Source organism: Stenotrophomonas maltophilia group sp. Smal17, from assembly GCF_030237045.1.
Taxonomy (GTDB): Bacteria; Pseudomonadota; Gammaproteobacteria; order Xanthomonadales; family Xanthomonadaceae; genus Stenotrophomonas; species Stenotrophomonas forensis.
On record NZ_JASJSU010000018.1, the window covers coordinates 1 to 57,671 of the forward strand.

The window sequence follows — 57,671 nt, forward strand, 5'->3', positions numbered from 1 at the left end:
CCCCCCCCCCCCCCCCCCCCCCACCCCGCCATCCCCCAGGAAACCTGCTCTTGCTCTTGCTTTTGCTGTTGCCCTGGCTTGAAGCAGGTGCAGGGCGCAGCCCTGCCGATACCCCTCCCCCCGGCCGGGCTGGCAGAATAGGCGTCTCTGCCGTTATCCGAAGCCGACGATGCGCCTCTCCCAGTTCCACCTGCACACCACCAAGGAAACCCCCAGCGACGCCGAGCTGACCAGCCACCGGCTGATGCTGCGTGCGGGCATGATCCGCAAGCTGGCATCGGGCCTGTACACCTGGTCGCCGCTGGGCCTGCGCGTGCTGCGCAAGGTTGAACGCATCGTCCGCGAGGAAATGGACCGCGCCGGCGCCGTGGAATTCCAGATCCCGACCATCCAGCCGAAGGAACTGTGGGAGCAGACCGGGCGCTGGCAGAAGTTCGGCCCGCAGCTGCTGAAGATCAAGGATCGCAAGGACCAGGTGTTCTGCTACAGCCCGACCGCCGAAGAAGCCGCCTGCGACTTCGCGCGCAGCGAGCTGTCCAGCTACAAGCAGCTGCCGGTCAACTTCTACCAGGTGCAGACCAAGTTCCGCGACGAGATCCGTCCGCGCTTCGGCGTGATGCGTTCGCGCGAGTTCCTGATGAAGGATGCCTATTCGTTCCACCTGCATGACGAATGCCTGGTGCGCGAGTACGAGAACATGAAGTCGGCCTACAGCCGCATCTTCACCCGCCTCGGCCTGGATTTCCGCATGGTGCAGGCCGACTCCGGTGCCATCGGCGGTGATGCCTCGCAGGAATTCCACGTGATCGCCGATTCCGGCGAGGACGCGCTGGTGTTCTCCACCGGTTCGGACTACGCAGCGAACATGGAAGCGGCGATCGCTGCCGATCCGGCGCCGCGTGCGGCCGCCGGCGAAGCCCTGCGCAAGGTCGATACGCCCACCCAGAAGACCTGCGAGGACGTTGCAGCCCTGCTTGGCATCGACCTGCAGCGCACCGTGAAGTCGGTGGCACTGATCGCCGGCGAAGGCGAAGCGCAGCAGTTCGTGCTGGCGCTGGTGCGCGGCGATCATGAGGTCAACGAGATCAAGCTGGCCAAGGTTGCCGGCCTGGCTGAGCAGCGTTTCGCCAGCGAGGCGGAAATCGCCGAGCACCTCGGCAGCGTGCCGGGCTTCCTCGGCCCGGTCGCGCCGGCCAAGGCCATCCGCGTGGTCGCCGATCGCGAAGTGGCGGCGATGTCCGACTTCGTCGTCGGTGCCAACGAAGCCGGCTTCCACCTGGCCGGCGTCAACTGGGGCCGTGACCTGGCGGAGCCGGAAGTGGCCGACATCCGCAACGTGCGTGCCGGTGACCGCGCGCTGGACGGCGGTGAACTGAAGATCGCACGCGGCATCGAAGTCGGCCACGTGTTCCAGCTCGGCCGCACGTATGCCAAGGCGCTGGACGCCACCGTGCTGGACGAGAACGGCAAGGCGGCGGTGATGGCGATGGGCTGCTATGGCATCGGCATCTCGCGCGTGGTTGCTGCCGCGATCGAACAGAACCATGACGAGGCCGGCATCATCTGGCCGGACGCGATGGCGCCGTGGCAGGTGGTGGTGTGCGTGATCAACCCGAAGGGCGACGCCGCCGTCGCCGACGCCGCTGCCAGCCTGCTGCAGGAGCTGCGCGATGCAGGCCTGGATGCCGCGCTCGACGACCGCGGCCTGCGACCGGGCGCGATGTTCGCCGACATGGAGCTGATCGGTATCCCGCACCGCGTGGTGGTGAGCGAACGCGGCCTGGCCGCCGGTACCTACGAGTACCGCTCGCGTCGCGCCAGCGAAGCGGAAAGCCTCGACAAGGCCACCCTGCTGCAGCGCCTGCAGGGTTGATCAGGAAAAGACCGGGGCATGCCCCGGTCTTTTTTTGCCGCCCGAACCATCGCCCGATACTGCAACAGACATAATCCGGTCAAAATCGACGCACTGCAGTCGGCATGCCGCCAAGCCCTGACCCGCCTGCATTTGTGCTTGGATTAATTCATCTTTATTCTGTCCCGCGACGCCATGGACTGGCTCGTCCCGTCCACACATTAGTTTCCGGAGTAACCGTAAATGAGCATTGACCTGACCGGCCTGTCGGCACGAGAGCTGGGCGCCCTGATCCGCACCGCGAAGAAGCAGCAGACCATCGTCGCCAAGCGCCGGCCGATCACCAAGGTACGGGCCCAGCTGACCAAGCTGGCCAAGACCGAGGGTTACACCATCGAGGAACTGTTCGGCGGCGCCCCCGCTCCGCGCGCCCGCAAGGTCGCCACGGCGACCAAGGCGCCGTCCAAGACGGCTGGCCGCAAGCTGGGCAAGGTCGCCCCGAAGTACCGCAACCCGGCCAACCCGAAGGAAACCTGGACCGGCCGTGGCAAGCAGCCGCGCTGGATGGCCGAGCTGACCGCCAAGGGCAGCAAGAAGCCGGAAGATTTCCTGATCAAGAAGGCCTGAGGCCAGATCGGGAAGCAATGAAAAACGCCGGCGAACGCCGGCGTTTTTCATTTCCCGGGAGGTGTGTGGAGCAACGGTCCACACCCACAGCAAGCAGCACAGAAGGGCGATTACAGGGTTTTGCGCGCGGGCATCAGCAGGTTGCCGAACAGCAGGCCGGCGACCAGCGCCATCACCACGTTGAGCACGGTGAGGAACACGCCCTGGCCGGCACCCACGTCCTGCTGCTGGACCAGGGTCAGCACGCCACGCAGGCTGGTGCTGCCGGGCACCATCATGATGATGCCCGGCAGGCGGATGATCGCGCCGGGGCGACCGACCAGGCGGCCGAACAGATTGCCGCCCGCGGTCAACAGCATCGCCGACAGGAAGATGCCCGCCGGTGCCCCCCAGGCATGGCCACCGAACTTGGAAATCGCATAACCGGCCACCGACGCCGCGATCACCCACGGGTAATCGCGGCGGTTGGCCTTGAACAGCATCGCGAACGCGAACGCGGCGGTCAGCAGCGAGCCCCACTCCACCCACGGCCCCTGCGGCCGCGCCGCGCGGATCACCGGGTCCAGCCCAAGCACATCGGCCAGGGTCACCGCGATCATCGCGCCGACGCTGAGCTTCATGATGGTGGTCAGTGCACCGGCGAAACGCGCGGTGCCCGATACCCAGTGCTGGCTGGCCAGTTCATTGACTGCATTGGTGAGCGACATGCCCGGCAGCAGCACCACCAGCGAGGCGATGATCACCGTGTTGAGGTTGAGCGCGCCGATGAACGACGCGACCAGAGTGGCGACCAGGCCCGCCAGCAGTGCGGCCAGTGCTTCGGCCGCCTCGCGGGTGGCCGGGCGACGGTCGGTGACCATGCCGAGCAGGCCGATCATCAGGCCGATGACACCGGCGGTGGCAATGTCCAGCCACGGCAGCTTCCACATGCCGGCCACGCCAGCCGCGCCGAGGCTGAACGACAGGATGGTGCGCAGCTTGCCGCGACGGCCCGGATCCTTGTCCAGCTGGCGCAGTGCAGTGTGGCCCTGGGCGATGCTCATCCGCCCGTTGGACACTTCCTCGGCGATATGGTCGGCGACGCTGAGCTTGTGCAGGTCGTTCTCGCCGGGCGCCAGCCGGATCACGCGGGTGATGTCGCTGGAGCCGATCGCCTGCGCCGGGTCGCTGAAGCTGAGGATGATACCGGTGGGATTCGACCACGGTTCACAATCCAGATCGAGCTGGCGGGCCAGTGCCACGACTGCCGTTTCCAGGCGCTGGGCCGTGGTGCCGTAGCTGTGCAGGCGTCCGGCGATCTCGGAAACGAAGGCCACGCGCTGCGCGTAGGTGGCCTGGGGCGTGGGGATCGTGTGAGCGTCTGCGGACATGCGACGTAGTATTACCTAGGCCGGGCCTTACCGGAGAAATTCATCCGAGTTCGACGCGATGCCCAATACAGACCGGTTATGCTGCGACCCGAATGGCCCAAGTGACCCCGAACCTCGCCCCCCAGCTCGAACAGGATGCCCATGACCCGGGCCTGATCCGCCTGTCCGGCACCTGGACCCTGAAAACCGCGCTGGCCGCGGCCGAAGTCCTGCGCGGCGTTCCCGAAAAAGTGACCGGCATCGATGCCACCGGCATCGAACAGATGGATTCGGCCGGTGTGCTGCAGGTGCTGCGCGTGGCGCATCGCGCCGATCTTGGCGAGGACGCACTGCAGTTCCGTCAGGACCACCAGGCGCTGGTCTGCACCATCGAGGAAGTGGCCGACGACCGGCCCAAGCCCAAGCGCGATTTCGGCGTGCTGGCGGCGCTGGAGCGACTGGGTGTCAGCGTCCATGCCACCGGCCACAACATCAAGGCACTGTGCAGCTTCCTCGGCGAGAACCTGGTCAAGGCGGCGCGGCTGGTCAAGGAACCCCGCCGCTTCCGGCTGACCGCCACCGTGCACCAGATGGAGCAGGTCGGGCTGGATGCGGTACCGCTGGTGGCGCTGCTGTCCTATCTGGTCGGCGCGGTGATCGCCTTCCTCGGCTCGACCATCCTTCGCGATTTCGGCGCCGAGATCTACGTCGTCGAACTGGTCAACATCGCCTTCCTGCGCGAGTTCGCCGTGCTGCTGACCGCCATCGTGCTGGCCGGCCGCACCGCCAGCGCCTTCACCGCGCAGATTGGCGCGATGAAGGCGCGCGAGGAGATCGATGCGATGCGCACCCTCGGCCTGGATCCGGTCGACCTGCTGGTGCTGCCCCGCTTGCTGGCGCTGCTGGTGACCCTGCCGCTGCTGACCTTCATTGCCATGGTTGCCGGCCTCGCCGGCGGCATCACCGTCGGCGCATTCGACCTGGACATCCCGCCACAGATGTACATCGCGCGCATGCACGAGACGATGGAAGTGCGGCACATGCTGGTCGGCCTGTCGAAGGCGCCGGTGTTCGCGCTCGTGATCGGCCTGATCGGCTGCCTGGAAGGACTGAAGGTGGAAGGCACCGCGCAGTCGGTCGGCGAACGCACCACCTCCAGCGTGGTGCAGACGATCTCGCTGGTGATCATCATCGACGCCTTCGCGGCGTTGTGGTTCATGCACATGGACTGGTGACATGAGCACATCCGCCCGCCCCGAAATCCTCGACATGCGTGACGACCAGGGCCATGAACTGGCGATCCGCGTGCGCGGCCTGGTCAACCGCTTCGGCAGCCAGACCGTGCATGAGGACCTGGACCTGGACGTGCGCCGCGGCGAGATCCTGGGCGTGGTCGGCGGCTCCGGTACCGGCAAGTCGGTGCTGATGCGCTCGATCCTCGGCCTGCGCACGCCCGACGAAGGCCAGATCGAAGTGCTGGGCCGCGACGCACGTGCCGACGATCCCGAAAGCCGCCTGCACATCGAGCGCAACACCGGCGTGCTGTTCCAGGACGGCGCCCTGTTCTCCTCGCTGACCGTGGGCGAGAACGTGCAGGTACCGCTGAAGGAGCACCATCGTGAGCTGCCCGAGCGCTGGCACTACGAACTGGCACTGCTGAAGGTGAAGCTGGCCGGCCTGCCCGCCGACGCGATCAACAAGCTGCCGTCGCAGCTGTCCGGCGGCATGCGCAAGCGCGCCGGCCTGGCGCGCGCGCTGGCGCTGGATCCGCCGCTGCTGTTCCTGGACGAACCCACCGCCGGCCTCGACCCGATCGGCGCGGCCGCGTTCGACCGCCTGATCAAGACCCTGCAGGAAGCGCTGGGGCTGACCGTGTTCCTGATCACCCACGACCTGGACACGCTGTACGCCATCTGCGACCGCGTTGCCGTGCTGGCCGACCGCAAGGTGGTGGCCAATGCACCGTTGCCGGAAATCGAGAAACTGGATCATCCGTGGATCCAGGAATACTTCCACGGACCGCGTGCGCGTGCCGCGCGCGGCGAACAGATCGAGAGTGCCTGAGCCATGGAAACCAAAGCCAACTACGTGCTGATCGGCGCGTTCACCCTGATCACCGGCCTGGCCCTGCTGGCCTTCGGCCTGTGGGCCGCCAAGTACTCCTCCGACCGTACCTGGCAGGAATACCGCGTGGTGTTCCGCGAGGCGGTGACCGGCCTGTCGGTGGGCAGCCCGGTGCAATACAACGGCATCGCGGTCGGTTCGATCACCGAACTGAACCTGGTGCCGGACGATCCGCGCCAGGTGGTCGCACGCATCCGCCTGAACTCGACCACGCCGGTCAAGACCGATACCCGCGCCAAGCTGGCGATCACCAGCCTCACCGGCCCGTCGATCATCCAGCTCAGCGGCGGTACGCCGCAGTCGCCGGCGCTGACCACGGTCAACAAGGACCCGGCACCGATCATCCCGACCACGCCCTCGGCGCTGCAGAACATCACCGACGTGGCCAACCGCATCGTCGAGCGCATGGACCAGATCCTCAGCGACCGCAACGTCGCTTCGATCAATGCAACGCTGGCCAATCTTGAAACGATCAGTGGTGGCCTGGCCGACCGTGACCAGGGCACCCAGGCACTGCTGCTCAGCGCGCGCGATGCCGCACGCAGCCTGGACACTACGCTGAAGACCACCAACGGCACCATCGAGCGCCTGGACAAGAACCTGGTGCAGCAGCTGCCGGGCATCATCGACAAGCTCGATGCCACGCTGGGCAAGCTCGACTCGGCCGCCGGCAATGCCGATTCGATCCTGGGCGAGAACCGCGCAGCGATCAACAGCTTCGCCAATGACGGCCTCGGCCAGCTTGGCCCGACGCTGACCGAGCTGCGTGGCCTGATCCGCGACCTGCGCCGGGTCAGCGACCGCCTCGAGAACAACCCCGCGCGCTACCTGCTGGGCCGCGACGCACCGAAGGAGTTCGAACCCAAATGAGCACGACCACCCTTCCGCGCCTGCTGCTGGCCGCCTCGATGGTCACCCTGCTGGGCGGCTGCTCCATCCTTGGCAGCAGCGAGAAAACCGCAGTGACTCTGTACTCGCCTGCGGTGCAGGTGAAGGCGGATCCGACATGGCCACAGGCCAGCTGGCAGCTGGTACTGGCCAAGCCCAGCGCCGCGCGCATGGTCGACAGCCCGCGCATCAACGTGCGCCCGACGCCGTCGCAGATGGAGATCTACAAGGGCGCCAGCTGGGCACAGCCGGCCACCGACATGATCGAGGACACCCTGCTGCGCGGCTTCGAGGACTCCGGCCGCATCCGCGGCGTGGCGCGCAGCAGCGCGGGCATCCGTGCCGACTACAAGCTGTCCACCGACGTGCGCCGCTTCGAATCGGATTACCAGGGCCAGGCCACGCCCACCGTGGTCATCGAGGTCAATGCCAAGCTGATCCACGTCGCCGATCAGCGGGTGGTCGCCGACCGCACCTTCCGCCAGGCGCAGCCGGTCGGCAGCACCGACGTCCCGGCGGTCACTGCCGCGTTCGAACGCGGCCTGCAGCAGCTGGCGCAGGACGTGGTCGGCTGGACGCTGGTGAGCGGGCAGGCCGACCAGCCGAGCGTCACGCGCTGATCATCGGCAGGCTCGCTCGCTGCGGAGGGCGGGAGGGTCCGGACGGGGGCATGCGATACTCGACGCATCCTCGCTGCACCGCCTCCCGATGACCTCGTCCATTTCCATCGCCGTCTGCACGTACAACGGCGAGCGCTTCCTGCAGGAGCAGCTGGACAGCCTGCTGGCGCAGACGCGCCATCCGGATCAGCTCGTCATCCGCGACGATGCATCCTCCGACGGTACCCTGGCGTTGCTGCGTGCATTCGTGCCTCGTGCAGAGGCGCTGGGCATCGCGGTGGACCTGCAGGTGAATTCGCTCAACGTCGGCTATCGGCAGAACTTCGATGGCGCGCTCCGCGCCTGTAGCGGCGACCTCGTTTTCCTGTGCGACCAGGATGACGTCTGGTATCCGGACAAGCTGCAGCGTTTCTGCGCCGAGTTCGATGCCCGCCCTGAACTGCTGGCGCTGCACAGCGATGCAGAGTTGATTGACGGAAGCGGCCGGATGCTGTCCAAACGATTGTTTTCCGCGTTGGGCTACCGACCGTCAGAGCACGCGCGGATGCATGCAGGCCACGGCTTCGAGCTGTTGCTGAAGCGGCCGCTGATGACAGGAGCCGCGATGGCGCTGCGTCGCCGGGTGCTGGACGATGCGCTGCCTCTACCTGCTTCGGGCTGGGTCCACGACGCCTGGATCAGCATGCTGGCAGCCATGCGAGGGAACATCGACAGCCTGCCCGATCCGCTGATCGGCTACCGCCTGCACGGCAACAACCAGGTGGGGCTCGGCGACCAGGATGGTGTCTCGCGCGAGGTGAGGCGGGAACGCCAGCTGGAAATCGAACGACTGCAGTGCGAGCAGCTGCTGGTACGCGCACGCGCACTGGGCCTGCCCGGATCACGCCTCGAATGGATCGAGCGGAAGCAACGGCACCTGACGGTGCGCACCCGCCTGGGGCCAGCACGCCTGCGCCGCATTCCCGCAGTGATGGCAGAGCTGTTGTCCGGCAACTACGGGTACTTCGGGCGCGGCCTGCTGACAGCCGCCATCGACCTGGTCCGCCGCTAGGTCCTGCTACGATCGCCCGCTCCGGGGGAATGGATCCAGCGGAACGTCAGGTTGATCCGCTCCTCCCGGATCCGCGCTGACTTCGGAAGCGCGTGCTGGTAGAAGCGCTGGGTCTGCCCGCGCATCAGCAGCAGGTCTCCGTGGTCCAGCACGAATTCGGCCCTGCGCGCTGGCTCATCGCGACGGCGCAACAGGAAGCGACGAGCGGTGCCCAGGCTCAGCGAAGCAATCACCGGTGACGGCCCCAGCTCCGGCTCATCGTCACTGTGCCATCCCATGGAGTCACTGCCATCGCGATAACGGTTCAGCAGCACGCTGTTGAACCGACCGATGTTCCCGGCCTGCAGGTGCTCACGCAGGGCCTGCAGCACGGGCAGCCATGGATGTGGAACGAACTCGGCGCCGGAATAACGGTAGCGGGCCTGCGGGTCGCCTATCCAGCAGCTCAGCCGCGGTGAGTCCACCCAGCGGCCGAACATGCGGATGCGGTGCACGTCCCACGGCACGTCGGCCTGCAGCACGGACATGAGCCGATCCGCCTCGGCCGCAGCCATCCAGCCCGGCAGGTGCTGGACATCGGCATCGGGCAGGTCGTGGGGGAACAACATGGCGGCCCCTCAAGGAACAGGGCGGCGTTTGGCCGCCCTGGAAACATCAGGCGCGCTGGAACGCGACGCCGGTCTTTTCCTTCAGTTCGTCATCGCTGACACCCGGTGCCGCTTCCACCAGCAGCAGCCCCTTGTCGGTCACGTCGAACACGGCCAGGTCGGTGATGATGCGGTCGACCACACCGACGCCGGTCAACGGCAGCGTGCATTCGGACAGGATCTTGTGCTCGCCGTTCCTGGCGGTGTGTTCCATCAGCACCACCACGCGCTGCACGCCGGCCACCAGGTCCATCGCACCGCCCATGCCCTTGACCATCTTGCCGGGCACCATCCAGTTGGCCAGGTCGCCCTTGGCCGTCACCTGCATGGCGCCAAGGATGGCCAGGTTGACGTGGCCACCGCGGATCATCGCGAAGCTGTCGTGGCTGCCGAAATAGCTGGCACCAGCCCGCGCGGTCACGGTCTGCTTGCCGGCATTGATCAGGTCGGCGTCGACTTCAGCGTCGGTGGGGAACGGGCCAATGCCGAGCAGGCCGTTTTCCGACTGCAGCCACACGTCCACGCCTACGGGAATGTGGTTGGCCACCAGCGTCGGCAGGCCGATGCCCAGGTTCACGTAGGCGCCATCGGTCAATTCCTGGGCAGCGCGGGCCGCCATTTCGTCACGGGTCCACGCCATGTCAGTTGCCCTCCGCACGGATGGTGCGCTGTTCGATGCGTTTTTCAGGATGCGCGTTGTGCACGATGCGGTGCACGTAGATGCCCGGCAGGTGCACCTGGTCCGGATCGATGCTGCCGACTGGCACGACCTCTTCGACTTCCACGATGCAGACCTTGCCGGCCATCGCGCAGGCCGGGTTGAAATTGCGCGCGGTCTTGCGGAACACCAGGTTGCCGGCCTCATCGGCCTTCCAGGCCTTGACCAGCGCGACGTCGGCGCGCAGCGCGGTCTCCATCACGTAGTGCTTGCCGTCGAACTCGCGGGTCTCCTTGCCTTCGGCCACCACCGTGCCATAACCGGTGGCAGTGAAGAATGCCGGGATGCCCGCACCGCCGGCACGCAGGCGCTCGGCCAGGGTGCCCTGCGGGTTGAACTCCAGCTCCAGCTCGCCGGCCAGGAACTGCCGCTCGAATTCCTTGTTCTCGCCCACGTAGGACGAAATCATCTTCTTGATCTGCCGTGTTTCCAGCAGCTGGCCGAGGCCGAAACCATCGACGCCGGCATTGTTGGAAATCACGGTCAGGCCCTTGGCGCCGCTGTCACGCAGGGCGGCGATCAGCGCCTCGGGAATGCCACACAGGCCAAAGCCGCCCACGGCCAGGGTCTGGCCATCGGCGACCACCCCCTGCAGGGCCTGGGACGCACTGGCGAAGCGCTTGCCGCCGGAAGTCGATTGCTGCATTGCTGTAATACCCTGCGGATGGATATACGCATTCTAGCCGCAGCCCTGCAACCGACGGGTTTGCGCCGCAGCAAACGGTGCCGGTAGGTCGGCCCCGGGCCGCGACGAGGTTTTTCGGGCCCGCGCTCCAACGCGGATACAATGCACGATCCGCCGCATCCGCCCGCAGACGATGCCTCCAGCGACGCCAGCCACCTCCCCCGCAGCCCATGGCCGCGCCCTGTGCGTGGACCTGGATGGCACGCTGCTGGACTCGGACATCCTGTATGAATCACTGCTGGTGCTGCTTGCACGCAATCCGCTGTACCTGATCCTGCTGCCGTTCTGGCTGCTGCAGGGCAAGGCTGTACTGAAGCGCCGGATTGCTGCCCGCGCCGCTGTCGATCCCCGTCACCTGCCCTACAACCCGAGGGTGCTGGAACTGCTGCGCGACACTCCGCAACGACCAAGGGTACTGTGCACTGCGTCGGACCAGTTGCTGGTCGCGCCGATCGCAGCGCATCTGGGCCTGTTTGAACAGGTCATCGCCAGTGATGGCCAGCGCAACCTGTCCGGTGCGCGCAAGGCGCAGGCCCTGGTGGATGCGTTTGGCGAACGCGGCTTCGACTATGCCGGCAACGGCACGGTCGACCTGCCGGTCTGGGCACGCGCATCAGGCGCCTGGGTGGTCAACAACGGCCCGCCCCTCGCCAGCGCCGCCGCCCGGCACACCCAGGTGCTGGGGCATTGGCCGGGTCCCTCCCGGCTGCAGGCATGGGTGAAGGCACTGCGCCCGCATCAATGGTTGAAGAACCTGCTGGTGTTCGTACCGCTGCTGACCGCCCATCGCTTCCTTGAAGCAACGGCGGTCGCCGACGCCCTGCTGGCCTTTGCCGCCTTCAGCCTGTGTGCCTCCGGCGTCTATGTACTCAACGATCTGCTCGACCTCGACGCGGACCGCCGCCACCCGCGCAAGCGCCTTCGCCCCTTTGCCGCCGGCCGGCTGCCACTGCTGCACGGCTTGTTTGCCGGCCCCCTGCTGACACTGTGCGGCCTGGCCATCGGCCTGGCCTGCAGCCCGTCATTTGCCACCGTGCTGCTGGGATACTACGCACTCACCCTGGCCTATTCGCTGCGCCTGAAGCGCGTGGTCATGCTCGATGTGGTGCTGTTGGCAGGCCTCTATACCCTGCGCATCATCGGCGGCACGATTGCCATCGGCGCGGAGCTTTCGTTCTGGCTGCTGGCCTTCAGCATGTTCATCTTCCTCTCGCTGGCCCTGCTCAAGCGCTACACGGAACTGCACTCGGTGCTGGCCCGGGGCAACACCCGTGCCGACGGCCGCGGCTATGACGTGGAGGACCTGCCGCTGCTGCAGTCACTCGGTGCCGCGGCAGGCTACTGCGCGGTGCTGGTGATGGCGTTGTACATCAACAGCCCCGACAGCGTGGAGCTGTACCGCAACCCGAAGCTGCTGTGGTTCATCTGCCCGATCCTGCTGTACTGGGTCAGCCGTACCTGGGTGATCGCCCATCGCGGCAAGATGCATGATGACCCCATCGTATTCGCAGCCACCGATCGGGTCAGCCAGATCGTGGCCGCGCTGTGCGTCGGGTTTGCGCTGGTGGCGATCTGATGCGCGCGCGCGCGTATTCCTGGGGAAGGTATCCGCGTTCGCCGCAAGCGCTGGCGAGGGTGCATGACCGCCAAGCTGGACTACCGGACTTCGAAGGCAGCGCGCTGCCGTACGGCAATGGCCGCAGCTATGGCGACAGCTGCCAGAACCCGGGTGCGACCCTGCTCGACTGTCGTGGCCTGGACCGCTTCATCGCCTTCGATCCAGCCAGCGGCCGGCTGCACTGCGAAGCCGGCGTGACCCTGGACGAGATCATTGCCCTGGCACTGCCGCAGGGCTGGTTCCTGCCGGTGACACCGGGTACCCGCCACGTCACGGTGGGGGGCGCCATCGGCAATGACGTCCATGGCAAGAACCATCATGTGGCGGGAAGCTTTGGCCACCATGTGCGCTCTTTCGAGCTGCTGCGCAGCGATGGCGAACGCCGGCTGTGCCGTCCCGGCGATACGGATGGCTGGTTCGGGGCCACGGTGGGCGGGCTGGGCCTGACCGGCCTGGTCACCCGCGCCGAGCTGCAGCTGCGCCGGGTGCCAGGCAGCAGCCTGGAAGTGGAGAACATCCGCTTCTGCAACCTCGCCGACTTCTTCGCGTTGTCCAGGGAGAGCTGCGAAAGCCACGAGTACAGCGTGGCGTGGATCGACTGCCTGGCGCGTGGCCGTTCCCTCGGCCGCGGCCATTTCACCCGCGCCAACCATGCCGCACAACCGCTCGACGAACGTCCTGCTGCACCCCGCAGGCAGTGGGCGATGCCGCTGACGCCACCGGTTTCGCTGGTCAACCGGCTCACCCTGCGCCCGTTCAACGTGCTCTATTACTGGCGCCAGCTGCCACTGCGCCGGCGCCATGCGTCGCACCTGCTGCCCTTCTTCTACCCACTCGATGGCATCGACCAGTGGAACCGGATGTATGGTCCGGCTGGATTCCTGCAATACCAGTGCGTGCTGCCACCGCAGGCGGCCGCCGACGGCATCCCCGCCTTGCTGCAGGAAATCGCCCGCAGTGGCCAGGGTTCGTTCCTGGCGGTGCTCAAGCAGTTCGGCACGCGGCCATCGCCCGGCATGCTGTCCTTTCCACGCCCGGGCACCACGCTGGCCCTGGACTTCCCAAACACCGGCGAGTCCCTGCTGGCCCTGCTGCGGCGCCTGGACCAGATCGTCGATGCCGCAGGCGGTGCGCAGTACCCGGCGAAGGATGCGCGGATGACGGCCACGTCATTCCAACAGTCCTACCCCCGCTGGCAGGACTTCAGTCGTTTCATCGATCCACGTTTCTCATCCGGTTTCTGGCGCCGGGTGACGGAGTAAGCATGCAGAGTGTCCTCATCATCGGCGCCACGTCCGCCATCGCCGAAGCCGTTGCCCGGCGCTATGCCGCGCGTGGTGCGTCGCTGTTCCTTGTCGGTCGCCGCGCGGATCGACTGGCTGCCATTGGCGACGACCTGCGCATCCGCGGTGCGCGCGCCACGCACACCCACGCCATGGACATCAACGACCTGCCAGCTCATGCCGACCTGCTAGCGCAGGCATGGCAGGCACTGGGCAGGGTCGACGTGGTGCTGATCGCACACGGCACGCTGCCCGACCAGGCCGCCTGCGAGGCTTCGGTGCAGGCCTGCATGGCCGAATTCGCCACCAACGGCACCTCCACCCTGGCCCTGCTGGGACCACTGGCCAACCGGCTGGCCGATGCCGGCAGCGGCACACTGGCGGTGATCACCTCGGTCGCCGGGGACCGTGGCCGACAGAGCAACTACGTCTATGGCGCTGCCAAGGCGGCGGTCAGCACCTTCCTCAGCGGCCTGCGCCAACGCCTGGCCAAGCGGGGCGTGGCAGTGGTGGACATCCGCCCCGGCTTCGTCGATACGCCGATGACGGCCCACCTGCGCAAGGGCCCCTTGTGGGCTACACCGGACCAGATCGCGCGACGCATCATCGCCGGCATCGGCCGTGGCACCCCGGTGCTGTACGCGCCGGGCTTCTGGCGGTTGATCATGGGGGTGATCCGCACCCTGCCGCAGGCCGCCTTCAACAGGATCACGCTGTGAGCGCCGCATCGAGCTCCGTGCTGGAGCAGAAGATCATCATTCCCGGCGGCGCCGGCCTGGTCGGCCAGAACCTGGTGGCCATCCTCAAGCGCCTGGGCTATCGGCAGCTGGTGGTGATCGACAAGCATGCCGCCAATCTCGAGGTGCTGGCGGGCATGCATCCGGACGTGATCACTGAGCTGGCCGACCTGGCCGAACCCGGCCCGTGGGAACGCCATTTCGCTGCGGCCGACGCCGTGGTGATGCTGCAGGCACAGATCGGCGGCACCGATCCCCTGCCGTTCGTGCGCAACAACATCACCGCCACCGACCATGTCCTCGATGCGATCGAGCGCCACGCCGTGCCCTATACCGTGCACGTCAGTTCCTCGGTGGTCTGCTCGGTGGCCGACGATGACTACACCCGTACCAAGCGCGAACAGGAACAGCGTGTGGCCGCCCGCAACATTGCGTCCGTCATCCTGCGCCCTACCCTGATGTTCGGCTGGTTCGACCGCAAGCACCTGGGCTGGCTGTCGCGCTTCATGCGCAGAGTTCCCGTTTTTCCGATTCCGGGCCATGGCCGCTACATGCGCCAGCCGCTGTATGCCGGCGACTTCGCCACCATCATTGCCAGCTGCCTGCGCTCACGCATCAGCGGCCAGCGCTACAACATCACCGGCCTTGAAAAGGTCGACTACGTCGACATCATCCGCCAGATCAAGCGCAGTACGGGTGCACGCGCAATGGTGCTGCATATTCCCTACACCCTGTTCCACCTGCTGCTGAGGACCTGGGCACTGTTCGACCGCGATCCGCCGTTCACCGCCGCACAGTTGCAGGCGCTGGTGGCCCACGATGAGTTCGAGGTCATCGACTGGCCATCCATCTTCGGCGTGCAGCCAACGCCCTTTGCCCAGGCGATCGACGCCACCTTCAACGATCCCGAGTACGGCGACATCGCCCTGGAGTTCTGATCATGAGCGAACGCATCGCCGTTCTTGGTGCCGGTCCGATGGGCCTGGCCGTGGCATACCAGCTGGCCCGCGATGGCCACCAGCCCGTGGTGTTCGAGGCCGACGACCGCGTGGGCGGGATGACCGCCTGTTTCGATTTCGGCGGCATGCAGATCGAGCGCTACTACCACTTCCACTGCACCTCCGACCACGATTTCCTGGCGGTGCTCGAGGAGCTGGGCCTGGGTGATCGCATGCGCTGGACCGAAACCCGCATGGGCTACTGGTTCGGCAAGCGCCTGCAGCCATGGGGCAATCCGATCGCCCTGCTGCGCTTCAGTGGCCTTGGGCTGATGGCCAAGATCCGCTACGGGCTGCACGCCTTCCTGTGCACCCGTCGCAACGACTGGCGCCCGCTGGATCATGTCGAAGCCTCCTCCTGGATCCGCCGCTGGGTCGGGGCCGAAGCCTATGAGACGCTGTGGCGCAGGCTGTTCGACTACAAGTTCTACAACTACGCCGGCAACCTGTCGGCGGCCTGGATCTGGAGCCGGATCCGGCGCATCGGTCGCTCGCGTTACAGCCTGATGCGCGAGAAGCTGGGCTATCTGGAGGGCGGCTCGTCCACCCTGCTCGATGCCCTGCATGCGGACATCCAGCGCCATGGCGGCGAAGTGCGACTGTCCAGCCCGGTGCAGCGCATCGTGATCGAGGCGGGCCGCGTACATGGCGTCCAGGTCGGCGGCGAGCACCTGGCCTTCGACAAGGTCATCTCCACGGTGCCGCTGCCGTTCGTACCACGCCTGGCCCCGGACCTGCCCGAAGCGATCCTGGCGAAGTTCCGCACGTTGAACAACATCGCCGTGGTCTGTGTCATCGCCAAGCTGCGCAAGCCGGTCTCGGCCAATTTCTGGGTCAACACCAACGATCCGGACATGGACATCCCCGGCATCGTCGAATACACCAACCTGCGCCCGATGGATGCGCATATCGTCTACGTGCCGTTCTACATGCCCGGCGAGCACGAGCGCTATGGCGACAGCGACGAGGTGTTCGCCGACAAGGTGCGGCGCTACCTGGGCATGATCAATCCGCAGCTGCATGCAGACGATTTCATCGAAGTACGGGTCAGCCGCTACCGACATGCGCAGCCCATCTGCGAACCAGGCTTCCTCGACCGGCTTCCGCCGCGCAGGTTGCCCGTGGAAGGCCTGTGGGTGGCCGATACATCGCACTATTATCCTGAGGACCGTGGCATCTCCGAGAGCATCGGCTTCGGCCGCGCCATGGCCCGCGAGGCGATTGCGTGACCCTGTCGCGCCCGTTCCTGCTGTTCCTCGTGGCCGGCGGCATCGCCGCGCTCGCCAACATCCTGTCGCGGATGCTGTACAGCCATTGGATGCCATTCACTCCCGCGATCATCGCCGCCTACCTCACCGGCATGGTTACCGCGTTCGTATTGACGCGCTGGTTCGTGTTCTCCGGCAGCACCCGGCCGCTGCACCACTCGGCGTTCTACTTCGTGCTGGTCAATCTGTTCGCGGTGGCCCAGACCTGGCTGGTTTCCACCGTTCTGGCCTACCACCTGCTGCCGTGGCTGGGCGTAGACATGCTGCGCCTGGAGATCGCCCACGTGGTCGGCGTGGCCGTGCCGGTGATCTCCAGCTACTTCGGCCACAAGCACCTGTCGTTCCGGTGACCCTCACGGTGAGCCCGATTCCGGTCAACGGGGCCCACCTGCCTTCATCTGCGGATGCGCTCAGCGCCCTTCGGATGCACTCGCTTCCAGTTTGACTGGCAGGATCCGGCGCAGCCTGGGGTCATCCAGTTGTGCTTTCAGCTTGGCAGCATCCGGGTAAGGCAGTTCGCGTTCGCCCACCTGCAGCGCGGCCGGATCACCCGTGACCAGATAGCGCGTGGCATTGTCCTGCTGCACGCGGCTCTCCGCGGCAAACGCCCGGATCCTGCGGAAGTCCTTCCCCACCTGGCTGAGCGGAGCGCCCACGACCACCAGCGCGAACATGACTACCGCGGCACGCGCGGCGCTGCGCAGGCCCGAGCGCGGCAGCAGGCCCCAGAGCTGCAACGCGAACCACGCGTTGCCGAATACGCCGGGTACGAAGAGATCGGTGTAGCGCGGCGCCGGGGAACCCATTTCATGCCCGCGACCATAGGCAATCGCCAAGGCCTGCAGCACGGTCCAGGCACAGAATCCGGCCATCGCCACATCGGTCCGGGTGGCCTGCCGGCGTAGCAGCATGCGCGTGATCATCACCACACCCGGCAGCCATACGATGGCCACCCAGCCGTTCGAGCGCCCCGGCCACGACAGCACGCGGGTGGTCGCAAGGAACAGCTCTCCAAGCGACTGCGCGCGCAGCATTCCGTTGGCATCGATGACCGGAATCGCCCGATAGGCGATCACCGCCAACACCGCCAGCACCGCTGTGGCGCACAACGCCGGCGCACGCTTGCCGGGCAGGCAGAGGCAGGCGATCACGCAGGTGGCGCCCACCGCGACAGCAGTCAGCATGCCCGAGGCCATGGTGACCGCCGCCAGCACACTCAGCGCCATCGCCGCCAACAACGCGGGGATGCTCTGGTGATGGCGCGCCACCAGGCCGACAGCCACGATGCTGGACAGGACCAGGAAGTAGAACTGGCTCTGGAAGCCCACCAGGAGGTTCTCCCAGGAGAACGGCAGGATCGACATCAGCAGTGCGAATGCAACCAGCAACCTGCGCCCACCCACGACGCCACTGTCACGCAGCGCGTGCCAGACCAGCGTCGCCGGGATGAAGCAGGCCACCACGGCGCTGATGCGGGCTTCGTAGACGTTGTTCCACTGTCCGGTCAGGAAGAACGACAGCAACGCAACCAGGCGGGTCGGGAAGATGCGGTGTTCATTGTGCGGTTCCAGCAATGTGCTCCATTGCAGGGTTCCATGCAGCCAAGGTTGCAGCGCGGTCGCGCCCTCGCCGTCCCACTGGTCCCAGAAGGGCATCGGCGTACTGAAAAACTGGACGTAAAGAAGCCGCACCAGCAATGCGACCAGCGCGACGCCTGCGACCACGGCAAATGGAGGCAATCCGCTTGGTACCGCGGGCCCTGCGGGCACTCTGCTCATGAAATCCTTCTCGTCGGCGATGACCATGCCGCGCGATGGTGGGGCTATTTCCGGGAGCTGTCAAAGAGAACGCGGGCTGCGGACTGCGCACGCGCACGCGCACGCGCCCCATTGCGGCTTCCCGCCTCAGTTGCGAGGCAACGCGATCTCGTCGATCACCCGCGCCAGGCCGGCCTGCCAACTGGGCAGCTCGATAGCGAAATCCTGCTGGATCCGGCGGTTGTCCAGCACCGACCATGCCGGACGCTGCGCCGGGGTCGGATAGTCCGAACTCGGAATGGCCTCCACCACCGGCGCACGGTCCAGCAGCCCCTTCGCCAGCGCCTCGGCGAAGATCGCCTCGGCGAATCCATGCCAGCTGGTCTGGCCCGTGGCGGTCAGGTGCCAGGTGCCGGACAACGGGCCCGGGTGCTGCAATGCCAGCGCAGTGACATCGGCGATCAGTGCCGCCGGCGTCGGCGTGCCGATCTGATCGGCCACCACCCGCAGCCGGTCGCGCTCGGCGCCCACCCGCAGCATGGTGCGCAGGAAGTTCGCACCGTGCGCGGCATACACCCACGCCGTGCGGAAGATCAGGTGGCGCCCGCCCGCTGCACGCACCGCATCCTCGCCATCGCGCTTGCTGGTGCCATACACGCCCAGCGGTGCAGTAGGCTCGTCCTCGCGGTACGGCCGTGTGCCGCGTCCATCGAATACGTAGTCGGTGGAGTAGTGCACGAACGGCACACCCCGCAGCGCACACCAGCGCGCGATCACGCCCGGTGCCAGCGCATTGGCCGCAAAGGCCGCGCCTGCGTCCTGTTCGGCGCGGTCCACTGCCGTATAGGCCGCCGCATTGACCACGATCGATGGCTGCAGCCGATCCAGCAATGCCAACAGACTGTCTGGCTCGCTGAAGTCAGCCCTCTCGCAGGAACGGCCGTCGGGCAGCGTGCCGCTGCGCGTGGTTGCAATCACCGTACCCTGCGGCGCCAATGCGCGCAGCAGTTCCTGGCCCACCTGGCCGTTGCCGCCGAACACCAGCAGCTTCATGGCGTATAGGCCGGCAATCGGTCTTCGGCAATATCCTTCAGGAACGGCGCATCCTCATCCTTGGCCGACAGGATCGGATCGCTGATCGGCCAGTCCACCGCGATATCGGCGTCGTCCCAGCGCACAGCAGCATCGGCTTCCTTCACGTACACGTCGGTACAGAGATAGTGGAACAGCGCAGTCTCGGACAGCACCGCGAAACCGTGGGCGAAACCTTCGGGAATCCAGAACTGGCGCTTGTTGCCGGCACTCAGGATCACTGCCTCCCAGCATCCAAACGTCGGTGACCCGCGTCGGATGTCCACGGCTACATCGTAGACCTCACCTTCCAGCACGCTGACCAGCTTGCCCTGCGGGCGCGGCCACTGGTAGTGCAGGCCACGCAGCACGCCCTTGCTCGAGGACGAAAGATTGCTCTGCACGAACCGGTCGGGCAACCCAAGCGCACCGAATCGCGACGCGTTCCAGCCTTCGAAGAAAAAACCGCGCGAATCACCGAACACCATCGGCTCAAGCACCACGCATCCCGGCAGGCGGGTCTGAATCACTTTCACGGAACTACCCCACGCAATGCCAGCTTGTTCAGGTACTGGCCGTAGCCATTCTTGATCAACGGGGCCGCCAGCGCCTGCAGCTGTTCGGCCGAGATCCAGCCCTGCCCGAACGCCACTTCCTCCGGGCAGCATACCTGCAGGCCCTGGCGGGTCTGGATGGTCTCGATGAAGTTGGAGGCTTCCAGCAGCGACTGGTGGGTGCCGGTATCGAGCCAGGCATAACCGCGGCCCAGTGCTTCCAGATGAAGCGTGCCGTCGGCCAGGTAGCGCTTGTTGAGATCGGTGATTTCCAGCTCGCCACGCGACGAAGGCCGGAGCTCGGCGGCATAGTCACTGGCGTTGCCGTCGTAGAAGTAGAGGCCGGTAACCGCATAGTTGGAACGCGGGTTTGCTGGCTTCTCCACCAGATCGACTACCTTGCCGCCCCTGTCGAACTCGGCCACGCCGTAGCGCTCGGGGTCATTCACCCAGTAACCGAACACGGTCGAACCGTCCACGCGCTCGTCGGCGCGCTTGAGCAGTTCACGTAGACCGTGGCCATGGAAGATGTTGTCGCCCAGCACCAGGCAGCTCGGCTTGCCGGCCACGAAATCGCGGCCAATCAGATAGGCCTGTGCCAGCCCATCAGGGCTGGGCTGCACTGCGTACTGGATGTCCATGCCCCACTGCGAACCGTCGCCCAGCAACTGCTGGAACAGCGCCTGCTCATGCGGCGTGTTGATGATCAGTACTTCACGGATGCCCGCCAGCATCAGCACGCTGAGCGGGTAGTAGATCATCGGCTTGTCGTACACCGGCAGCAGCTGCTTGCTGACACCCTTGGTGATCGGATACAGCCGGGTGCCGGAGCCACCGGCCAGGATGATGCCTTTGCGTTGCGTCATGCAGGTTTCCTGTTCAATGCCGTCGGTTCAGGCAGAGGTGCCAATGCGCTGCAGGCGGTAGCTGCCATCCAGCACGCCGTTCACCCACTCCTGGTTGTCCAGGTACCAGTCAACAGTGAAGGTGATGCCCTGCTCGAAGGTGTAGGCCGGCTTCCAGCCGAGGTCGTTCTTCAGCTTGGAGGCGTCGATCGCATAGCGGCGGTCGTGCCCCGGACGGTCGGCCACGTAGGTGATCTGGCTGCTGCGCGGCTGGCCATCGTCGCGCGGGCGGCGTGCATCGAGCAGCGCGCAGATCGCCTGCACCACTTCGATGTTCTGCTTCTCCGAATTGCCACCGACGTTGTAGGTCTCGCCGACCTGCCCCTTGGCCAGCACCGTGCGGATCGCTTCGCAATGATCGGTGACGAACAGCCAGTCACGCACCTGCCTGCCATCGCCGTACACCGGAAGCGGTTCGCCGGCCAGCGCCTTGGCGATCACCAGCGGAATGAGCTTTTCCGGGAAATGGTAGGGGCCGTAGTTGTTGGAGCAGTTGGTGGTCAGCACCGGCAGCCCGTAGGTGTGGTGGAACGCACGCACCAGGTGATCCGACGCGGCCTTGGACGCCGAGTACGGCGAATTGGGCGCATACGGGGTGGTTTCACTGAACTTGCCAGTCTCGCCCAGCGTGCCATACACCTCGTCGGTGGACACGTGCAGGAAGCGGAATGCAGCGGCCTCGTCGGCCGGCAGTCCCTTCCAGTAGTCACGCACAGCCTCCAGCAGGCCCAGGGTGCCCACCACGTTGGTCTGGATGAACGCGCCGGGACCGTCGATGGAACGATCCACGTGGCTTTCCGCAGCGAAGTTGAGCACCGCGTCGGGCCGGTGCTCGGCCAGCAGGCGGGCAACCAGGTCGCGATCACCGATATCACCCTGCACGAAGACGTGGTTGGCGTCGCTGTCCAGGCTGGACAGGGTCTTCAGGTTGCCGGCATAGGTGAGGGCGTCAAGATTGATCACCTTGATGCCACGTGCGACCGCTTCCAGCACGAAGTTGCCGCCGATGAATCCGGCGCCGCCGGTGACAAGCCATGTGGGCACTACCCGTTCTCCTGTTCAGATTTCACCTCGGCCCTGGAGCCTTCCGGCAGCGGGAGAGGATACATCGGCGGCTCCTTCACGACTGCCTGTCGGCCATGAACGGAACAGGTGGACACCGCCCGGAATGCCGCATTGCAACAAAACCATACGCATTCGCATGGTGCCCCGCCACCCGCTAGAATCGGGGTCCCACCCCCGAACCGGTTGCTGTTGCAGGACCGGATGTTCCCCCAGCAAATGTGAGCCGGCCAGCGGCCGGCACTACAAGGACCCCGTACCAGATGAAAATCCTCGTCGCGTACAAGCGCGTGGTGGACTACAACGTCCGCATTCAGGTCAAGCCGGACGGTTCCGGCGTGGTCACCGACGGCGTCAAGCTGTCCCCCAATCCCTTCGATGAAATCGCCCTGGAAGAAGCCCTGCGCCTGCGCGACAAGGGCATCGCCAGCGAAGTCGTGGTTGCGACCATCGCACCGGCCGACGCCCAGGCGCACCTGCGCAACGGCCTGGCCATGGGCGCCAATCGTGCCATCCATGTGGTCACCGACCAGGCCATCCAGCCGCTGACCGCCGCCCGCACCCTGCTCAAGCTGATCGAGAAGGAACAGCCGGACCTGGTGATCCTGGGCAAGCAGGCGATCGACGATGACGCCAACCAGACCGGCCAGATGCTGGCCACGCTCTGGGGCCGTCCGCAGGCGACCTTCGCCAGCAAGCTGGACATTGCCGACGGCAAGGCCACGGTCACCCGCGAGGTCGATGCCGGCCTGGAAACCCTCGAAGTGGACCTGCCGGCGGTGGTCACCACCGACCTGCGCCTGAACGAGCCGCGCTTCATCAAGCTGCCGGACATCATGAAGGCCAAGGCCAAGCCGCTGGAGGCCCTGCAGCTGGCCGACCTCGGCGTTGAAGCCGCCGACACCTTCAAGACCACCCACTACGCCGCGCCATCCAAGCGCAGCAAGGGTGTGATGGTCAAGGACGCGGCCGAACTGGTTGCCGCACTCAAGCAGAAGGGGCTGCTGTAATGAGCAAGATTCTCGTCATCGCCGAGCACCACGACGGCAAGCTCAATGCCGCCACCGCCAAGACCGTCAGCGCCGCCGCCGCCATCGGCGGCGCCAGCATCGACGTGCTGGTGCTGGCCGCCGATCCGGCCGCCGTCGCTGCGGAAGCGGCGAAGATCGCCGGCGTCGCCAAGGTCCTGACCGTGGCCAACGCCGCCAACACGCAGGCCATCGCCCAGGTGCTGGCGCCGCAGATCGCACAGCTGGCCAAGGGCTACACCCACGTGTTCGGCCCGTCGACCACCTTCGGCAAGGACCTGATGCCCTGCGTGGCCGCCCTGCTTGGCGTCAACCAGGTCTCCGACCTGATGAGCGTCGAAGGCAGCCACACCTTCAAGCGCCCGATCTACGCCGGCAACGCAATCATCACCGTCGAAGCCCCGGCCGACCAGGTCGTGGTCGCCACCGTGCGTGCCGCGTCGTGGCCGGAAGCCGCCCAGGGTGGCAGTGCCGCCATCGAAGCGGCCAGCGTCGACGCCCCGCTGCCGGCCCACACCCGCTTCGTCGGCCTGGCCGCCGGTGCCAGCGACCGCCCGGACCTGCAGAGCGCCAAGCGCGTGGTCTCCGGTGGCCGTGGCGTCGGCTCGGAAGAGAACTTCAAAGTCATCTTCCAGTTGGCCGACAGGCTCGGCGCCGCCGTCGGTGCTTCGCGCGCCGCGGTCGATGCCGGCTATGTGCCCAGCGACCTGCAGGTCGGCCAGACCGGCAAGATCATCGCGCCGGAGCTGTACGTGGCCGTCGGCATCAGCGGTGCCATCCAGCACCTGACCGGCATCAAGGACGCCGGCACCATCGTGGCGATCAACAAGGACGGTGACGCGCCGATCTTCGAGATCGCCGACATCGGCCTGGTGGGGGACCTGTTCACGATCCTGCCAGAGCTGGAAGCGGCGCTGGGCTGAGCCCGGCAGAAGCAAGGGACCGCATAATCAACGGGTTATGCGGTCCTTTCCGATTGTTTTGGCCGGCACGGATGCTGGACAGGATTACCCGCCCCGACGGAGCCTGTCGCTATAATCGGCGGTCACCCCAGTAAGGACCGCATTGATGACGCTCCCGTGTTTCAAGGCCTATGACATCCGTGGCCGGGTTCCGGATGAACTCGACGCCAACCTGGCCAAGCGCATCGGCGCAGGCACGGCGGCATTGCTGGGGCCAGGACCGGTCATCGTCGGCCATGACATCCGCCTGAGCAGCCCGGAGCTGCTGCAGGCCGCGATCGAAGGCCTCACCGCAAGTGGCCGCGATGTCATCGACATCGGCCTGTGCGGCACCGAGGAAGTGTACTTCCAGACGTTCCACCGCCAGGCTGCCGGCGGCATCATGGTTACTGCCAGCCACAATCCGATGGATTACAACGGCATGAAGCTGGTACGCGAACAGTCCAAGCCGATCAGCGGCGATACCGGCCTGTTCGACATCCGCGACTTCGCGGCCTCCGACGCACCGCTGGGCAACGGCCACGGCACGGTCAGCCAGGACGCCGACAAATCGGCCTACATCCAGCACCTGCTCGGCTACATCGACGTCGCCAGCCTGAAGCCGCTGAAGATCGTCACCAACGCTGGCAACGGTGGTGCCGGCCTGGTAATCGACGCACTGGCCCCGCACCTGCCCTTCGAATTCATCCGCATCCAGCATGAGGCCGACGGCAGCTTCCCCAATGGCATTCCCAACCCGCTGCTGCCGGAAAACCGCGCGGCCACCCGCGACGCGGTGCGCGAACACGGTGCCGACTTCGGCATCGCCTGGGATGGCGACTTCGACCGCTGCTTCTTCTTCGACGCCGATGGCAACTTCATCGAGGGCTACTACCTGGTCGGCCTGCTGGCCACCGCGCTGCTCGCGCGCCAGCCGGGCGGCAAGATCATCCATGACCCGCGCCTGACCTGGAACACCATCGAGCAGGTACAGCAGGCCGGTGGCGTGCCGATCATGAGCAAGACCGGCCATGCCTTCATCAAGGAACGCATGCGCGCCGAAGATGCGATCTACGGCGGCGAGATGAGTGCGCACCACTATTTCCGCGATTTCGCCTACTGCGACTCCGGCATGATTCCCTGGTTGCTGATTGCCGCACTGGTCTCGCAGACCGGTACTCCGCTGGGCGAACTGGTCGCGGACCGGGTGAAGGCCTTCCCCTGCAGTGGCGAGATCAACTTCCGCGTGGAAGACGCCAAGGCGACGGTGGCCCACGTCCTGGCCCATTACCAGGCCGACGCACCGCTGCTGGATCATACCGACGGCGTCAGCGCCGAGTTCGCCGACTGGCGCTTCAATCTGCGCAGCTCGAACACCGAACCACTGCTGCGCCTGAACATTGAAACCCGAGGCGACGCCGTGCTGCTGGCGCGACGCACCCAGGAACTTACCGCCCTGATCGGCGGCAGCCCGGCTCATCATTAAGTAAGGAAGGACTCCATGCTCCCCATCGTCCCCGTCATTCTCTCCGGTGGTTCCGGCACGCGGCTGTGGCCGCTGTCGCGCGAAGCCTATCCCAAGCAGTTCCTGCCGCTGGTCGGCGACGACACCATGCTGCAGGCGACCTGGAAGCGCGTCGCCGCGATTGCGGGCAAAGCGCCGATCGTGGTTGCCAACCAGGAACACCGCTTCATGGCGGCCGAACAGCTGCGCGAATGCAATGTCCAGCCGCAGGCGCTGATCCTGGAGCCGGTTGGCCGCAACACCGCGCCGGCCATCGCCATCGCCGCCCTGCAGGTCCTGGCTGGCAACGATGACGCTTTGCTGCTGGTCCTGCCCTCGGACCACGTGGTCCGCAACGAGAAAGCCTTCCATGCCGCTGTGGCCCAGGCCGCGGTGGCTGCCGACGCCGGCAAGCTGGTCACCTTCGGCATCGTGCCGACGGCGCCGGAAACCGGCTATGGCTATATCAAGGCCGCCGCCGGCGAAGGCGCGCGTGGTGTCGAACGTTTCGTGGAGAAGCCGGACCTGGCCACCGCCGAAGGTTACGTGGCCTCGGGCGAGTATTTCTGGAACAGCGGCATGTTCCTGTTCAAGGCGTCACGCTACCTGCAGGAGCTGGAGAAGCTGCAGCCGGCGATCCTGGCCGCATGCCGCGAGGCCCTGGCCAAGGCAGCCAGCGACAGCGACTTCGTGCGCCTGGACGCCGACGCGTTCGCCGCCAGCCCAAGCGATTCGATCGACTACGCGGTGATGGAAAAGACCGGCGATGCCGCCGTGGTCGCCCTGGATGCCGGCTGGAACGACGTCGGCTCGTGGTCCGCGCTGTGGGACGTGTCCGACAAGGATGCCGATGGCAATGCCTGCCACGGCGACGTCATCGCCCTGGATTGCCGCAACAGCTATGCCTATGGCAACCGCCTGATCGCAATGGTCGGCCTGGAGGACGTGGTTGTAGTGGAAACGGACGATGCCGTGTTCGTCGGCCACAAGGACCGCGTGCAGGACGTCAAGGCGATCGTTGGCCAGATCAAGCGCGACGGCCGCAGCGAAGCAGCTGCGCACCGCAAGGTCTACCGTCCCTGGGGCGCGTACGATTCGATCGACAACGGTGCCCGCTTCCAGGTCAAGCGCATCACCGTCAAGCCCGGCGCGACGCTGAGCCTGCAGATGCACCATCATCGCGCCGAACACTGGATCGTGGTGAGCGGCACCGCCGAAGTCACCCGCGGCGACGATGTGATCCTGTTGACGGAGAACCAGAGCACCTACATTCCGCTGGGCGTTACCCATCGCCTGAAAAACCCAGGCAAGCTGCCGCTGGAGCTGATCGAAGTGCAGTCGGGCAGCTATCTTGGCGAAGACGACATCGTTCGCTTCGAAGACCAGTACGGCCGCGCCAACTGAGCGCGGTCCTGCCTGGAAACCGGCCCCGGTCGATGATCAACAGACCTGTATTGGGAGATATGCAATGCTGAAGGAATATCTACGACGCTTCGTCCAGCACCTGCTGGGTTCCTTCCTGTTCGACGCACCGGGGCTGGTGCAATGCAAGATGTTCGTGCTGCGCCGCTTCTTCGATATCGGCGCCAATTCGTACGTTTCCTACCGGGCCATGCTGGTGTCTCCGCACAGCACCCGGCATGCGCACTTCAGCATGGGCCGCAACGTAGGCGTTGAGCACGACTGCGAGCTGGACTACTCCGGCGGATTGAAGATCGGCAATGACGTCTGGATCTCCGAAGGCGTATTCATTGCCACCCATGGCCATCGGATCAAGACACGAGCGCTCAAGAAGGAGCAACCGGTGGATTTCACCGGCCTGACCATCGGCGACGATGCCTGGCTTGGCGCGCGTGCCGTGATCCTGCCCTCAGTCAACCGGATTGGCACCGGTGCGGTGATCGGCGCATGCTGCGTGGTCACCAAGGACGTCGAAGACTGGGCCGTGGTGGTTGGCAATCCGGCCCGCGTGATCGGCTACCGCAACTGATGCGGTAGCCGACCGTTTCGCTGCACCTGCTGGTTCTCAGCGGTGCAGGCCCATTACATCCATTTCGTTGATGCGGCGGATCGCGCTGTCGAAATCGATGCCGATGGTATCGAGGTACCACTTGATCGACTGCGGACGCGGGCGATTCTCGGTGTACACCGCCGAGATCGCCTCCTCGCGGGTCATCATCCCTTCGCGGATCTGATTGCTGCGGAACGTGTCGAACTCCGAGAATCCACGCGCGGTCATGTAGATGTAGTTGTAGAACGGCGCGGTGCCGTCGCCGATGCGCCAGGTACTGTCCGTGTCCGGTGCCAGCTCCCAGTCATACTGGTTGAGCAGCACGTCGTTGACTTCGTTCTCTTCCCAGATCATGTGGTCGAAGATGAAGTAGAAGTCGCGGCGTGGTTCAACGTAGTAGGCGAGGAAAGCGCCCATCGTGTCCAGCAACGACGTATTGATGTAGCCAGGATTGGTCAGGAAGCGACTGCCGTAGTAGGCCGCCAGGTGCAGCTTGCGGCTCATCGACAGATAATCGACGCGGCTCTTGTCGAAGTCCGGGCTGACACCGCAGAAGCCCGACTTGAAATCGGTGTTCTCCAGCGGATTGGCGCTCCACAGGTCCAGCGAAATTCCGGTCTGCCGCTTGAGCTGGTTGACGATGCGGAAGAAGTGCTTGTCGCCAGCCATGAACAGCGGGACCATGCCCAGATCGGGCTTCTTCAGCCACGCCGCCACGTTCTTGCGGACATTCTCGCGCTTCTGCTTGATGTCCGCCGAGACCAGGATGTTCTGCACTCCCAGCTGGCCGCACATGCGCGCCACATTACGACGGGCCAGGTCGGTCACCATGCCCCAGTCGTAGGTGAAGGTGATCGGGTTCAGGCCGAACTCGTGCTTGATCAGGTGCAGGCCATAGCTGCTGTCACGGCCGCCGCTGAAGGGTACCAGCACGTCCGGACGACCATTGCCGCGGCGGTAACCGGCCAGCGACTCGATGAAATCGTGCTTGGTCTTGACCGGATGCATGCCCGCATAGCGCGGCTTGTAGGAGCGGCAGTAATTGCACACGCCTTCGCCATCGAAGGCGATGAACGGGAAGGTCTCCGGCAGGATGCAGCGGCTGCAGCGACGCAGCTTCTTCAGATTGTCTTCGTTGTAGCGCAGCAGCGAGAAGTCCGCACTGCCAACGGCCAGCACCGGCGTTGCGGGGCGGGCCGGAGCGGCCTGGTGGGCGCTCACCGGGGTTGGGTACACCTGCACGCCAGCATCGGCCGCGGCCGCGGTGGCCTCGTCGAGGCGGAAGGCGGCGGTGCCGAGGTTGTTGATGCCCACACCCAGCGCGGTCTGCGGTTCCAGCCAACGTACAGCGGGAACCGCTGCTTCTCCATGGATGTGCTTGACCACGTTGTCCAGGATGTACTGCTCGGAGGCAAACACCAGCACGCCCTGGCGTTCGTCCAGATGGAAATACAGGTCGCCGGTGTTGGTTGCCAGCACCAGGCGATCGGTCTGTCCATGCACCCAGGCGATCGACGCAGCGCCCTTGAGCAGGGCGAAAACATCGGCAGTGGCCTTGGCCGGTGTGGAGGCACCGCCATGCTGGGCGAGGAACGCGCCCATGAACTCGGTGTCAACTTCGGCGTGGCGCTGCAGCTCCGGGTGGGACGCCCACAGCTCATCCACGTTGACGACGATACCGTTGTGGATCAGCGTCACGCCTTCACGGCTGACCGGCTGGTTGTTCTGTGGCAGCGCCGAGGTACCGTTGGTGACCAGGCGCGAATGTGCGATCACGGCCAGCGACGCACCGACCTTCTCAGCCTCGAAGGCAGCGGCCAGCGCCTGCATGATCGACGCGTACTCCGGCGACTTCATCAGGTCGGTCGCGCGATCAGCCGACTTCAGCCCCCACGATGCGCGCTGGTCGGGAACATAGGCATGGATGCCCGATGATTCCTTGCCGCGCGTCTCGGACAGCTTGAAAAGTTCAGAAAGCGTCGACTGCAGTCTGGAGTGGGAGAAAGCGGCATCCTTGCGGAGCACCAGACCGAAAATTCCGCACATGATTATGCCTCGATACGATTTGTAATTAGATTCCAGGAGTACAGGCGCCGCACCATCAACATCAACACGAGCACGCCGAAGACGTAGCTCAGTGCGGTTCCAAGCGCAGCACCCTCGATCCCCAACCACGGAATGAATATAACATTCAGGATTGCATTGACGATCACCACCGACAGCTGCTGCAGGGTCTGCAGCCCCGGGGAGCCGCCCAGCAGCGGCAGCTGGTCGAAGGGAATGAACGGCGCCACCGAAGTCAGCCCGAGGAGCAGGATGATCAGCGGCAGCATGCCCTCTTCCAGCCCCTTGCCGCTCATCACGTAGGTGATGGTGAACCAGTACGCGAACACCACGCCCAAGGCCAGCAGAACCGCCAACGGATACAGGTAGCGTAGAGCCTTGTTGAGCAGCATGCGACAGGTCGACCAGTCACGGTCGCGGCTGGCGTTCACCAGGATCGGGTTCAGGTTGACCCGGATCAGGTGCCAGACCTGGTAGAGCCCATCGATCAGGATCGCGCCGAAGCTGTAGATGCCAGCCGCGCGGTCGGTCAGGAAGAAGCCGATCAGGATGACGTCCACGCGAGAGTTGAGCTCGACGAACGTATTGGACAACAGGCTCCTGGCACCGAAGCTGGCGTGGCGCCCGATCCATACCCGCCGCACGCGCATGCCCTGCAGCATCCGGCGCGACCACAGATAGCCCAGCGCGGCTACGGTGGTGACGACCTCGGCGACGAGGAAGCAGTACAACACCTTGTCGATACTGGCCGAAGTCATCGAGACCACCGCCACCCAGGCCATCACGACCAGATAGCGCAGCGATTGCAGGACAGCGAAGGCCTTCATCAACTGCAGGCCGTTGAGCAGGCCCAGCAGGGTCTTGCTCAACGGGAACAGCAGCAGCCCATACGCCACGTTGCGCACGCCCAGGGCAGTGTCCGGGCTGTCGAACCACTTGCCCAGGGCCGGTGCAGCCAGCACCAGCAGCGCGGCGCCGACTACGCCGGCAAGCGCCGAAAGCAGCAGCCCGCTACCGGCCAGGCTGCGCCCTTCCTCGGCATCACCGCTGTAATGGGCGGCGTTGCGCATGATCGAGTTGTGGATACCGAACACGGTCAACTGCGATGCGACCACGTACACCGCGTACGCCTGGTTGAAAACACCCAGATCGCTGGCGCTGCGGAAGCCGGCGATCATCAGGTTGATGGCGATCCCGCTGACGGCCAGGATCACCAGACTCGCGGCCGTCCAGGACAGATTGCTCGCGAGGGTCTTCAACAGGGCGGACGGCGAGATGCTCACGGGTCGATCGGATCCGGCGCCTGGCGATGGGTCACGTCACGATGGGTGATGGGCGGATTCAGATGGCGGTTGGCCTGGTAATCGAACCAGAACGCAAAGCCGATGGCATTGAAGGAGATGCTGAAGGAGAACAGCGTCACCAGGAACGACATCTCCGGCATGCTGCCCTGCGTGAACCACAGCAGGATGGTACGCACCAGGAACAGCAGGCCAACCAGCGCAGTCGCACCGCCGAAGGCATAGAAGAACACCAGCGGATGGAAGTCGCGGATGATGTACTTTTCCTTCAACCGGTAGAAGAACAGGCGCACGATCAGCCAGCCGATGCTGAAGAGCACCTTGCGCACGCGGATACCGGATTTTTCGCCGACGTTGTAGACCGGCTCGACCGGCACGTCGACCACGCGCATCTCGGCGATGTTCAGCCGCACCAGCAGATCGTTCGGCTGGCCATAGCGCTTGTACATGTGGTCCCAGTCGATCGCAGCCAGCGCCTTGGCGTTGATCGCCGTATAACCTGTCTGCGAATCGGCAACGCCCCAGTAGCCGGATGCGATCTTGGTCAGCAGGGACAGGGCCGAGTTGCCGAAGAAGCGGATCTTCGGGATGCGCTTGAAGGCTTCGCCAGTCACCAGGCGATTACCCTTGGAGTAGTCGGCCACATCGTTGATCACCGGCGCGAGAATGGCCGGCATGTCGAGCGGATTCATCTGGCCGTCGCCCGCCATCACCACCGACACGTCGATACCGTTGTCGCGGCTCCACTTGTAGCCGGTTGCGATTGCCCCGCCGACGCCCTGGTTCACTTCGTGCTCGATCAGCACGACGCGCCCGCTGGCGTATTCCGGCGTGGCGCGGACCACGTCGGAAGTGCGGTCCGTACTGGTGTCGTTGACGATGACGATGTAGTCGACATAGTCAGGCATGGTGTCGATGACGCGCTTGATCTGCGTCTCTTCGTTGTGTGCCGGCACCACGACACTGATACGGTTGTTCTGGTACATACGCGGGTCTCGCAAGAAAGTGGAGCGATGGTCGGGATCAGTCGCGGAGGGCCGCGCGCAGCTGCTCGATGATGTAATCCTGTTGCGTCTCATCGAGGTCGGCGGACATCGGCAGGCTCATGACGCGCTGCGCCACCCGCTCGGAGTTCGCCAGAGAGGACGCGATGCGGCAGCGGTCGCGGTCGCGGTACGCAGGCTGCTGATGCAGGGGCACCGGGTAGTGCACAGCGGTCGGCACGTTCGCCGCAGTGAGGCGCTCAACCACCTTGGCGCGATCATCGACCTGCACGGTGAACTGCCCCCAGACCGAACTGTTGCCTTCGCGCAGGCTCGGCAACTCGCAGCCCTGCAGGCCAGCCAACGCCTGCAGATAGCGTCCAGCCACGTGCTGGCGGCGCTCGCATTCGAAGTCGAACCGGCCGAGCTTGGCCAGCACGATCGCGCACTGCAGGGTATCCATGCGCCCACCCACGCCCACGCGGGTGTGGTAGTAGCGGCGCTCCTGGCCATGCACACGGATCTCGGCCATCGCCTTTGCCAGCGCGGCGTCGTCAGTGAAGATCGCACCGCCGTCGCCGTAGCAGCCCAGCGGCTTGCTGGGGAAGAAGCTGGTGCACGCGATGCGCGACACGTTGCAGCTTGCCTTGCCGCGGTAGGTCGCACCGAAACTCTGCGCCGCATCCTCGATCACGGTGATGCCGGGATGACGGGCGGCGATCGCGTTGATCGCATCCATGTCCGCAACCTGGCCGTACAGCGACACCGGGATGATGGCCTTGGTACGCGGGGTGATGGCCGCCTCGATCAGGTTCGCATCGATGTTGCAGGTATCCGGCTCGACATCGACGAAGACCGGAACCGCGCCGAGCAGGGCAATCACTTCAGCGGTTGCCACGAAGGTGAACGAGGTGGTGATGACCTCATCGCCTGCGCTGACGCCGATCGCCATCAGCGCGATCAGCAGGGCTTCAGTGCCCGAAGCAACCGAGATGCAGTGCGGCGCACCGGTGCGGGCTTCCAGCGCCTGCTCCATCTCGCGAACCTCGGGCCCCATGATATAGCGCCCGTGCTCGAGCACCTTGGCGATGCGCGCGTCCACATCCTGTTTCAGGGCGCGGTACTGCGCGGCCAGGTCGATAAACTGAATTTCCATGTCACTCCTAGAAAAAGGCAGGCTCAGGCAGCCGCGCACTTACGCTCAGGCATCGAGCAACGCGCAGGACGCATCGTCGACCAGGTAACGGCGGTCGCAGTGCGCGCACGTCACCGTTCCGGTCCCTGGCAGCCGCTCGCCGCACAGGCACATCCAGCCCGCCCGGCGAGCCGGAACCCCGACCATCAGGGCGAACGGCGCAACATCGCGGTTGACCACCGCTCCGGCACCGACGAAGGCGTGCTCGCCCACGGTAACGCCACAGACGATCGTGCAGTTGGCGCCGAGCGTGGCTCCCCGGCGCACCAGGGTCTGCCGGTACTCGGCCTTGCGGTTGACCGCCGAGCGGGGGTTGTAGACGTTGGTGAAGACCATGCTGGGGCCACAGAACACGTCATCCTCCAGCCGCACCGCGTCATAGACCGACACGTTGTTCTGGATCTTGACGTTGTTGCCGATCACCACGTCGTTACCGACGTACACGTTCTGGCCGAACGAGCAGTCGTTGCCGATCTGCGCGCCAGCGGACACATGCGCCCAATGCCAGACGCGGCTGCCATCGCCGATGCGCGCACCCTCATCAACGATCGCGGTTGGATGGATGAACAGGGCCATGTCAGTACTCCAGTGGCAGTGCGACCCGCTTGCCATCGCGCGCGGACATGTAGGCAGCAATCAGGACTTCCAGCGACTTCAGCCCTTCGCGGCCGTCAGTCTCCGGCTCGGCTTCGCCGCGCAGCACCTGGATCACGTTGTCGTAGTACAGCGGATGGCCAAAGCCGTAGACCGAGGTGGTTTCGTAGCTGGCGCTGGCCACGGCTTCGTCGTCCGGATCGGATTCGGCGAACTGCCACTGCTGGATCTCGTTCACCGCCACGCCGCCGATGCGAACGGTGCCCTTCTCACCGATGATGGTGATGCTGCCCTCCAGGTTCTGCGGGTAGGTCAGCATGGTCACGTTGACCGAACCCAGCGCACCGGAGCGCCAGCGCAGGCCGATTACGCCGGAATCCTCGACCTCGATGTTGCGGGCAAGGGTTGCGGTATAGGCCTGCACGCTTTCCAGCGGCCCGCCCAGCCATTCCAGCAGGTCCACGTAGTGGCTGGCCTGGTTCATGAAGGCGCCGCCATCGAACTCCCACGTCCCGCGCCACGATGCACTGTCGTAGTACGACTGCGGACGGGTCCAGAACACGTTGATGTTGATCATGTAGAGGCGGCCGAAGCGGCGCTTCTCCATCGCCCGCTTGAGCAGCTGCAGCGTGGCATTACGGCGGTTCTGCTTCACCACGAACAGGCGCACGCCGGCTTCGTCGCAAGCCTTGACCATCCGCACGCCGTCCTGCAGGCGGGTAGCCATCGGCTTTTCGGTCATCACATGCTTGCCGGCGGCAGCGATTTCCACTGCCTGCTCCGGATGCAGGCCGCTGGGGGTGGTCAGCACGACGATGTCGGCCGTCGTGCTGGCCAGCATGTCGCTCAGCTTGCGGTGGCCAACGGCGCCGGTGTCTTCGACGGCCTTCTGCAGCGCGGCCGGGTCGACGTCGCAGACATCGGTCAACTCGATGCGATCAGCATGCTGGCGCATGGCATTGATGTGGGACTGGGCAATGCGGCCACAGCCGACCAGGGCGAACCGGATCTTCCTGTCCAGCACAGGCGGGGTAAATACGCGCATGATTCAGGCCTTTACGATGTTATCGGCGCTTTCCAGGAAGCGGCCACGGGAGTCCACCAGCACCGACGCGTGCTGCTTGATCAGCGCATAGTCGAACTTGTCGTGGTCGGTCGCCAGCAGCACGCAGTCGTAGCTGCTGAGGGTGTCGGCGGTGATGTCCACGCTGGACAGCTCGAACTGGTGCTCGCGCATCTTCGGGAACACCGGAATATGCGGATCGCTGTAGGACACTTCCGCACCGAGATCGCGAAGCTTCTCCATCAACACCACCGACGGCGACTCACGCATGTCGTCCACGTTCTTCTTGTAGGCGATACCCAGCACCAGCACACGGCTGCCGTTGATCGCCTTGCGGCGCAGGTTCAGCGCCAGCAGAGTCTTGGAAATCACGTAGTCGGGCATCGACGAATTGATTTCGCCCGCCAGCTCGATGAAGCGCGTATGCACGCCGTACTCGCGCGCCTTCCAGGTCAGGTAGAACGGATCGATCGGGATGCAGTGCCCGCCAAGGCCCGGACCCGGGTAGTAGGCGACGAAGCCGAACGGCTTGGTCGCAGCAGCACGGATGACCTCATGGATGTCGATGCCCATGCGATCGGCGGCCACCTTCATCTCATTGACCAGGCCGATGTTGACGGCGCGGTGGATGTTCTCCAGCAGCTTGGTCATTTCCGCGGCACGCGCCGAACTGACCGGAACCACGCGGTCGATCACCTGGCCGTACAGCGCCAGGCCGACATCGAGGCACGGCGCGGTCACGCCGCCGCAGACCTTGGGGATCGAGCGCGTGCTGAAGTTCGGATTGCCCGGATCTTCGCGTTCGGGCGAGAACACCAGGAAGTAGTCTTCGCCGATGGTGAAGCCCTGCGACTCTACGCGGGGCTTGAGTTCCTCATCGGTGGTGCCCGGGTAGGTGGTGCTTTCCAGCGACATGATCTGGCCGGCGCGCAGGTGCGGCAGCAGCGCGTCGACCGTACCGACCACGAAGCTCAGATCCGGCTCACGGAACTTGGTCAGCGGGGTCGGTACGCAGATGATCAGGGCATCGACGTCCTTCGCCCGCGCGTAGTCGGTGGTCGCTTCGGCGCCACTGGCGAACGCCTTGGCGATGTCCGCCGAATCGATGTGCTCGATGTAGCTGCGCCCGGAAGACAGCATCTCGATCTTGGACGGATCGATATCGAAGCCGACGACCTTGTAGCCGACTTCGCTGTAGCGCAGCAGCAGCGGCAGGCCCACGTAGCCCAGCCCGACGATGCCGATCGTGGCCGTCTTGGAATCCAGGCGTTCAATCAGTTGCTTGTTCATTCTTTGATCTCGATCTCACTGATGCTGATGCCGAGCACGCGCGCGTCGTTCGCGCTTTGTGCCTGCTGTGGCGAAATGGCGTCCGGCAGGTCGAAGTCCACCGTCAGCGATCGCTTGTCGGTGTTGCCCACTGGAATCTGCAGCCGCTGGGTGTCGTTACCCGGTGCGAACTCGAACTGCTGGGGTGCACCGCCGTTGACCGATACACCGACACGCTGCTTGCGCCCGTTTGGCAGGTAGGCGGTGGCCTGGATTTCCACGGTGCTGGCCGAATGCCCCTCAGGCAGCGTGCAGGTGTAGCTCGCACGCTTGCCATCGGTCCAGCGGCCATGCGTCTCGGGGCTGCTGAAACCGTTCAGGCCCTTGACCAGGATTGCACCGTCGGTGGCCAGGCCGAGCTCGTCCGTGCAGCTCGCGTTGGCGACACGGTCGAAGGTGCTGGTATCGATCCGATACAGATTGATTTCCACTTCGGCCTGCTTGAAGCGCAACGGCAGCAGCAACCGCGAACGCGATGTAGGCTGGAACATGTTCCCGGCCTGAGCGTGCTCGCTGTTGCTCATGTACCCCTGGCGGAACGGGACACGCTCGACCAGTTGCTCCTGCAGCGCGCTCGGCCGCTGGTTGGTCAACAGGTACAGGCGCCCCCCCTTCTGGTGCGCGTTGGCTTCCAGGCGATGCCAGGTACCGGTGTCGAAAGGCAGCGGAACAGAGCCACGGCCGGTGATGGAAAACACGTTCAGGTTATAGGTGACCCGCAGGCCGACCAGCTGCGCATCATCCAGCCCGGAGGCGATGATGATGTCATTGGGGCTGACAAGCTCGGCAATACGCTCGAAGAACCGAGGATCTTCGCCTTCGTCGTGGTTGTACTGCGCAATGGAGAACACCAGGAAGAACAAGCACTGGAACGCGGTAATCGCGATGGCCAGGCGGCGCCAGCGGCCGTCCCACAGGTAGGCGATCACGCCGGCGGTGAGGATCAGCGAGTACGGCAGCATGTCGCCAGCCAGGTAACGGCCGTAGTAGTACAGGTACGGGATGGCGGGCTGGGTCAGCACGGCCGCCCAGACCAGCACCAGGAACAGCAGCCCGAACTTGGCTGCGCCGGACCAGGCGATCCGGAACGCCGGCAGCAGCAGCAGCAGCGCTACGCCCAGCGGCGACAGCATCTGCGCCAGGCGGTAGATGGCGTGGTAGCGGACCAGGAAAGGATCAGTGCCGACCGGCACCGTCCACGGGAATGGCGCCAGCGAGCCGGTCTGGTACAGGGCAACGACGCTGGGAATCGAGGCCAGCAGTGCCAGCGGAAGCAGCCAAGTGACCTTGCCGGACCAGCGCAGGATCTGGTCATTGAGGCGTTCCAGCACGGCCAGGGTGGGGCGGCGCGCCACCACGTAGGCAAGCAGGCCCAGTACGACCAGCCCCAGGCCAGCGGCCATCAGTGCGGCAAGCTTCTTCAGCTTGTCCAGGTGGCCTTCGACCATCCCTCCATAGAGGATCGGCTGGTAGTAGCGGTAGAACGCCATGCTCACCAGGAAGGTGATCACCAGCGATGCCGGGAACACCATCATCACCACGCGACGGCTCCACGGCTGGCGGATGGCGATCAGTGCATAGGCGAACAGCAGGCCCATGAACGGGATGTACAGGAAGAACTGCATGCGGGTGTAGAACAACCCGTTGAAGCACAGGATCGCGATCAGCAGGTTCAGCCAGCGCTTGCCCCGCGCGGGCTCGAAACACGCCTTGGCGAAGAACAGGAAACCGTTGACCGTGAACGCGAACGCCACCATCTCGGTGACCGGAAACTTGGCGAAAAACACCAGCGCCGGGTTGAGCGCCAGGAAGGTTGCTGCCAACCCTGCCGCGCGCCGACTACCGAACAGCAGCAGCGCCAGGTAGTAGCCACCGGCTATTCCCAGCGCGGCAAACAGCAGCAGCGATGCCGTATGGTAATTCTGTCCGAACGCCCAGGTGGACATTGCCATCCACGCCGGGTGCAGTGGGTAGAACGCAACCACATAGCGCGAGCGCACCGGATCGACCAGATCGACAGCGGCCATCGGCGCGCTGTCATACATCCGCAGCTCCTCGCCGCTCAGCGAGGCGCGGAATTCATCGGTGTAGTCCAGCGCCTTGGCTCGCAGCAGCTGTGCTGACATGTTGGTGTACAGGCCCTGGTCCTGACCGGCCTTCAGGTGCGGATCCAGATCCGATCGCAGGAACAGCGCCAGCGCGGCGATGGCGACGAAGCCAATTCCGAGCTTGGGCAGGGACCAGCGGATGCGTACCCGGAATACCGCCAGCATTGCCGCCGTGAGCAGCGTGGCCAGCAGCAGCAGCAGCGGAACATCGAACCTGCGCAGGCAAATCAGCGCGATCGCAAGCACGCTTGCCAGCGACACCCAAAGGACCGTCAACGTATAGGGAGAAATCAGGGAATCCCGGTTTTCCTCCCCCACCCCGCCCACCGCGCGGGAACTGCCTGATACCGCCATATGTAACTCTTCTCCGTTCAGCAAGGCTGGGCCGCGTCCAGATTGCGGCGTGTGTCATGGTCCCGTGAGGTTCTGTGGGAACCCCCGGACCGGGCGGTCGATGAGCAGGACGACCCACGCCGTCCTGGCGACCTCCGGAAAGCGGTCAATCTTACAGGTGCTGGCTGGATAAACCGACAGCCGGGCCTAGTTTAAGGCATCTGGACGGAGCCCAAGGGCGTGCGCGGCTTCGCGCCACCGCCTGGCCCGCCGGGCCGTGGCGTTCGGGGCGCCCGCGGGATATTATCCCGCAGTTGTTCCCAGCCACCCAAGATCCTGCCAACCCGCTGGAAGCGGGTCGGTCGACCCCGACAACCCAGCTCCTAGAGCACCCCATGACCACCAACATTTCAAAGATTGCGCTGCCCCTGATTCTCGCCTCGTCGCTGATGCTGACGGCCTGCTCGAATGACAGCCAGGCGCCTGCGGCGGCTGAGGGCGCAGCGCCTGCGGCGGTGAAGGAGAACCCGCAGCTGACTCACGAACAGGTCTCAAGCAACATCGAGCAGGTCGGCAGCACCGCGTACAACGCCGCTGACGATACCCTGACCGTCAAGCTTAAGATCAGCAACAAGGGCACTGCTGCCTGGCCGACTTCGGGCACCAACCCGGTTACCGTTGGCGTGGTTCAGCTGCTCGACCCGGCGCCGGGCACTGCCGAGCCGGCCCGTGGCGAGGAAGCTCGCGTTCCCATGACTGGCGACGTGCAGCCGCACGCCGAGACTGAAGTAACTGCGGTCGTTCCAGGTGACTTCGCTGCCGGTCACAAGGTGCGGTTCGAGCTGCTGCAGGAAGGCGTGGCTTGGTTCGGCTACAACTTCCAGCAGCCGGTCCTGGTGCTGGGCCCGTTCGCACGCTGCGCCGACGGCAAGGGCCTGTGCGACGACAAGGGCGCACCGATCGCGGCTGCCACCCCGTAATTGTACTGATCGCCTGAAAAGAACGCCCCGGCAGCACCATTTGCTTCGGGGCGTTTTCATTTGCAGGAGGCCCAACGCCGCCTGCCGGTGGCCCGATGCGCAGCTGGATCAGGCGTCAAGCATCCACTGCAGGGTTTCACGCAATGGCCGGAACGCAATCCCCCCGGTCAGTGCGGTGAAGCCGGCATTGGAACCAGCAAGGCGATCAACGTCATGGCTGCGGATCAGCTCCGAATCGCTTTCAATCGCAAACTCCAGCCCGGAAATCTCGCTGACGGTTTCGATGACGCGGCGCAGCGAGGTCGGAACGCCGCTGCAGATGTTGACCACCTGGCCCCGGCACCCCTGCTCGATCAGCATGCCGTAGCAGCGAACCAGATCGCGCACATCGGTGAAGTCACGCTCGACATCCAGGTTGCCCAGGCGCATGTCGGTACTGCCACGACGCGCGTGGTCGATGACCTTGGCAACGAAGAACGAAGGCGATTGCCCCACGCCTGTATAGTTGAACGGACGGGTCAGCATGATCGGCAACCGGTCCATGTACAGCCTGGCAACGTGCTCACCGGCCACCTTGCTGATAGCGTAATCGTTGAACGGCGCCATCGGCGAAGTCTCCTCCAGCAGAGAAGTGGAGGACGCACCATAAACGTGGGCACTGCTGGGCAGCAGCACGCTCTTCGGCACGGCCTCCAGCTCCGTCAGCGCTTCCAGCAGGTTGCGCGTGCCCATGATGTTGGCCTGGTAGATCGCAGAAACGTCGCGGTGGGCAACATGCGAAACGCCTGCCAGATGGACAATCACCTGTGGCTGCAAGCGCTTCATCACGGCCCCGATCGCATCAGGGTCGAGAATGTCGGCGACCTCGTTGTCTCGCCCTGGTACGGGATTGCGGCTGATCCCCTTCACCTGGTATCCGAGCCGCTCCAGCTCCGCGGCCATGTAAGGGCCGGTGAACCCTTCGATTCCAGTGATTGCTGCGATGGGCTTCATGCAAGTGTTCCCGGACCTTCAACTGCTGTGGAGGGAGCGTGGCACGACAGGCGCTGTGGCGCCTGCCTGCCACGATCGAACGACAAGACCAGCAGTGTCGCGGATCAGAACGAGGCGCCCGCCTCATTGCGGCGCAGGTCGGCGTTGACCATCATTTCGCACAGCTCTTCGAGCGTGGTCGACGGCTCCCAGCCCAGTTCACGCTTGGCCTTTTCCGGATTGCCGATCAGCAGATCGACTTCTGCCGGACGGTGGAACTTCGGATTGATCTTCACCAGGACCTTGCCCGTTGCCTTGCAGGTACCGGTTTCGTCCAGGCCGCTGCCGTTCCAGGCCAGGTCCACACCGATCGCCTTGAACGCCATGCTGACGAAGTCACGCACGGTCTCGGTGCGATTGGTGGCCAGCACGTAGGTATCCGGCACGTCGACCTGCAGCATGCGCCACATGCCCTCGACGTACTCCTTGGCAAAGCCCCAATCGCGCTTGGCATCAAGGTTGCCCAGCTCCAGCACGTCCAGCTTGCCCAGCTTGATCTTGGCGACCGAGTCGGTGATCTTGCGGGTCACGAACTCGCGGCCACGCAGCGGCGATTCGTGGTTGAACAGGATGCCGCTGGCACCGAAGATCCCGTAGGACTCGCGGTAATTCACAGTGATCCAGTGCGCGTAGAGCTTTGCGACGCCGTACGGGCTGCGCGGGTAGAACTGGGTCTGCTCGGTCTGCGGCACCTGCTGCACCAGGCCGAACATCTCCGAGGTCGATGCCTGGTAGAAGCGGATCTCCGGATTGACCGCACGAATCGCCTCGAGCAGGTTCAGCGCGCCCAGCGCAGTGATCTGCGCAGTCAGCACCGGCTGATCGAAAGAGACGCCAACGAAGCTCTGCGCTGCCAGATTGTAGACCTCGGTCGCTTCGCTGTCCTTCAACAGGCGGATCGAGGAGCCGATGTCCTGCAGGTCATGCTCGACCAGATGCAGGTTCGGATGCTTGTCGATGCCAAGCTCTTCGATACGCCAGAAGTTGACCGAGCTGGTACGGCGGTAGGTACCGTAGACCTTGTAGCCCTTCTCAAGCAGCAGCTGCGCCAAGTAAGCGCCGTCCTGGCCAGAGATACCGGTGATGACTGCAGATTTCATGCTGATTTCCTGAATGAATGGAGCTTCGTGATAGGCAGCGGTATCAGAGGCTGAACATGCGGTCGAGCATGCCAGCCAGCCTGCCTGCCGAGGGACTGCTGCCGGGGATCCCCATCCGCCCCAGCTCGCGGCCCAGCGCCCTGGCAGCGGCAATGTAGGGTTCACTTTCTATGAACTCCGGGATCAACGCGTCAAGCCCCTTGGCGTAGTGAATGGCCGAGAACTCATCGCGTGCCCAGGCACGGGCACGGGCTCCCATATCCCGGCCCGCGCTGCGTTCGCGATCAACAAGCTGCAGTCGCGCAAGCAGTTCGTCCTCACAGTCGCCCTGCGGTACCTTCAGCACATAATCGTCCGGAAGGTCGGCATAGAAGCCGGCATCCGACACGATGACTGGCACCCCGGACTGCATGCCTTCGATGGCCGATGCTGACGCACCTTCCAGCGCGGGATCGCGCAGACAGCAGATCGCGTCCGCTTCGGCCATGCCTTCCAGCAGGCGCTCATCGCTGACCCGACCCTCAAGCACCAGCCCGCGGAAGCCGACCTCGGCGCAGATGCCTTCCAAGCGCTTGCGCTCCTGCTCGCTGACACCGCCGAGTACGCGGTACTCGGTGCGTGCGGCCAGCCCGGGGTCACGCATCAACGCGCGCACGACCTTGTCAACGCACTTGTTCGGATTGACCACACCCAGCGTGCACAGCCGCAGGCGGCTGTGATCATCCACCGCCGACCGCAGGTCCTGCCTCACGTCCGGCGCCGGATAGGCCAACGACAGCTTGTGCACCGGGCCCGGGCAGCGTGCCTGCACCTTGGCGCGATAGAACTCGGAGTGGATGATGCAGCCAAGCATGTCTGCCACGGCCCACTCTGTCATGGGGAAATGCGTGGCGGCCACCTGCATGATGGTTTCGGAAGTAGCGGCGGCACACAGCTCGCCCGCCTCCTGACCATACAGGCCTTGAATAATGCGCGGCGCGTCCTGCTGCCGCCCTTCGACCCTCAGCATTCCCCAGAACAGGTTCAGCACGAACCAGTCGTGCATGATGCCGATGAACTGGCGCTTGCGCGCCAGCTCGAAGATGCCACCGTGGAAGCCGTAATGATCGCCGACATTGGCGAACACCAGATCGGCCGTACGCAGCCATTCGTCTTCCATCGCACTGCCGGAGGACAGCACCGTCGTATCCGGCAGTGCAGGATAGGACGCTGCTTCGCCGGTCTCGGTGCGATAGATGGCGACCTCATGGCCCAGCTCGCGCAGGGCATTGACCACCTGGAGACTGAAACGGGCGATCGCCGACTGTCCGCAATAGGGGCCGGCCCAGACGATCTTCATCGCGTCAGTTTCTCCACCGTCGATGCCCAGTTGATATCCAGGCGGGTCCAGCTGTCGTATGCGTTGTCTCCGCGCTCGCGGGTCTGTGCACGGGAGGCGAATGCCTCGGTCATGGCCGCAGCGATTTCGCCGGTGTCGTCAGCGCACACCCAGCCATTGGCCCCGTGCTTGACCAGCTCGGTGAGGTCGCCGGAATCGTCGACGGTGATCACCGCCTTTCGCGACTGGCAGGCCTCCATGGTGACGTAGCCGAAGGAATCCTCTGCCATCGGCAGATAGGCGCAGGCCAACGCACCATTGACGTAGTCGGCGATCACCTGCCGCGGATGGAAGCCGATGTCCAGCTTCACCCGCCCCTGCAGCCCGTGGCTCTCGACCAGGGCACGAAGGCGCCGTTCGTCCTCCGGGGTATCGGCTGGCCCGGCGATAATCAACTTGACCGGCGAACGCGTCTGGGCCAAAGCTTCGACCAAACGGTGCTGACGCTTGCCGGCATTGATGCGGCCGCCGGCGAAGATGTAGTCACCGTACTTGCCTCCGGTGAACAGCTCGGGGTCGTTCAACGGCGCGCGCATCAACTCGGAGGGGATGCCGTTGTAGTTCATCAGACGGTCCTGCACAGTGCGACCCACGGCATAGACGCTCTGCGCCATCGAGAACGCGTCGTTGTCCGCCTCGGTGATCGCAGCGCGGATCTGCCGTCCCTCGGGGGTGTCCGGAATGTTGCTATGGCCGGAATCCCACATGTCGTAGGCCTGGCGGTACTGGTGTGCCAGCCAGAACACCTTGTTCTTGAAAGGCAGCAGGTAGGCGGGGAACTTCATCGCGATTACCCGATCGACGTTGACCAGGCGCATGCTCCGGCACATCAGCATCTCGCCGATGATCCGCTCGGGCGGGTGCCAGGTGAACGGGATGCGCAACAGCTCGGATTGATGACCGGCCTGGCGCAGGTTCACGACGAGCTGGTCGGCCAGTTCCTCTGCGCCACCGCGCATGCCCGGTACCATGTTGTTGACGACCAGGACCTTCATGACAGCAAACGCTCCAGGACGTGGTCCCAGTTGATCTTCAGTTCCTGCACACGCACCTTGGCCGCCTGGCCCATGCGGCGGGTATGCTCGCGATCCATCCACAGCGCATCGATGACCTCGGCCAGCGCCCGGGGGTCCGGCTCGGCGATCATGCCGTTGCGACCATGCTCGACGAACTCAAGCACGCCACCGGAATCGGTGGTGGTGATGATCGGCTTCGACGACTGCGCTGCCTCCAGCGATGGATAGCCGTAGGAATCCTCATCTTCCGGCAGGTATGCCGCTGCCAGCGCGGTGGACAGCCACTGCGCCTTCTCTTCCTCGGTGATCCAACGGTCAACGCAGGTGACGCGATTCTGCAGGCCTTCGGCAACGATGAAGGCACGCAGGCCATTGGTGTAGCCCGGGCCACTGCTGGTGCCGCACAGGCGCAGCTTGACCGGCGTGGTCACGTACTTGAATGCTTCCAGCAGCAGATGCTGCCGCTTATGCCGTTCCATCCGGCAGACGTAGACGATCTCGTCGCCCTGGCCCGCGTCGCGGAAGTGCGAGACATCCAGCAATGGCGGATACAGCACTTCGGCATCCAGGCCGTTGTATCTCTTCACACGATCGGCCACCACCTGCGAGTTGGTGAACAGCCGGTGCGACTCGGCCAGTGCTGTGGTATCGGCCCTGACCAGCGCGCCACGCAGGGCGCGATGGCGGGCGTCATCAGGGAACTCGCGATAGGGCGTGTCCCACATGTCGTAGTACAAGCGGAAATGATGAATGAACCATGCCACCTTCTTCGGGTGCTGGATCAGGTGCGCCGGTGGCCGGGTGGTGATCACCCGGTCAACCGAATCGGAGAGGTCCATCATCCGATAGGCCGCCATCTGCTGCAGCAGTTCAGTCGGCGACTCGACCATCGGCAGGTAGATGATCTCCACCTGGTGGCCATGTTCGCGCAGACGGCTTCCAAGCCAGTCAACGATGAAGCGCGCTCCACCATTGACGAACGGTACAAAGGACGAACAGATGGCAATACGCAAGGTCAGGCGCTCACGCGGCCGATGGCCGATACCAGGGCTTCCACGACGCGCTCGACGTCCTCTTCAGTGAGGTCGGCGTGCGTCGGTAGATTGATGCCACGCGCAGCCTGGTCGTTGGCGACCGGGTAGGCAGCCCCGTCTTCGAGGTAAGGCGGCAGCACATGCATCGGGTAGAACACCGGGCGCGTTTCGATGCCATCGGCATCCATCAGGCGCATGACTTCATCGCGCTGCTGTTCACTCAGGCCTGTCAGCAGCACGGTGTACATCCAGTAGACATGGTGCGCGTACTCGGCCACGGCCGGACGCTCGACCAGATCCACGTGCTGCGCAAAAGCAGCCTCATACCAGCCGGCAACGCGCTGGCGCACCTGCAGTGCCTCGTCGATACGCTCCATCTGGGCCACGCCGATCGCTGCAGCAACATTGGTCATGCGGTAGTTGAAACCCACCACCGGGAACCAGTAGCGGCGCTTCGGGTCCATGCCCTGCCCGCGGTACAGGCGCAGGCGGGCCGCCAGCTCATCATCATTGGTGGTCACCATGCCACCTTCACCGGTGGTGATGATCTTGTTGCCAAAGAAGCTGAAAGTGGCGCAATCGCCGATTCCACCCACGCGCGTGCCCAGGTACTCGGCGCCGTGTGCTTCTGCCGCGTCCTCCACGACCTTGAGATTGTGGCGGCGGGCGATGTCCATGACCGGCCCCATGTTGGTCGGATGGCCATACAGGTGCACCACGATGATCGCCTTGGTACGCGGCGTGATCAGGGCTTCCAGCTTGGCCGGATCCATGTTCATGGTGCCGGGCTCGGAGTCGACCAGGATCGGCTTGGCGTTGCAGTAGGCAACCGCATTGGCCGTGGCGATGTAGGTCAGGGTCGGGATCAGCACTTCGTCGCCTTCGCCGATACCCAACGCCACCAGCGCGAGATGAATGGCGGTGGTGCCGTTGTTGATCGCTACCGCATGGCGAACGCCGCAGAAGTCAGCAAAGCTCTGCTCGAAACGACCAATGAATTCGCCGGCCGAAGAGATCCACGTTGAATCTAGGCACTGTCCCACATACTTCTTTTCGTTGCCCGACAGGCTGGGAACTGCTACCGGAATCCGCTTTGAGGCCAACATTGATCAGTCCTTTATCTTGATTTGCCGTGCCGGCACGCCAACCCACGTTCCGGTTGAGTCGATATCCCTGACCACGACGCCGCCAGCGCCGACAGTGGCGCCATCCGCGATCTTGATCCCCGGAATCACTCGAGTACCCGCTCCGAGAAACACGCTGGCACCCACCTCCACGCCACCGGCGAGGGTACTGCCTGGGGCGATATGGGCGAATGCGCCAACCACGCAATCGTGGTCGACGGACGCATTTGTATTAATTATAGCAAAATCGTGAACTACGACATCCGCATTCAGTATTGCCCCTTCCATGATGGCGCAACCCTGGCCGATGCGGGCACTGGGAGAGATCACCGCAGAGCGGCCGACGGCGGGGATCATTTCCAGGCCGGCTGCGGTGACCGCCGCCGCTACCTTCCGGCGCAGCCGGTTGTCCCCCAGGGCGACGAAGACCGCATCCACACCCTGATCCTTGAGGAGCGGCAACTGCACGCGCTCATCCCCCAGGACCGGGACGCCATTGACGACCTGGCCAACGCGCCCCGCGTCCAGGCAGGCAACCACCTCGTGACCACCGCCACGCAGCAGATCGATGATCACCTTGGCGTGCCCACCTGCGCCGACAACGGCGACCCTGCTCATTCAGCGCCTCCAGCAGCAACAGCGCCGGGCAGCAAGCTCCCCGGCTGGCACAGCAGGACGTTCGAGCTTGCATGCTCGCGCAGCGCCGAGAAGCCGGCCAGCGGCACGCAAGCGCCAGTCAGATCGTCGATCCGGTAAAGATCGAAGGCGTGCTCGGCACGGAACGCCTCCCATTCCGCCTCGCTGGTCCCAACACGCGCCAGGTGCGAAACGGCGTACTCGGCTATCACGCCCATGTCGGGGTTGGCGGCCAGCAGTCCACGCATGCCCGCCAGTACCTCAAGTTCGGCACCCTCGACGTCGATCTTGGCCAGTGCCACCCGGGTGCCGCCGAGCAATCCGTCCACCGTCCTCACGTCGACCCGCAGCACTTCAACCTCTGTGTCGATCGGATACAGAGAGCTGTGCCCAGCCACCGCGCCGATATGGAACTCACGCCCATCCTCGTCGCAGGACCCCAACGCCACCGGCAGCACTTCAACACGGTCCTCAACCGCACTCAGCCTCAGCGAGGCACGCAGGTGCTGCAGGGTTCGCGGCATCGCCTCGGCGGCGTAGACCCTGCCTGACGGCCCCACCACGTGGGCGGCGGCCACCGTATGCAGGCCGATGTTGGCACCGGCATCAAGGAACACATCACCCGGCTTCAGCGCATGCTGCAGGAACAGCCGCAGACCGCGCTCGACGTCACCACTTTCCAGCAGGTACATCGCCAGCAGGTCGTCACTCTCGCTGCAGGAGAACGTGCCGAACTCGACGTTTATCAGCCAGCCATCATGGCGGCGCAGCACGCGTCGCTGGGCAGCCCCGGCCCAACGGCCGGCGGCACTGGACAGCGTCAGCCTCTGGGCCTCAACCCGATCCCTGATGGCGACCAGCAGCTCGAGTACCTGGCCGGTCTCGAGCGCACTGTTGTCCAGCTTCTGATGCAGCAGGGCGATCAATTGCAGTGCCTGCTCCGACACTGCACGGTCGGCGACCACGATCGAGCCCCCCGCACCCGGCTTGACCACCGACAGATGATCCAGGCGCTCATGCAGGCGCAGCACGTGGTGACGCAACACCTCGGCATCGACATTGTTGCGCACGTCAAGCGAGCGCGCGCCTTCGCTCAGGATTTCCTGAACCTGCTGCTTCAGCTCCTCGCGCTCAACCTGGTGCCTTTTCTCCAGCAGCTGCAAGGTGGACTGCATGTGCTGACGCAGCTCATCTGACTCCGACCACTGCCGCTCGATCATGCCCTGCAGACTCGACTCAATGCCGGCCTGTGCCTCTTCCGAGCGGACCTGCTGCTGCAGGGACAGGTGCAGCTGCTCACGCAGCTCGCGGATGCCGGAAATCGCATGCCGCGCATGTTCTTCTCCCTGCATCTGCACCAGTCGCAGGGCGCGATCCATTCCCGCCAGCTTGTTGTCGACGCTCTCGAATTCACGCAGCATCCGCATCGACTCGGACAGGGTGGTATTGAGCGTGTCCAGCACCGCCGCCACGTCGCGACCGAGGCCATCGGTGGTAGCGAGAATGCTTTCCAGACTGTCAGCGTGCTCGTCGCGGCGCTGCTCATGCATGCGACCGACCTCCTGCGCCGACTCCTCGATGGCCAGCAGACGAGCATGATTCAGCTCCAGCTGCTCGATGATCGCATCAACGTTGGAACCGGCACGACGACGTTCGCGCTCCTGCACACGGGCGTCGATCTCGATGTTGTCCACGCGTTCGCCAAGCTCACGCGTCTGACGCGCCGAATCGATTCGGATCAGGTCCAGCTGGCGACGCATCTCCTCCATGTTGCGGCTGACCCGGCGCATCCAGCGCACCACGCGAACCACGGGATTCTTGTCCAGCAACAGCATGCGCAGAATAGGGCCGCGCTTGGCAAGTGCACGGATGGTCTCGGTCGGTGACTGGGCGAAGACCCCGACGACACCCGCATTGGCATCCTGCGGCACGTCGGCAACTTCAACTGTCTCCACGACCACAGGCGTTGCTGCGACCGCCGTGCTGGCCGGGCCCAGATCAAGCAACTGCAGCGAGCGCACCTTGAATCCCAGCAGGCGGTTGTCTTCGCCCAGGCCTATTGCGGTAGGCGACATCGGATTGGCGACCTGGAACTCGATACGGACCATCGGGATCTTGCCTACAACCTGTACTTCCCAGTCGGCCACGATCGAGGACCAGCCGACGCTGTTGGCCAATACCTGGTGGGCGGGCCCGTCGTTGACTCGCATCGAGACCAGCGCGCGATGCCCGCTGCCCTCGAAGGCGATGGCATTGATCATCACTCGATAGCGGCGGCTGGCGTCGACTCCGCGCAGGCGCACATCAATTGTGTTGATCGCCCCGCTGGACCAGATTCCATCAGATTCGGGCAGGGCAAAACCACGCATCGTGATCGCGTCCATGCTCGCGTAGGAGGAACTGCTCAGTACCAGCTCCTCCCCCGGAGCCAGGAAACCGTCGCTCGCGCGCGACTGCGCAGCCTTGTCAGCAGCACTGCTTACAGCATTACCCAGCTTGATTTTCAATGCCATATCCTTCCGACGTGAGCTGTGAAATCGGGATTTCGCGCAAGGTCCCGTGGTTGAGCACGAACGCACGATTGCAGTACTTGGCGATGGTGTCCATCGAGTGGGAAGCCAGGCAGAAGATCTGCGACGACTTGATGAAATCGTGCATGCGCTTGGCGGCGCGATCCTTGAACGCCTCGTCACCGACGTCAAACACCTCATCGACCAGCAGGATATCGGGCGTCGTGCAGGTGGCCACCGCGAACATCAGCCGCATGGCCATGCCCGCAGAGTAGGTGCGCACCGCCAACTGCAGGAAATCACCGAGGTCGGTGAACTCCTCGATCTCGGGGATCCGCTCGTTGACCTCCTTCAAGGACAGTCCCAGCATCATCCCCATGCGACGGATGTTCTCGTAGCCGGACAGTTCCGGATCCATGCCCGCGCCAACTTCCAGCATCGTGGCAATCCGCCCGACCCGCTCGACGCGCCCCTCCAACGGAGTGTAGATGCCGGCCATGGCGCGCAGCAGCGTGCTCTTGCCCGCGCCATTGTGGCCAACAATGCCTACCGCATCCCCCTGCTTCAGGCTGAAGGAAATATTGTCCAGCGCCGTGACCTGGGTGACCTGGCCCGAAGCGGCCATCAACTTGCCGCCGGTGGCGATGCCCACCAGGTTCCGGCGCAGTGAAAGGCTGTGCGAGTTGTAGATGGGATAACGGAGGGTAACGTTCTCGAAATTGAGCTTGGCGGTCATGATCAGATCCAGAAAGGCAGGCGAAGCTTGGCCTTGTGCAGCATCCAGAAGGCCAGAAGCCAGCCGACGATCGCCATGACGGCGAGTACGGCGTAGGTCTGCAGGCTGGCGACATGGCCCAGCATCGGGGCACGCAACGCCTCGATCAGGTAGGTGAACGGGTTGAACTCGAGGATCACCGACGAGAACGGCAGGTATTCCAGGCGATACATGACCGGACTGACCAGGAACAGCATCGGCATGATCGAAGCCACGCCGTATTCAAGATCACGATAGCGTGCGCCGGCCACGCCGAACACGAACGAGAGCCACAGCAGGTTGACCACGACCAGGGCCAGGTTCGGGATGAACAGCAGCGTGTTCCAGCCGACATCAACCTTCATCACGATCGCTACGATCACGAACACCAGCAGGCTGTGGGCGAAGTTGACCAGATAGCGGATCACAACGCTCAACGGGTGCACGGACAAGAGCATCACCACGTTGCGGATGATCGACGCCTGCCGCACGAACAGGCCACAGCTTTCGATCAGGATGCCCGACAGCATCTGCCAGATGATTAGGCCCGCCGTCAGCGTCGGAATGAACGTCTGCTTGTCTATCTTGAGGAGCTGGCTCCACAACAGGCCAAGGCCAACCACGCCCAGCGCGGTGGCCAGCGACTGCCAGAACGGCCCGAGCACGCTGCGACGGTAGCGCGCGGTGATATCACCCTTGGCGATGTAGAGCGGAACTTTGGCCCCCCTGATGCCATCAAGGAGATCTTTGAAGGTTGACGAGTAGCTGTGCATCAGTCCTGTACTTCCTGCATGGGCAGCGCAGCGGAGGTCAATCCGCGCTGCTGATGGATCTGTTCAATACGGTTGATCAGCGCAGCTGCTGCACGCTCGGGAGAAAGGGTCTGCAGCACCGATTGGCGGGCACGTTCGCCCATCGCCTGGGCCAGCCCCGGCTCGTCGGCCAGCCGGCGCATCCAGTGCGCCGCCTCCTCCACGTCCGCGGCAGCCCAGCGCTGTCCTTCGTGGTGCGCGTACTCGCCTTCCAGCACCGGCACCAGCGTGTAGCCGACAAGTGCACTGTTCCCGGCATCCATGAACTCCATGTTGCCCGACCAGCCGGTACCGATCACCGGTTTGCCCTGCGCCATGCACTCGGCCAGCCCCAGGCCGAACCCCTCGGCATGGTGCAGCGACACATACACATCAGCACAGCGCTGGAGCGCCTGCACATCGGCACGATCGAGCACGTGGTCGCGCACAACGATCCGCGGATCATCCTTGACGGCCTCCAGAAGGAGCTGGAGCCGCTCAGGACGGCGAAAGCCGTTGCTGGTCTTGATGATCAGCTGCACGCCACGCCGATCGCGCGGAAACGCCTGCTGGAAGGCCTGCACGGTCGCGAAGGGGTTCTTGCGGTGCACGAACGAATTGAAATCGAACGAGGTGAGGAAGACAAAGTCCTTCTCGGCGATTCCGAAGTCCTGTCGCTGCAGTCCACTGTCTCCCACTTCGCTCAGCGGCAGCGGAACGCACAGGATGGGCTTGCTGGTGACACGGGCGAATGCGTCACCCACGTAACGTGAAGAGACCAGGATCTCATCAACCTGGTTGATGGCAGGCAGCCAGGAATCAGGAACCTGCTCCAGCTCCCAGAACCAGCAGGCGATGATGTAGCCACCCTGCAGTCGTGCCCTGCCGATCTGTTCGATCGCGGCATCAAGGAAGTCGGGATTGACGAAGATCAGATGGACACGATGCGGCGCATCGTTTCCGATGTACTCGTCAAGGCTGTGGTCATTCCAGCCATGCGGAAGATTGATGTCGACATCCACCAGCGCGGCCGGATAACGCGCGCCCAGCAGCGCGCGGGCATACAGTCGCGCGCACTCGGCGAGGCCGAACTGCCCACGCAGATACGCGAAGATGTTGCAGCCATGGCGGCTCCACGCCGGGTCCATCCCGCCGAAGAAATGCACTGGCGCATCGGGCACGGCGTGCCGCCTCTCGGCCCAGCGCGCCTCGCCTTCGAAGCGATGATGATGCTCTTCCTTGGACGTGGCCAGCAGGTGCCCGGCCACCTTGTCGCGCAGACGGGACGGCACATGCCTGTATACGGCTCTCAACCACTGCTGGCGGATCACCCACTGCACCAACCGGTAGCCGGCGGCAATCCTGTATGTCGGCTGGCTCATGTCAGGCACCGCGAAGGGCAGCCGCAGCCAATGCGTTTTCCAGATCCACCTGCAGGTCCCCCAGCTCTTCCACACCCACGCTCAACCGCACCAGCGCATCACTGATGCCCAGCTGTTCGCGGCGCGCCACCGGGATCGAGGCATGGGTCATCACCGCCGGGTGGTTGACCAGGCTCTCCACGCCGCCCAGCGACTCGGCCAGGGTGAACAGCTCGGTCTTCTCGCAGAAGCGCTTGGCCGCCTCGAAACCGCCCTTGAGCACGATCGAGACGATGCCGCCGTAACCGGCCATCTGCTTGCCGGCCAGCGCATGCTGCGGGTGCGACGGCAGGCCCGGATAGATCACCTTCTCCACCGCCGGGTGCTTCTCCAGCCACTGTGCCAGCGCCATCGCGTTGGCGCAGTGCGCCTTCATGCGCAGCGGCAGGGTCTTCAGGCCACGCAGGGCCAGGAAGCTGTCGAACGGACCCTGCACGCCCCCCACCGAGTTCTGCAGGAAGGCCATCTGCTCGGCCAGTTCGGCGTTGTCACCCACCACCACCATGCCACCGACCATGTCAGAGTGGCCGTTGAGGTACTTGGTGGCCGAATGCAGGACCAGATCGGCACCCAGGTCCAGCGGGCGCTGCAGCATCGGCGAGGCGAAGGTGTTGTCGACCACCACGATCAGGCCATGGCGCTTGGCGATGGCGGCGACCGCGGCGATGTCGACGATCTTCAGCATCGGGTTGGTCGGAGTCTCGATCCAGACCATCTTCGTCTTCGCCGTGATGGACGCTTCGAACGCAGCCAGATCGGTCAGGTCGACGAAGCTGAAATCCAGCCCGGCGGTGCGCCGACGCACGCGCTCGAACAGGCGGAAGCTGCCACCGTAGATGTCATCCATCGCCACCACGTGGCTGCCGGCATCCAGCAGCTCGATCACCGTCGAGCTGGCCGCCATGCCCGAGGCGAAGGCGAAGCCGCGGGTGCCGCCTTCCAGCGATGCCACGCAGCGCTCGTAGGCGAAGCGGGTCGGGTTGTGGGTACGCGAGTACTCGAAACCCTGGTGCTCGCCCGGGCTGGACTGGGCATAGGTCGAGGTGGCGTAGATCGGCGGCATTACCGCGCCGGTGCTCGGGTCCGGCGACTGGCCGCCGTGGATGGCCAGGGTGGCCAGAGCCAGTGCCCGGTCGGGCGAAGAGGAGTGGGACATGTCGTTTCCTGAATGGCGCCGACCTGCGGCGCCGTCAAAGGATCGGGAGTCTATCAGCGAGGCCTTAACGACCTTTGACGCAGATAAACCGGAATTCAGTGGCGATCTGTGACGATCTGCAGGAATCTTCGGCTTACTGCACGCGACGGCGTAGATAGTTCAGCAGGTCGATGCGGGTAATCAGGCCCAGGAAGCTGTTGCCGTCCATCACGATCGCCACCTGGCCACGGTCGAACACCGGCAGCAGGGCCTCGATCGGCGACTTCACATCCAGCCGGTCCAGCTTGCTGACCATCGCGGTGGCGACGGTGTCGCGGAAGCGCGCCTCATCACCATAGACATGCAGCAGCACGTCGCTTTCATCGACGATGCCGACCAGCTGGTCGCCGTCCATCACCGGCAGCTGAGAGACGTCGTACAGCTTCATGCGCTGGTAGGCGGTGGTCAGCAGGTCGTTCGGGCCGATCACCACGGTGTCCCGCTGGCCGTACGGGCGCAGGATCAGGTCACGCAGGTCGCCGTGCTGCGGGCGCTGCAGGAAGCCGTTGTCCAGCATCCAGTAGTCGTTGTACATCTTCGACAGGTACTTGTTGCCGGTGTCCGGCACCAGCACCAGCACCTTCTTCGGCGTGCTCTGCTCGCGGCAGTACTTCAGGCCGGCGGCCAGCAGGGTGCCGGTGGACGAGCCACCCAGGATGCCTTCCTTGCCCAGCAGCTCACGCGCGGTGTGGAAGCTCTCGGCGTCGCTGATGGCATAGGCCTTGGTGACACGGCTGAAGTCGGAAATCGACGGCAGGAAATCCTCGCCGATGCCTTCCACCAGCCAGCTGCCCGACTTGTCGTTGAGGTTGCCCTCATTGATGTACTCGGCCAGGATCGAGCCGACCGGATCGGCCAGCACCAGTTCGGTCTTCGGCGACAGTTTGGCGAACGCGCGCGACAGGCCGGTCATGGTGCCGGAGCTGCCGCAGCCGAACACGATGGCGTCCAGATCGCCGCCCATCTGCTCGAGGATCTCCGGGCCGGTGCCGAACTCGTGCGCGGCCGGGTTATCCGGGTTGCCGAACTGGTTGATGAAATAGGCGCCCGGGGTCTGCTCGGCGATGGTCTTGGCCAGATCCTGGTAGTACTCGGGGTGGCCCTTGGCCACGTCCGAGCGGGTCAGGCGCACTTCGGCACCCATCGCCTTCAGGTTGAAGATCTTCTCGCGGCTCATCTTGTCGGGAACGACCAAGATCAGCTTATAGCCCTTCTGCTGGGCGACCAGCGCCAGGCCCAGGCCGGTGTTGCCGGCGGTGCCCTCGACCAGGGTCGCGCCCGGCTTCAGATCTCCCCGCTGTTCCGCCGCCTCGATCATCGACAGGCCGATGCGATCCTTGATCGATCCGCCCGGGTTGGCGCTCTCGAGCTTCAGATAGAGCTCGCAGACGCCGGTGTCCAGGCGCTGGGCCTTGACGATCGGGGTCTGGCCGATGAGTTCGAGGACGGAAGAATGGATGGGCATTCGGGGGCTGTCGGTTCGCGCCGCACGGGGCAGGACCGATGATTATCCGCCGGATGGCGTTGAATGTCAGGTCGGAATCGACCTACCCGGACGCCCGCCCTGAAAGAGATGCGGGCGGCCCCGGATCGACGAGGAGACCGGTACCGCCCGCATCGGTGAGTTGTGCCTGCAGGCCAAGGCACCACCGCCTGTGGTGCCTTGGCGCGGCCGCCTCATCGACGGTGCCGCGATGCCGGGGCAGGAGCGCCCGGCGGGGCCATCACTGGCCGGGGTCACGCCGTTCCGGGCGCGACGGGGTGCGTCAAAGCGTGGGGGACGTCATCGGGAGCGGTGTTTCGTACATTCGCAGAAGTCGTTGCTTGGCCAGCAGCTTCTCGCGCTTCATGCGACCCAGGGTGACATCATCGATCGGGAGTACACCCAACTCCGCGTCCATGCACTTCTTGTTCAACTTGCGGTGCTGGTCATGGAGTGCCCTGAACTCCGGATCACGCGCGCGACGTGCGTCGATCTCGCTCTGGGGCTGATCTTCAAACATGATGGACCTCCTTCGACAGATACACGAACGCCCCGGCCGCAAGGCACGGGGCGTTGTTCATGGAGGAGTGCCGGTCGATGGCCACCTGGACGCCTGCAACGACCTGCGGCACTGGCCTGCGCACGTCGATCTGCTGCGGTTCGCGCCCTGCTTGCATCGGCCCGGCCCTCCCATCGTCCGGTCCGCGGCATTGCGTCCCGGACGATTGACCCTACGCCTGCTCCGGGCGGGGTTCAAGCCCCTGCGTCAAAAAGACCGAACCCCGCCGGGGCGGGGTTCAGGCTGAATGCTCATCGCAACGAAAAACAAACAATATCAATGCATTACGGGGCGATGATGACCTCGGCCGAGCGCGCCCGGGTGGACGCTGCCTTCTTGCCGCTGACCTGGATCCGGTTGCTGGCGACACCGGCTGCGACCAGGGCGTCGCGCAGCGCTTCGGCCCGCTTCTGGCCCACGCCATTGGCGTTGTCGTAGGCCTCGATGCGCAGGCGGCCCTTCTTGCCGATGTTCAGGTATTCGGCCAGTGCCTTGGCCTGGTTGCGGGCGCCGCCGGACAGGCTGGAGGCGCCGGCGGCGAACGCGTCGCCATTGAAGGTGAAGACTTCGCCACGGCCATCGAACTTCGAGCCCGGCAGCTTCTGCCCGGACACCAGCTCGGCTTCCTCGCGGGCCAGCTTGGCGGCGTTCTGCTGGGCGGCGCTGAGGCGCTGCTGCTGCTTGCCGGCCACGCTGGTCAACGCATTCTCGGCATCCTGGCGGGCCAGGGTCTCGGCCTCGGCGGCCTGGCGCAGGCGCTCGGCCTCCTCGGCCTGCATCTGCGCCTGCATGCGCAGCTGCTCGGCTTCCTGGCGGGCGCGGGCCGCATCGCGGCGGCTGGCCTCGATCAGCAGATCGCTGCGGGTACGTTCCAGGCGGTCGACCTCACGCGCGGCCATCGCGGTACGCACGGCGGTCTCGGCGATCTCCACCCGGCGCTCGGCCAGATAGGTGGCCAGTTCCTGGTCGCGGCGCTTGGCCTTGTCCAGGGTGGCGATCGCCTGCTGGGCCTGCATGCGCTCGAACGCGCCCAGCTCAGCGGTGTCGGGGTTGGCCTGGATGGCCATCAGGCGCTGGCTCAGCTGCGCCACCATCGGGTTGTCGGCGGCCACGGCCAGGGTCGGCAGCGCCAGCAGCGCGGCCAGGCTTGCGGCAGTCATCGGCTTCACCGGCGGTCCTCCCCGGTCGACAGCTGGCGTTGCAGCTGGTTGACCTCGTTGCGGCGCAGCTGCAGCTGTGCGGTGACGGTGGCTTCCTCGCTGCGGACGCGCGCCAGGTCGGCGTCGGCGGCGGCACGCAGGGCCATCGCCGGGGCGTTCTTGCGCTCGCGGCGGTCGCCGGCGGCGCGCTGGGCCTGCTCCAGCCCCTGGCGGGCCAGCCCGATCAGGTCCGGGGCGTACTGGTCGGCATCGGCCTGGGTGGCCTTGTCCACCGCCTGCCGGGCCTGCGCCAGTTCCAGCGCGGCGTCCTGCGCCCAGGCGGGGGCAGACAGTGCGAATGCAAACGCCATCACATACAGGCCATGGCGCATTCGTGCGAAGCTAAGTCGTTTCATTGGGGAGGCCGTACCGGTTGTCGGTTCACGGCCATTGTCGTCAAGCCGACACCGTGCTGGCAACGGGCGTCGGCCGTTTCGTTGGGGAAAATTCGCAATGGATATCGGCTACTTCCTGAAGCTGATGACCGAAAAGAACGCTTCGGACATGTTTCTGACCACCGGGGCACCGGTCTACATCAAGATCGAGGGGAAGCTCTATCCGCTGGGCAATACCGGCCTGCCGCCGGGCATGGTCAAGAAGATCGCCTACTCGCTGATGGATGAAGGCCAGGTGCCGCAGTTCGAGCGCGAGCTGGAGCTCAACATGGCCATCGCCCTGCCCGATGCCGGGCGCTTCCGCGTCAACGTGTTCAAGCAGCGGGGCGAGGTCGGCATGGTCATCCGCGCCATCCGCAGCCGCATCCCGAGCATCGAGGAGCTGAACCTGCCGCAGGTGTTGAAGGACGTCATCATGACCCCGCGCGGGCTGGTGCTGGTGGTGGGGTCCACCGGCTCGGGCAAGTCCACCTCGCTGGCGTCGATGATCGACCACCGCAACAGCACCACCACCGGGCACATCCTCACCATCGAGGATCCGATCGAGTACCTGCACAAGCACAAGATGTCGATCGTCAACCAGCGCGAGGTCGGGCTGGACACCCATGCCTTCCATAACGCGTTGAAGAACGCCATGCGTGAAGCGCCGGACGTGATCCTGATCGGCGAGATCCTGGATGCGGAGACGATGGAGGCGGCGATCGCCTTCGCCGAAACCGGCCACCTGTGCCTGGCCACCCTGCACTCCAACAACGCCGACCAGACCATCGAGCGCATCCTCAACTTCTTCCCGGAA

General features: G+C 64.8%; 53 protein-coding genes (1 of these 53 running past the window's edge). 20 read left to right on the forward strand and 33 right to left on the reverse strand.

The genetic code is table 11. The features are described from left to right. The first annotated feature begins 169 nt into the window (after positions 1-169). Positions 170-1,873, forward strand: a complete 1,704-nt coding sequence (locus tag QRO93_RS07275; protein WP_049458183.1) for a proline--tRNA ligase — start codon at positions 170-172, stop codon at positions 1,871-1,873. Positions 1,874-2,095: 222 nt separating this feature from the next. Continuing rightward, positions 2,096-2,479 carry an H-NS family nucleoid-associated regulatory protein gene (locus tag QRO93_RS07280; protein WP_053448739.1) on the forward strand — a complete coding sequence of 128 codons (384 nt, stop codon included), beginning with the start codon at positions 2,096-2,098 and terminating at the stop codon, positions 2,477-2,479. A 110-nt stretch (positions 2,480-2,589) separates the two neighbouring features. Here QRO93_RS07280 and QRO93_RS07285 read toward each other — a convergent pair whose 3' ends face one another. Next, a complete protein-coding gene (locus QRO93_RS07285; RefSeq protein WP_053448738.1) occupies positions 2,590-3,849 on the reverse strand; it encodes a threonine/serine exporter ThrE family protein in 1,260 nt (419 codons plus the stop codon). Between the two features lie 92 nt (positions 3,850-3,941). On the opposite strand from QRO93_RS07285, the gene QRO93_RS07290 reads away from it, so the two are divergent. The 5 genes from QRO93_RS07290 (at position 3,942) to QRO93_RS07310 (ending at position 8,511) form a co-directional block, all read left to right on the forward strand. After that, positions 3,942-5,063 (forward strand): ABC transporter permease, encoded by a 1,122-nt coding sequence (locus QRO93_RS07290; RefSeq protein ID WP_180878777.1) that lies wholly within the window; start codon positions 3,942-3,944, stop codon positions 5,061-5,063. 1 nt (position 5,064) lies between these two features. Then, positions 5,065-5,892, forward strand: a complete 828-nt coding sequence (locus QRO93_RS07295) for an ABC transporter ATP-binding protein (protein WP_004154115.1) — start codon at positions 5,065-5,067, stop codon at positions 5,890-5,892. Positions 5,893-5,895: 3 nt separating this feature from the next. Further along, on the forward strand, positions 5,896-6,822 hold the full coding sequence (locus tag QRO93_RS07300; RefSeq protein ID WP_004154114.1) for an MlaD family protein: 927 nt from the start codon (positions 5,896-5,898) through the stop codon (positions 6,820-6,822). Beyond that, positions 6,819-7,460, forward strand: coding sequence for an ABC-type transport auxiliary lipoprotein family protein (locus QRO93_RS07305; RefSeq protein ID WP_180878778.1), 642 nt, complete (start codon positions 6,819-6,821; stop codon positions 7,458-7,460). The genes QRO93_RS07300 and QRO93_RS07305 overlap by 4 nt, the downstream gene beginning before the upstream one ends. Before the next feature lie 88 nt (positions 7,461-7,548). Beyond that, positions 7,549-8,511, forward strand: coding sequence for a glycosyltransferase family 2 protein (locus tag QRO93_RS07310; protein ID WP_180878779.1), 963 nt, complete (start codon positions 7,549-7,551; stop codon positions 8,509-8,511). Here the strand turns inward: QRO93_RS07310 and QRO93_RS07315 are convergent. The 3 genes from QRO93_RS07315 to QRO93_RS07325 are packed head-to-tail and all read right to left on the reverse strand — an operon-like array spanning position 8,508 to position 10,522. Next, positions 8,508-9,119 carry an alpha-ketoglutarate-dependent dioxygenase AlkB gene (locus QRO93_RS07315; RefSeq protein ID WP_180878780.1) on the reverse strand — a complete coding sequence of 204 codons (612 nt, stop codon included), beginning with the start codon at positions 9,117-9,119 and terminating at the stop codon, positions 8,508-8,510. The genes QRO93_RS07310 and QRO93_RS07315 overlap by 4 nt on opposite strands. 46 nt (positions 9,120-9,165) lie before the next feature. Beyond that, positions 9,166-9,798 (reverse strand): CoA transferase subunit B, encoded by a 633-nt coding sequence (locus QRO93_RS07320; RefSeq protein WP_053448734.1) that lies wholly within the window; start codon positions 9,796-9,798, stop codon positions 9,166-9,168. Position 9,799: 1 nt separating this feature from the next. Continuing rightward, on the reverse strand, positions 9,800-10,522 hold the full coding sequence (locus QRO93_RS07325; protein ID WP_053448733.1) for a CoA transferase subunit A: 723 nt from the start codon (positions 10,520-10,522) through the stop codon (positions 9,800-9,802). Between the two features lie 172 nt (positions 10,523-10,694). Between QRO93_RS07325 and QRO93_RS07330 the strand changes: the two genes are divergently transcribed. Genes QRO93_RS07330 through QRO93_RS07355 form a run of 6 tightly spaced genes read left to right on the forward strand, consistent with a single transcriptional unit; the run spans position 10,695 to position 16,815 of the window. Next, positions 10,695-12,137 (forward strand): UbiA family prenyltransferase, encoded by a 1,443-nt coding sequence (locus tag QRO93_RS07330; RefSeq protein ID WP_180878781.1) that lies wholly within the window; start codon positions 10,695-10,697, stop codon positions 12,135-12,137. Next, positions 12,137-13,441: an FAD-binding oxidoreductase gene (locus tag QRO93_RS07335; RefSeq protein ID WP_180878782.1), complete on the forward strand. Its 1,305-nt coding sequence runs from the start codon at positions 12,137-12,139 to the stop codon at positions 13,439-13,441. Before QRO93_RS07330 ends, QRO93_RS07335 begins: the two co-directional genes overlap by 1 nt. Positions 13,442-13,443: 2 nt before the next feature. Continuing rightward, positions 13,444-14,181 carry an SDR family oxidoreductase gene (locus QRO93_RS07340; RefSeq protein ID WP_053448730.1) on the forward strand — a complete coding sequence of 246 codons (738 nt, stop codon included), beginning with the start codon at positions 13,444-13,446 and terminating at the stop codon, positions 14,179-14,181. Next, entirely contained in the window at positions 14,178-15,137 is a 960-nt protein-coding gene (locus tag QRO93_RS07345) for an NAD(P)-dependent oxidoreductase (protein WP_274511949.1), read from the forward strand. Before QRO93_RS07340 ends, QRO93_RS07345 begins: the two co-directional genes overlap by 4 nt. Positions 15,138-15,139: 2 nt before the next feature. After that, positions 15,140-16,426, forward strand: coding sequence for an NAD(P)/FAD-dependent oxidoreductase (locus QRO93_RS07350; protein ID WP_180878783.1), 1,287 nt, complete (start codon positions 15,140-15,142; stop codon positions 16,424-16,426). Beyond that, on the forward strand, positions 16,423-16,815 hold the full coding sequence (locus tag QRO93_RS07355; RefSeq protein WP_053448728.1) for a GtrA family protein: 393 nt from the start codon (positions 16,423-16,425) through the stop codon (positions 16,813-16,815). Before QRO93_RS07350 ends, QRO93_RS07355 begins: the two co-directional genes overlap by 4 nt. A gap of 60 nt (positions 16,816-16,875) precedes the next feature. Here QRO93_RS07355 and QRO93_RS07360 read toward each other — a convergent pair whose 3' ends face one another. The 5 genes from QRO93_RS07360 to rfbB form a co-directional block, all read right to left on the reverse strand. Continuing rightward, the gene (locus QRO93_RS07360; protein WP_180878784.1) at positions 16,876-18,204 is read right to left on the reverse strand and encodes a hypothetical protein; all 1,329 of its coding nucleotides are present in this window, start codon (positions 18,202-18,204) and stop codon (positions 16,876-16,878) included. A gap of 165 nt (positions 18,205-18,369) precedes the next feature. Next, entirely contained in the window at positions 18,370-19,275 is a 906-nt protein-coding gene (gene rfbD, locus QRO93_RS07365; RefSeq protein ID WP_164086977.1) for a dTDP-4-dehydrorhamnose reductase, read from the reverse strand. Next, the gene (gene rfbC, locus QRO93_RS07370; RefSeq protein WP_180878785.1) at positions 19,272-19,829 is read right to left on the reverse strand and encodes a dTDP-4-dehydrorhamnose 3,5-epimerase; all 558 of its coding nucleotides are present in this window, start codon (positions 19,827-19,829) and stop codon (positions 19,272-19,274) included. Before rfbC ends, rfbD begins: the two co-directional genes overlap by 4 nt. Further along, positions 19,826-20,713 carry a glucose-1-phosphate thymidylyltransferase RfbA gene (gene rfbA / locus QRO93_RS07375; RefSeq protein ID WP_053448724.1) on the reverse strand — a complete coding sequence of 296 codons (888 nt, stop codon included), beginning with the start codon at positions 20,711-20,713 and terminating at the stop codon, positions 19,826-19,828. Before rfbA ends, rfbC begins: the two co-directional genes overlap by 4 nt. 27 nt (positions 20,714-20,740) lie before the next feature. Continuing rightward, complete coding sequence (gene rfbB / locus QRO93_RS07380; RefSeq protein ID WP_180878786.1) at positions 20,741-21,796, reverse strand: dTDP-glucose 4,6-dehydratase; 1,056 nt, start codon at positions 21,794-21,796, stop codon at positions 20,741-20,743. 281 nt (positions 21,797-22,077) lie between these two features. Here rfbB and QRO93_RS07385 point away from each other — a divergent pair, with 281 nt between their 5' ends. From QRO93_RS07385 to QRO93_RS07405, 5 genes are all read left to right on the forward strand, one after another. Continuing rightward, complete coding sequence (locus QRO93_RS07385; protein ID WP_180878787.1) at positions 22,078-22,824, forward strand: electron transfer flavoprotein subunit beta/FixA family protein; 747 nt, start codon at positions 22,078-22,080, stop codon at positions 22,822-22,824. Further along, positions 22,824-23,765: an electron transfer flavoprotein subunit alpha/FixB family protein gene (locus QRO93_RS07390; protein ID WP_180878788.1), complete on the forward strand. Its 942-nt coding sequence runs from the start codon at positions 22,824-22,826 to the stop codon at positions 23,763-23,765. Before QRO93_RS07385 ends, QRO93_RS07390 begins: the two co-directional genes overlap by 1 nt. Positions 23,766-23,910: 145 nt before the next feature. Then, entirely contained in the window at positions 23,911-25,269 is a 1,359-nt protein-coding gene (locus QRO93_RS07395; RefSeq protein ID WP_049446207.1) for a phosphomannomutase/phosphoglucomutase, read from the forward strand. Between the two features lie 15 nt (positions 25,270-25,284). After that, on the forward strand, positions 25,285-26,691 hold the full coding sequence (locus QRO93_RS07400) for a mannose-1-phosphate guanylyltransferase/mannose-6-phosphate isomerase (protein WP_053448720.1): 1,407 nt from the start codon (positions 25,285-25,287) through the stop codon (positions 26,689-26,691). A 148-nt stretch (positions 26,692-26,839) separates the two neighbouring features. Beyond that, positions 26,840-27,277, forward strand: a complete 438-nt coding sequence (locus QRO93_RS07405) for an acyltransferase (protein ID WP_285304059.1) — start codon at positions 26,840-26,842, stop codon at positions 27,275-27,277. 36 nt (positions 27,278-27,313) lie between these two features. On the opposite strand, the gene QRO93_RS07410 is transcribed toward QRO93_RS07405, so the two are convergent. The 8 genes from QRO93_RS07410 to QRO93_RS07445 are packed head-to-tail and all read right to left on the reverse strand — an operon-like array spanning position 27,314 to position 38,196. Then, a complete protein-coding gene (locus QRO93_RS07410) occupies positions 27,314-29,344 on the reverse strand; it encodes a hypothetical protein (protein WP_164086969.1) in 2,031 nt (676 codons plus the stop codon). Positions 29,345-29,346: 2 nt separating this feature from the next. Then, positions 29,347-30,645, reverse strand: coding sequence for a lipopolysaccharide biosynthesis protein (locus tag QRO93_RS07415; RefSeq protein WP_053448717.1), 1,299 nt, complete (start codon positions 30,643-30,645; stop codon positions 29,347-29,349). Continuing rightward, positions 30,642-31,649 carry a glycosyltransferase family 2 protein gene (locus QRO93_RS07420; protein ID WP_053448716.1) on the reverse strand — a complete coding sequence of 336 codons (1,008 nt, stop codon included), beginning with the start codon at positions 31,647-31,649 and terminating at the stop codon, positions 30,642-30,644. The genes QRO93_RS07415 and QRO93_RS07420 overlap by 4 nt, the downstream gene beginning before the upstream one ends. Before the next feature lie 37 nt (positions 31,650-31,686). Continuing rightward, the gene (locus tag QRO93_RS07425) at positions 31,687-32,802 is read right to left on the reverse strand and encodes a DegT/DnrJ/EryC1/StrS aminotransferase family protein (protein WP_219626162.1); all 1,116 of its coding nucleotides are present in this window, start codon (positions 32,800-32,802) and stop codon (positions 31,687-31,689) included. A gap of 45 nt (positions 32,803-32,847) precedes the next feature. Next, a complete protein-coding gene (locus tag QRO93_RS07430) occupies positions 32,848-33,417 on the reverse strand; it encodes an acyltransferase (protein ID WP_053448715.1) in 570 nt (189 codons plus the stop codon). A gap of 1 nt (position 33,418) precedes the next feature. Beyond that, positions 33,419-34,480: a Gfo/Idh/MocA family protein gene (locus QRO93_RS07435; RefSeq protein WP_053448714.1), complete on the reverse strand. Its 1,062-nt coding sequence runs from the start codon at positions 34,478-34,480 to the stop codon at positions 33,419-33,421. 3 nt (positions 34,481-34,483) lie between these two features. Beyond that, positions 34,484-35,788, reverse strand: coding sequence for a nucleotide sugar dehydrogenase (locus QRO93_RS07440; protein ID WP_053448713.1), 1,305 nt, complete (start codon positions 35,786-35,788; stop codon positions 34,484-34,486). Next, on the reverse strand, positions 35,785-38,196 hold the full coding sequence (locus QRO93_RS07445; protein ID WP_180878790.1) for a glycosyltransferase family 39 protein: 2,412 nt from the start codon (positions 38,194-38,196) through the stop codon (positions 35,785-35,787). The genes QRO93_RS07440 and QRO93_RS07445 overlap by 4 nt, the downstream gene beginning before the upstream one ends. Before the next feature lie 467 nt (positions 38,197-38,663). Between QRO93_RS07445 and QRO93_RS07450 the strand changes: the two genes are divergently transcribed. Beyond that, on the forward strand, positions 38,664-39,248 hold the full coding sequence (locus tag QRO93_RS07450; protein WP_180878791.1) for a hypothetical protein: 585 nt from the start codon (positions 38,664-38,666) through the stop codon (positions 39,246-39,248). A 108-nt stretch (positions 39,249-39,356) separates the two neighbouring features. Here the strand turns inward: QRO93_RS07450 and QRO93_RS07455 are convergent, their stop codons facing one another. The 16 genes from QRO93_RS07455 to QRO93_RS07530 form a co-directional block, all read right to left on the reverse strand. Beyond that, positions 39,357-40,241 (reverse strand): NAD-dependent epimerase/dehydratase family protein, encoded by an 885-nt coding sequence (locus QRO93_RS07455; RefSeq protein ID WP_180878792.1) that lies wholly within the window; start codon positions 40,239-40,241, stop codon positions 39,357-39,359. Positions 40,242-40,345: 104 nt separating this feature from the next. Continuing rightward, positions 40,346-41,380: a GDP-mannose 4,6-dehydratase gene (gene gmd / locus QRO93_RS07460; protein ID WP_053448710.1), complete on the reverse strand. Its 1,035-nt coding sequence runs from the start codon at positions 41,378-41,380 to the stop codon at positions 40,346-40,348. Positions 41,381-41,423: 43 nt separating this feature from the next. Further along, entirely contained in the window at positions 41,424-42,719 is a 1,296-nt protein-coding gene (locus QRO93_RS07465; RefSeq protein WP_180878793.1) for a glycosyltransferase family 4 protein, read from the reverse strand. Next, positions 42,716-43,717, reverse strand: a complete 1,002-nt coding sequence (locus QRO93_RS07470) for a glycosyltransferase family 4 protein (protein WP_238581845.1) — start codon at positions 43,715-43,717, stop codon at positions 42,716-42,718. The genes QRO93_RS07465 and QRO93_RS07470 overlap by 4 nt, the downstream gene beginning before the upstream one ends. Before the next feature lie 32 nt (positions 43,718-43,749). Next, positions 43,750-44,787 (reverse strand): glycosyltransferase family 4 protein, encoded by a 1,038-nt coding sequence (locus tag QRO93_RS07475; protein ID WP_180878794.1) that lies wholly within the window; start codon positions 44,785-44,787, stop codon positions 43,750-43,752. Positions 44,788-44,789: 2 nt separating this feature from the next. After that, positions 44,790-45,914 carry a DegT/DnrJ/EryC1/StrS aminotransferase family protein gene (locus QRO93_RS07480; protein ID WP_053448706.1) on the reverse strand — a complete coding sequence of 375 codons (1,125 nt, stop codon included), beginning with the start codon at positions 45,912-45,914 and terminating at the stop codon, positions 44,790-44,792. Between the two features lie 3 nt (positions 45,915-45,917). Beyond that, positions 45,918-46,550, reverse strand: a complete 633-nt coding sequence (locus QRO93_RS07485) for an acetyltransferase (RefSeq protein ID WP_180878795.1) — start codon at positions 46,548-46,550, stop codon at positions 45,918-45,920. Further along, the gene (locus tag QRO93_RS07490) at positions 46,547-49,147 is read right to left on the reverse strand and encodes an FkbM family methyltransferase (protein ID WP_285304061.1); all 2,601 of its coding nucleotides are present in this window, start codon (positions 49,145-49,147) and stop codon (positions 46,547-46,549) included. Before QRO93_RS07490 ends, QRO93_RS07485 begins: the two co-directional genes overlap by 4 nt. Then, positions 49,056-49,814 carry an ABC transporter ATP-binding protein gene (locus QRO93_RS07495; protein ID WP_053448703.1) on the reverse strand — a complete coding sequence of 253 codons (759 nt, stop codon included), beginning with the start codon at positions 49,812-49,814 and terminating at the stop codon, positions 49,056-49,058. Before QRO93_RS07495 ends, QRO93_RS07490 begins: the two co-directional genes overlap by 92 nt. Before the next feature lie 2 nt (positions 49,815-49,816). Then, positions 49,817-50,605 carry an ABC transporter permease gene (locus tag QRO93_RS07500; protein ID WP_285304062.1) on the reverse strand — a complete coding sequence of 263 codons (789 nt, stop codon included), beginning with the start codon at positions 50,603-50,605 and terminating at the stop codon, positions 49,817-49,819. Further along, positions 50,605-52,005 carry a glycosyltransferase family 4 protein gene (locus QRO93_RS07505; protein ID WP_180878796.1) on the reverse strand — a complete coding sequence of 467 codons (1,401 nt, stop codon included), beginning with the start codon at positions 52,003-52,005 and terminating at the stop codon, positions 50,605-50,607. Before QRO93_RS07505 ends, QRO93_RS07500 begins: the two co-directional genes overlap by 1 nt. A 1-nt stretch (position 52,006) precedes the next feature. Continuing rightward, on the reverse strand, positions 52,007-53,200 hold the full coding sequence (locus QRO93_RS07510) for a cystathionine gamma-synthase (RefSeq protein ID WP_180878797.1): 1,194 nt from the start codon (positions 53,198-53,200) through the stop codon (positions 52,007-52,009). Between the two features lie 133 nt (positions 53,201-53,333). Then, positions 53,334-54,704, reverse strand: coding sequence for a pyridoxal-phosphate dependent enzyme (locus QRO93_RS07515; protein WP_053448700.1), 1,371 nt, complete (start codon positions 54,702-54,704; stop codon positions 53,334-53,336). 301 nt (positions 54,705-55,005) lie between these two features. Continuing rightward, entirely contained in the window at positions 55,006-55,242 is a 237-nt protein-coding gene (locus tag QRO93_RS07520) for a YdcH family protein (RefSeq protein WP_004154075.1), read from the reverse strand. Between the two features lie 323 nt (positions 55,243-55,565). Continuing rightward, the gene (locus QRO93_RS07525; protein WP_164086955.1) at positions 55,566-56,450 is read right to left on the reverse strand and encodes a hypothetical protein; all 885 of its coding nucleotides are present in this window, start codon (positions 56,448-56,450) and stop codon (positions 55,566-55,568) included. After that, positions 56,447-56,812 carry a DUF4398 domain-containing protein gene (locus tag QRO93_RS07530; RefSeq protein WP_005415160.1) on the reverse strand — a complete coding sequence of 122 codons (366 nt, stop codon included), beginning with the start codon at positions 56,810-56,812 and terminating at the stop codon, positions 56,447-56,449. Before QRO93_RS07530 ends, QRO93_RS07525 begins: the two co-directional genes overlap by 4 nt. 121 nt (positions 56,813-56,933) lie before the next feature. Between QRO93_RS07530 and QRO93_RS07535 the strand changes: the two genes are divergently transcribed. Further along, positions 56,934-57,671: the 5' portion of a PilT/PilU family type 4a pilus ATPase gene (locus QRO93_RS07535; RefSeq protein WP_180878799.1), read on the forward strand. It continues 390 nt past the right edge of the window; 738 of the gene's 1,128 nt are visible here — the first part of the coding sequence; it begins with the start codon at positions 56,934-56,936; its stop codon lies off the right edge, out of view.

Bases quoted from the DNA above. Each gene is read 5' to 3' on its own strand.
- QRO93_RS07275 (WP_049458183.1), top strand. From the start codon at position 170: ATGCGCCTCTCCCAGTTCCACCTGCACACCACCAAGGAAACCCCCAGC.
- QRO93_RS07280 (WP_053448739.1), top strand. From the start codon at position 2,096: ATGAGCATTGACCTGACCGGCCTGTCGGCACGAGAGCTGGGCGCCCTG.
- QRO93_RS07285 (WP_053448738.1), bottom strand. From the start codon at position 3,849: ATGTCCGCAGACGCTCACACGATCCCCACGCCCCAGGCCACCTACGCG.
- QRO93_RS07290 (WP_180878777.1), top strand. From the start codon at position 3,942: ATGGCCCAAGTGACCCCGAACCTCGCCCCCCAGCTCGAACAGGATGCC.
- QRO93_RS07295 (WP_004154115.1), top strand. From the start codon at position 5,065: ATGAGCACATCCGCCCGCCCCGAAATCCTCGACATGCGTGACGACCAG.
- QRO93_RS07300 (WP_004154114.1), top strand. From the start codon at position 5,896: ATGGAAACCAAAGCCAACTACGTGCTGATCGGCGCGTTCACCCTGATC.
- QRO93_RS07305 (WP_180878778.1), top strand. From the start codon at position 6,819: ATGAGCACGACCACCCTTCCGCGCCTGCTGCTGGCCGCCTCGATGGTC.
- QRO93_RS07310 (WP_180878779.1), top strand. From the start codon at position 7,549: ATGACCTCGTCCATTTCCATCGCCGTCTGCACGTACAACGGCGAGCGC.
- QRO93_RS07315 (WP_180878780.1), bottom strand. From the start codon at position 9,119: ATGTTGTTCCCCCACGACCTGCCCGATGCCGATGTCCAGCACCTGCCG.
- QRO93_RS07320 (WP_053448734.1), bottom strand. From the start codon at position 9,798: ATGGCGTGGACCCGTGACGAAATGGCGGCCCGCGCTGCCCAGGAATTG.
- QRO93_RS07325 (WP_053448733.1), bottom strand. From the start codon at position 10,522: ATGCAGCAATCGACTTCCGGCGGCAAGCGCTTCGCCAGTGCGTCCCAG.
- QRO93_RS07330 (WP_180878781.1), top strand. From the start codon at position 10,695: ATGCCTCCAGCGACGCCAGCCACCTCCCCCGCAGCCCATGGCCGCGCC.
- QRO93_RS07335 (WP_180878782.1), top strand. From the start codon at position 12,137: ATGCGCGCGCGCGCGTATTCCTGGGGAAGGTATCCGCGTTCGCCGCAA.
- QRO93_RS07340 (WP_053448730.1), top strand. From the start codon at position 13,444: ATGCAGAGTGTCCTCATCATCGGCGCCACGTCCGCCATCGCCGAAGCC.
- QRO93_RS07350 (WP_180878783.1), top strand. From the start codon at position 15,140: ATGAGCGAACGCATCGCCGTTCTTGGTGCCGGTCCGATGGGCCTGGCC.
- rfbD (WP_164086977.1), bottom strand. From the start codon at position 19,275: ATGAAGCTGCTGGTGTTCGGCGGCAACGGCCAGGTGGGCCAGGAACTG.
- rfbA (WP_053448724.1), bottom strand. From the start codon at position 20,713: ATGACGCAACGCAAAGGCATCATCCTGGCCGGTGGCTCCGGCACCCGG.
- QRO93_RS07385 (WP_180878787.1), top strand. From the start codon at position 22,078: ATGAAAATCCTCGTCGCGTACAAGCGCGTGGTGGACTACAACGTCCGC.
- QRO93_RS07390 (WP_180878788.1), top strand. From the start codon at position 22,824: ATGAGCAAGATTCTCGTCATCGCCGAGCACCACGACGGCAAGCTCAAT.
- QRO93_RS07395 (WP_049446207.1), top strand. From the start codon at position 23,911: ATGACGCTCCCGTGTTTCAAGGCCTATGACATCCGTGGCCGGGTTCCG.
- QRO93_RS07400 (WP_053448720.1), top strand. From the start codon at position 25,285: ATGCTCCCCATCGTCCCCGTCATTCTCTCCGGTGGTTCCGGCACGCGG.
- QRO93_RS07405 (WP_285304059.1), top strand. From the start codon at position 26,840: ATGTTCGTGCTGCGCCGCTTCTTCGATATCGGCGCCAATTCGTACGTT.
- QRO93_RS07410 (WP_164086969.1), bottom strand. From the start codon at position 29,344: ATGTGCGGAATTTTCGGTCTGGTGCTCCGCAAGGATGCCGCTTTCTCC.
- QRO93_RS07420 (WP_053448716.1), bottom strand. From the start codon at position 31,649: ATGTACCAGAACAACCGTATCAGTGTCGTGGTGCCGGCACACAACGAA.
- QRO93_RS07425 (WP_219626162.1), bottom strand. From the start codon at position 32,802: ATGGAAATTCAGTTTATCGACCTGGCCGCGCAGTACCGCGCCCTGAAA.
- QRO93_RS07430 (WP_053448715.1), bottom strand. From the start codon at position 33,417: ATGGCCCTGTTCATCCATCCAACCGCGATCGTTGATGAGGGTGCGCGC.
- QRO93_RS07435 (WP_053448714.1), bottom strand. From the start codon at position 34,480: ATGCGCGTATTTACCCCGCCTGTGCTGGACAGGAAGATCCGGTTCGCC.
- QRO93_RS07440 (WP_053448713.1), bottom strand. From the start codon at position 35,788: ATGAACAAGCAACTGATTGAACGCCTGGATTCCAAGACGGCCACGATC.
- QRO93_RS07450 (WP_180878791.1), top strand. From the start codon at position 38,664: ATGACCACCAACATTTCAAAGATTGCGCTGCCCCTGATTCTCGCCTCG.
- QRO93_RS07455 (WP_180878792.1), bottom strand. From the start codon at position 40,241: ATGAAGCCCATCGCAGCAATCACTGGAATCGAAGGGTTCACCGGCCCT.
- gmd (WP_053448710.1), bottom strand. From the start codon at position 41,380: ATGAAATCTGCAGTCATCACCGGTATCTCTGGCCAGGACGGCGCTTAC.
- QRO93_RS07465 (WP_180878793.1), bottom strand. From the start codon at position 42,719: ATGAAGATCGTCTGGGCCGGCCCCTATTGCGGACAGTCGGCGATCGCC.
- QRO93_RS07470 (WP_238581845.1), bottom strand. From the start codon at position 43,717: ATGCGCGGTGGCGCAGAGGAACTGGCCGACCAGCTCGTCGTGAACCTG.
- QRO93_RS07480 (WP_053448706.1), bottom strand. From the start codon at position 45,914: ATGTTGGCCTCAAAGCGGATTCCGGTAGCAGTTCCCAGCCTGTCGGGC.
- QRO93_RS07485 (WP_180878795.1), bottom strand. From the start codon at position 46,550: ATGAGCAGGGTCGCCGTTGTCGGCGCAGGTGGGCACGCCAAGGTGATC.
- QRO93_RS07495 (WP_053448703.1), bottom strand. From the start codon at position 49,814: ATGACCGCCAAGCTCAATTTCGAGAACGTTACCCTCCGTTATCCCATC.
- QRO93_RS07500 (WP_285304062.1), bottom strand. From the start codon at position 50,605: ATGCACAGCTACTCGTCAACCTTCAAAGATCTCCTTGATGGCATCAGG.
- QRO93_RS07505 (WP_180878796.1), bottom strand. From the start codon at position 52,005: ATGAGCCAGCCGACATACAGGATTGCCGCCGGCTACCGGTTGGTGCAG.
- QRO93_RS07510 (WP_180878797.1), bottom strand. From the start codon at position 53,200: ATGTCCCACTCCTCTTCGCCCGACCGGGCACTGGCTCTGGCCACCCTG.
- QRO93_RS07515 (WP_053448700.1), bottom strand. From the start codon at position 54,704: ATGCCCATCCATTCTTCCGTCCTCGAACTCATCGGCCAGACCCCGATC.
- QRO93_RS07520 (WP_004154075.1), bottom strand. From the start codon at position 55,242: ATGTTTGAAGATCAGCCCCAGAGCGAGATCGACGCACGTCGCGCGCGT.
- QRO93_RS07530 (WP_005415160.1), bottom strand. From the start codon at position 56,812: ATGCGCCATGGCCTGTATGTGATGGCGTTTGCATTCGCACTGTCTGCC.